This window comes from Anaerozeibacter quisquiliarum, from assembly GCF_051162045.1.
Lineage (GTDB): Bacteria > Bacillota > Clostridia > Christensenellales > Aristaeellaceae > Anaerozeibacter > Anaerozeibacter quisquiliarum.
Genome location: NZ_JBISDI010000030.1, coordinates 1 through 47,735 on the forward strand (window position 1 = coordinate 1; position 47,735 = coordinate 47,735).

A 47,735-nucleotide genomic window follows, 5' to 3' on the forward strand; every position below is an offset into this window, starting at 1 on the left:
ACTGGTTCGAGTCCGGTACAGACCACCAAAATTCCGCTCTTCATGGGCGGTTTTCTTATGCGCATTTTGCAAGATTCGCTTCTTCGTCCGTCGATGTGAACGACATGCCGGTAAGCGCACACGATACCGCAGAACAAAAAAGCTCCCGCAGCCAGCGGGAGTATGTTTTAACCTCAGGCGCTCTGCCCGAGGAGCACTCGGCCCAAGAAAGAAATTCGTCAATCTGCGTCTTTATTTCCTTGGCGTTCATTTTTTCTTCTTCCATCCGGGCCTTGGCATCGACCATGCCAGTACGATTCTTTGTTACAGCGCGTACCACAGCGGTTTGCACAGTTGCAGCTCAACTGATAGAAGGCTTCGCCGCACAATACTTGCTCGCCGATCGCGGGTATGGCACCAACGAGATCATCGCCGCCACGCAAGGCTCGGGCATCGAAGCTGTCATCCCGTCCAAGAAGAATCGGAAGGCGCAACGCGACTACCACCGTCACCTTTACAAACTGCGCCACCTGGTAGAAAACGCGTTCCTGCACTTGAAAAGATGGCGCGGCGTCGCTACCCGATATGCCAAGAACTCCGCTTCATTTGTCGCCGCCATTCAGATCCGTTGCATTGCCGTTTGGAGTGCTATCTATTGACGACACCATCTAGAAGTATACCATGACCTTTTCTGTACAGTTTAGTGTAGCCTATCCACCATTATACTCCACGGCGCAAGCTTACTGTGGCTTTTCCTTCCCCCAAGCGCCCACACCATTATACGATAAACCAGAATAAAAGTATATTATATACTTTATAAATACTGATGTCAATAGGAAATTTGCATTATTTCTAATATTGTGCTATACTGTCTATGGCTAGATTCTATTTCGTTTAGAATATAGCTAAAATTCACAGCCACACGACGTAGCTTCGTGGGTTGAGCAAGGGAGAATGACAATGCTTACTTTGAATGTGGAAAATCGGGATATGGGTCTGAAACCCAAGCAGCTCCGAAGAAAGGGAATCATCCCTGCCGTGTTGTATGGGAACAACCTCGAGAATCCCTTGAGCATTCAGCTTACCCAAGTGGAGGCCACCCGTTTCTTGAAATCCAATTCCGCCGGAAGCAAGGCCGAATTGCTGCTTGGCGGCAAGAGGTTCCCGGCATTGCTGCGGGAGATTGCCTACCAGCCGGTGACCGATGCGCTGGAACATTTGAGCTTTCAAACGCTGCTGGCTGGAGAAATTGTCACGAGTATGGCGAAGGTTGTGCTTGTGAACAGAGAAAAGGTTGCGGGCGTGATTCACCAGCCGCAGTCCGAGATTTCCTACCGCGCGCTTCCATCGTACCTTGTCGACAAAATCGAAATTGACCTTGATGGAATGAAGGTGGACGACAGCATCCGGATCAGCGATCTCGATGTTGCAAAGAATCCGAACATCGAAATCCTGAGCCCGCTCGACGCCGTGGTGCTTTCCATCACCGATGCCCGCAAACCGCAGGAAACATCTGAAACCGAGGATGAGGACGCATAAAGGATCGCGGTACAATATCCCTCGTTTTATATGTTGAAGAAAGTGCTCGGCCCGGCGCATTGCTCTGGATGTGGCCGTAAAAAGCGCTTTCTTTGCTGCAGAAAGGAGACATAAAATGCAGATGGTTGGACAAACGGTCGAACACAGAGCCTTTGGACAGGGGACAATCATACATTGTTCCGACAATATCGTTACCGTCTCCTTCTCGCTGGGAGAGAAGAAATTTATATATCCGAATGCCCTGACCAATTTTCTGGCTCTCAAAAACAAGTCTGCCCAAGATGAAATTGATGCAATATGCAGCAAGCGGCGCAAGGCGGAGGCCGCTCAAAAACGAGCGCTTCATGAGGAATGGGGGCGCCGCCAGCGATTTCGCGCATTGAAAATCACGCCAAATTCGCAGGCCGCCTTCAATTTGAATTTGAACAAACTGGATGAAGTCTTTTCATCGGGCGCCATATCGACCGGATGCTATTTGAGCGGCAATTCCAAGGGAAAGCCGCGCATTCCAAGCAAGCTGATGCCCAATTCCGCCTGCATGTTGACCGGATGCGCCCCGGGTGCTCGGGAAAAAGAGCGCCGAATTCTGGGCGCCTTCATGGTAAAGGAGGATTTCTGGGGAAGCGCGTGCGAAAGTGGGATGGTCGCGTGCCACGACCTGTACAAGGTGCGCCTGAATCCGGACAATTCTATGCTGTATTGGGATTATTTCGATTGCAGCGATCCTCACCCACGCTGGGGCAGCACGGCATTCAAGTACTTCCCAAACACCACGATGCAGCAAATCCTGCTTGATATGAAGGAAGCGGTCCATAGCGCTGAGGAAGCGACGGTCATTCAGGAGTTTTATCAGTATTTCTGTGAAATGAACCGCCTGCCGCAATAATCAGAATGATCACCGCACCTCTTGAATCGGAGGGTTTGCTTAGCAGTTCACTGGATTTGGCCATAGACGATTACGGCATTGGAACGAGAAAGCCCGTGAGCGCCGTAAAAGTCAGGTATACGGAGTTTGCAGAAGAAGCGCGCAAGCAATCTGACTGGAGGAACCATACAGATGAAGAGGTATCTCACCGATTATTTCGGGCATATCTTTAAACCGGGTGCAAAGTACGGCCACTTCCTGATGACCTTGTTGCTGTCCGGCATTGCCTACGGGCTGTATCGCGGCGTGTAGGACAATTATCTCGCGCAAATTGTACATATTTCCGAATTTGAACGCGGAATTGTCGAGTTTTTCCGAGAAATTCCGAGACTGCTCGTCGTCCTGATTCTCGCCGCGATGCACCGCATGTCCGCGAGCAAGATCTTCAAGATTGGAACGGCGATCATGCTTGCCGGCATGGTGGGGCTTACGGTGGCTGCAACGGGCAAGTTTGTGGTCGTTTTGTTCATGGTCGTATTTAGCCTTGGCGAGCACATGATTATGCCCGTCAAAAGCACCCTCACCATGGATTTGGCAAAAAAAGAAAGCGGGGGCATGGCGCTTGGCATCTCGGGCTCGATCAACCAGTTGGGCAGCATTGCCGGCCTCATCATCGTCACGGGACTTTTTGCGTTTTTTTCGCGTTTTGTGAGTGAATATCATGCCGTGATGCCTTTCAAGATCATCCTTGCCGTTTCGGCTGCATTTATGGTTGGCGCTGGAGATTTTCTATGGCGCGCGAAAGCAGGTTTTTCTGACCTTTGCACCCTACGCACTGATATTGCATTATGGTGCGGATACATCTCTGATCGCAATGCTGCTTGCCATTTGCGCGGTTTGCGGTGCGATAGCAAGTCCGCTTATTGGGAAACTCATTGACAAACTCGGATACAAAACCATCATGATATCTGACACCCTGATTCTCGTTATCGTCTGTTTCTTTTACGGCTTCGCTCATCGGATATTCCCTGCCCACATCGCGTTTGTTGTCGTGTGCGTAAACTATGTCCTCGATTCCATCATTTCTCTGGCGAGTATGGCGAGCAATGTCTATGTTCGCGACATCGCGGACAGCCCGGAGGAAGTGGTCGCGACCTTGTCCACAGGGGTGTCCGTCAATCATGTGATCAGCATCTTTATCGCGCTTATCGGCGGTTGGATTTGGGCGAATGTAGGCATTGAAGTGCTGTTCTCGCTTTCCGCGGTGCTTGGTATTGCGAACTCGATATATGCGGCGACGATAAAACCCATTCGCACGCACTCCCCATAAGGTATAGAACACATCGTTCACATCGATGGGGTCACTGGTTCGAGTCCGGTACAGACCGCCAAAATTTGTCTGAAAACTAGCGTTTCCAGACAAATTTTTATGCCGATTATCTTATTTATTGATCCGAGAAACCGGCTCTTCGCAGCGAAAAGGGGTTTGCCCACTGGCCGAAATGGCATGAGCATGGTGAGATCTCTTGAACCTTTCAACCGATGTAAGTGTTTTTTGCCGCCTCAATTCGTTATAATGGAAGCCAAGTAAAAGGAGGCGTTCTGTATGAAGCACGAAATTTTGGAGATCGACTCTCTGCGAAAATACTATGGCGAGCGCGAAAATCAGACAAAGGCGCTGGACGGAATCTCGTTCACGGTATTGCCCGGCGAATTCCTCGGCATTATGGGCGCCAGTGGATCGGGGAAATCCACGCTGCTCAACTGCATCGCTACGGTCATCCGTCCTACGGAAGGGCAAATCCTGATGGACGGCGTAGCGGTCGACGCACTGAAGGGCGGTGAGCTAGCGGATTACCGCGGCAAAAAGATCGGCTATCTATTTCAGAACTTTGAACTGCTGGATAACCTGACCGGTCGCGAGAACATCCTTCTGCCCCTGGGCATTCATGGCGTGTCGGAAAAAGAGGGCGGCAAGCGTCTAAAGGAACTTGCTGAATACCTGGAAATTACAGGCGTGCTCAACAAATTCCCCGCGCAGATGTCCGGCGGGCAAAAACAGCGCGTCGCGGCGGCCCGGGCACTGATTCTGAACCCGAAAATGATTCTGGCGGACGAGCCCACCGGCGCGCTGGATTCCAAAAATGCGCGCACATTGATGGAAAAGCTGTCCGGGCTCAGCCGGACGCAACAGACCACCCTCTTGATGGTCACCCACGATTCCAACGCCGCCAGCTTCTGCAGCCGCATTCTGTTCATTCAGGACGGTATCATTTTCCATGAACTGCGTAGAAAAGAACCGCAGGAGACGCAGCAAGCCTTCTACGAGCGCATCCTCGCCGTCATGGCGCAGTTGGGAGGGGGCAGCGCAAATGTTCTTTAATTGGGTGCGCCGCAACAGCAAGCGCAGTCGGCGCGAAAACGGGCTGTTTTTCTCCGCGCTCCTGGCGGCAATCGTGGCCTTTTACATCGTCCTCTCCCTTCCGCATCAGGATGTGATGGGGTTTCTTAAACAGATGGAAAGCGGTGCTGTGGACAGGCTATTGAGCCTGATCCCCGCCTTTTACGCCGTATCGCTGTTTATTCTGTTTTTTCTCGTTTATTTTGCAAGCAAATACCAGTTGGAGCGGCGAAGCCATGAATTCGGTATGTACCTGATGATGGGTATGCGTCGCGCCAAACTGTTTGCCATGCTGCTGGCGGAAGATCTGTGGAGCAGCCTCGTGTCGCTGGCCGTCGGCATCCCGGTGGCGGTGCTTCTCGCGGAGATCATCAGTCTGGTCACAGCCCGCTGGGTTGGCATGGGGATTCTGGGACATCAGACCGCCTTCTCGTTCTCGGCCGTCCTATGGACGGCGGCAGGCTTTCTGCTCATCAAGCTGGCCGCGTTTCTCTTGCTCAGCGGCAAATTTGCCGCTACGGAGATCGGCACGCTGCTTTCTGCCGCCCCGGAAGGCGCAAAAAAACAGCGGTCGGCTACGTGGTATCGAGTTGCTTTAGCGGCCGGCGTGCCGGTGCTGGCGGCCGCCTATGCGTTGGCGATCGGCGGCAAGGCCTGGTATTCGCTGGGCGTCATGGGGATAACCCTGGCGATGGGCATTGCCGGCACGCTAATGCTGTTCTTCGGCCTGCGCACGGTGCTGGGGACGCTGGCGAAGCGTCAGGGTGGAAAAGGCGGGCTGGGTGTGTTCACGTTCCGCCAACTGCAGGAAAATGTGATTGCGCAGCCACTCTCCCTCGCCATCAGCTCCCTTTTGATCCTGGCCGCGCTTTGCTGCTTTGGGTACGGCGTATCCATGACGCTTTATTACGGTGCCCAAGATACGCATGCGCTGGATTACACCTTTCAAACGCCAGATGACCCAATGGGGGTTCCCGAAAAACTAAAAAGCGCGGGACTGGCCGATAGCTTTGCATCGCTCTTTGATACGCGCATTGGGTCTATGCGCACAGAGAGCGACGGCGCGGCGGGAACATTCAGCATGGATGCGGTGTTGGCGCTCATTGAGCAGGCGCCGGATTCCTCCGCAAAATCGGATATCCTGAATGAATACGGTTCTATGGATTCCCCCTACCTCATTGCCCTCTCCGGCTATAATCAGCTTCTGACGGCGGCAGGAAAGTCCCCCATTGCGCTCAATGAAAACCAAGCGGCGATCTACAGCTATGAATCCTTTACCGGCAAGGCGAAGGCGGAGCTGATAAGCCATGTGCTTTCGCAGGAGCCGGAGGTAGTGGGAAACGGCGAGCGCTTCCGCTTGGCGGGTACCGTTCAGACGCAAAACCCCGTAACGGACCGCGCCATCACCCTCTACTTCGCCCTTATCGTACCGGATGAGACGTTTGAACGTCTGGCACAGGCATCGTATACCCACTACTGGAACGCCACGCTCTCCCCCCGGCTGGTGCAGGAGAACGGGCTGATGCAGGCTATTCAGCAGGTCAATGAAAAGCTGGATACAACGGATATCCACTACGAGAGCTATCTGCAAAGCATGGGGCGGCAGCTTTTCTATCAGGTGGCGTCCAGCTACCTCACGCTGTACCTTGCGGTGATCTTCTTCATCATCGCCAACACCGTCATCGGTATGCAGTTTTTGATGCAGCAGCGCAAGACCAGTCGGCGCTACCGCACGCTGGCGCGATTGGGGAGCCACTATGAGGCCCTCTGCCATTCGGCAAAGCGCCAAATCCGGTGGTTTTTCGCTCTGCCCGCGGTGGTGGCGGCCGTGGGGAGCCTGTTTGGTGTCCGGGCGCTTTTCTCCGGCTTTTTGCCGCCGGAGATGGCGGAAAATATTCCGATGCTTTACCAGATCGCCTTCGTGATGCTTTGCTTGCTTTGTGTGGTAGAATATGGGTATATGCTGGTTGTCACACGGGCCAGCGCCAGGCATATCCTGACGCTGATGGAGCCGGACCGGGAAGAATGAAGAAGGGAGGGAGCCGTCATGAAGAGGATCGTCATTGTCGAGGATGAACCGTTCATGCGGGATGAGCTGCGGGAGATCTTCGAAAAAGCAGGCTATCCGGTCACCTGCATCGAAGAATATGACCAAGTGACGGAGCGCATCTTGGAGGCGGCTCCCGGCCTTGTCTTGCTGGACATCAATCTGCCCGGCACCAGTGGCTTTGAAATCTGCCGAACGCTCAAGCGGAAAACCGCGCTGCCGGTATTGGTGCTGACCTCTCGCGATCAGATGAAGGATGAGCTCCACGCGCTGGATCTGGGCGCGGATGAATACCTGACAAAGCCTTGCCGAAAAGAGCGGTTGCTTGCCCGCACGGCCAACCTGCTCCGGCGGTACGAGGGGCGCGGCCATCTGCGCGGCGGCGAGGGCTTTTTGCTTGACAGTCAGACCTACACCCTGTACATTCATGACCAATCCTTCGTGCTTCCACCCAATCAGGGGAAATTGCTGGCGGTCTTTTTGGCGCATCCGGACGAATTGGTGACGAAAGAAGTCCTTTGCACGGCACTGTGGGGAACGACAGAGTATATCGACGAAAACGCTCTGCAGGTGAATTTGACCCGGCTGAAAAAGACGATGAAGGAGTTGGCGATGCAGCAGCGCATAGAGACGGTGCGTGGCCTGGGCTATCGCCTGACAGCGGAGGGCGCAACAGATGAAGTCTAATCTGCGGTGCGCTTTCAGGAAATATGCCGCTTGGCTGCTTTTGCCCATGGCTGTCAATGTGCTGTACGCACTGGCGCTGTGGCTTTCAGACAGTGACGCGTTTCGGGAGCTTTGGCTGACGCTGATGCTTTTTTCGGTACTGCTTTTTTCGGCGGCACTGATTTTGGCCTGCCGAGCGGAAAGGCGACGCGAAGAGGCTTTTCTTGCCTTTCTGGCTCACCCGGATGAGCGCATGGAAGCCGACATGCTTCGGCTGGTCGGCTCGCAGGACGTCGCCCTTGTTCGCCGCATCGGAGCGCTGCTGCGGGAGCATGCGCGGGCTGTACAGGCCTTGCAGACGCAGGTATCGGACTACGAAGAGTATGTGGAGACTTGGGCGCATGAGATCAAAACGCCACTCTCCCTATTGACTTTTCTTTTGGACAACCGCAGGGATGAACTGCCGCCTGCTGTCTCTCAGCGGCTCAATCATGTGCGCGCGCAGATGCGGGAATCTGTCGATCAGATGCTTTACTATGCGCGGCTCAAGAGCGTGAAAAAGGACTATCTGTTTGAACCGCTGTCGCTTGCGGAATGCTGCGGGGAAGCGCTCGAAAACTACGAGCCGCTGCTCCATGAAAAGGGTTTTCGGATCGTCAAAGATCTGCCGCCGCTTTCCATCCTCTCTGATCGCCGGGGGATGCTGTTCATCATCAACCAGATTTTGAGCAACGCCGTGAAATACGCCGGGGATGCCACAGCGCCGGAACTGCATTTGACGGCAAAGCAAAATGTACAGTCTGTCGTTCTCTCCATTCGGGACAACGGGATCGGCGTTCAGCCCTGGGACTTGCCGTTTCTTTTTCAAAAAGGGTTCACCGGAGACACGGGAAGCGCCCGCAAACAGGCCACCGGCATGGGGCTGTATCTGGCAAATGAAATGGCGAAAGATTTGGGCATCGAACTCAAGGTGAACTCAGCGCCGCAGCAGGGGTTTGAGGTTCTTTTTCTTTTCCCAATTGTCGATGCGTAATATCAATGTATACTGCACGGAACGGAGGCTCTCCGGCACTTGATATCAAATCGATTCGACAGCAATAGCCTGTTGGATTTCGTTTATATCGGCGTGCTACGTGAGAAACAGTGCGCTGGCTTCCCGCAGGTCTGCGCATAATCGTACAGTAGCACCCATTATCAATCTGCCGCATCATGTCGCTAAAAAGCGCCTCCAATCCTCATGCTCACACCGCAGATAGACTGAATAGAGTCTGACTACTCGATCAGTTCCGTCGTATTTTATCAATAAAGCGAGTCGTATACCGAAGCGTTTGGGTCGGGCATGCATCCACGCAACGGCCGCAGCCGACACAGCGGCTGTGCTGGAGCGGCACCGCATCCTCAGCAGCGGCTTTGATATCAATGTCCATGGGGCAAACTTCGGTGCACCGGCCGCACCGGACGCATTGGGTGCGGGTTGTATCAATCCGCTGGCCGCCAAGTCTCGCAAGGCCCGACAACACAGTTCCCAGCGGGCAGTAATAGCAATAGCCCCGACCCATGAAAGCCACCCAGAAGAACATCGCCATCAAGAGTTCCCCAGCAAGGTAAACGTATGTCTCTGCCTTCGCGAAATCTGCCCGCGCCGCTGTGGAGGTCAGGCCCAGGAGAGAACCCACCCACCACAGTGTAAAGAAGAACGCAGCGGCGAGAAATCCCCATCGGGCGATGGAGAGCGCTATCCCTTGCGCCTTACTGGGCTTGCGCCTTTGGCCCATGAGCGGGATCGCCGGGTCGAATACCTCGGCAGCGAAGCCGTTGAACAGGCAAAGCATCGAGCATTGCAGCCTACGTCCGAAGAGCACCGTCCCCGCAAATATCAGGACCGTCACAGCTGCGTAAAATACCAACACGCCCGCTACGCCTGCTACGCCCCATACGGGGAGGCGGCTGAGCCGGAAGGCCGAGCCTGTATCAAGCAGTTGTAGCGGCGTGGTTGTCCAGGGCAGCGGCATGGTGAAAAAGTACCACTCATAATTCCCGCTGACAAGTGGTAACGCCACGTGAACCACAAGTGCTGCAGCCAAAAAGCCGATCAGGTTCTTCCGCCTGAGCGACGTCCGACCGGAACGACTCGTGATTCGAATGGTCAGCAAGCTCGCAATAAGGATGAAGGCGGTCTTCACCCAGTTTTCGTAGAAGTGCCAGAACCAGGTCAGAAACTGTGCGGTTTTGGCATCCGCCCGAGGCGCGTAGCCATAGTTCAGGCCTGCGATCAACACACATAGCCCGATGTACACCCATAGAATCACCTTCAGGATCTTCTTCTCTTTTGATAATGATTCCGACTTCACGCGCATCACCTGCTCCAATATTATGCGGCGGAGCCAGCTTAGACCCCGCCGCCTGCCCATACCCAAGGTCACCCCCATGGGCATGATGCTATCCTCTTTCTTTCAGGACCGCACCCATCACTTGACGTATCAAATTGCCGGACTAGCCTTCGTTTTCCTCATGCTATACACGGTATATACCTCCGCGGCTCCATAGACAACAAGGCAAGCGATCACCGTTCCGATCACCGCTGGGTATGCTCCTGCAAAGGTGCTCGGAGAGATATGCTTGATCAGTATGCCGGTATAAGCCCAGACCAGCACAAGACCATAGGCGATGTCTTTTCGGATCACCATGGTAGCCGTTCCAATAGCCATTGCGACCAGAAGAATGATGATCGCCCATGCCTGCTCCGACCAACCGAACCGGTCCCAGCCGGCTCGAACCAGAAGCGCCGTGATGTTTGCCACTGTTGCCACAGTGATCCATCCAAAATACAGGCTGAAGGGCAGCCGGTAGAATACTTTATCAGTCTTGCTGAGCCGAGCTTTGTCAAGGGTCATATGAATGAAAATCAAGCTCAGCAGGAGTGCCAGCATCAGGAATACGGACAACACGATGTTCCCATAGTGCCAAGAGAATATCCAGGCGATGTTGGCCAGCGACGAAATGACAAAGACCGTCCTTACTTTGTCCAGCAAAGCAGGTTGCATGTATTCTTTCTTGAAGCCAAACTGATACACGCTAAAGGCCGCAAGCGAAAGATAGATCAATCCCCAGATTGAAAAGGTCAGGCCAGCAGGCGCGAAAAGATTAGGCATCGAATCGGATACCTGTCCAGGAGTTACCCCATTTATCGGCAGCATCTGCGCGAGATAGTTGACGATGACCATTGCAACGAATGAAACCGCAACCATGATCTTCAGAACTGTGCTCTTGGTCTTTGCCTCCATTAGGAACACCCTTTCTTTGTTTTTTGTCCATCCGAGAATGAACCAAGATATTTATACCCCCTCAACCACAGGAAATAACATCCCGGGCTACGTTTTTTTGTAGTAAAAGGTCAAGCTGGTGATTTCCCGCCATTTGATCTGGTTGCGGTTTTCCGTACAGTGGAAAGTGTGGCGCGGGAACGAACCCATCAAGTGGTTGAGATCTGAGAAGGCAAGGAATCTGTCCGCGCGTGTTCTGATGCCGAGAGCGCTACAAAAACCGCCGCTTTGCCCGTCGATGTGCCAGTGTGCCTGCGGGAGTTCTTGTGTTGGTTCCTGCGAAAAACCATCCTATGCAAGCAAGCTGTTCACACCGGAAAACCCGGTGCTGTGGCCGGATTTTTCTGGTTTCTCTTACTTGTTTTCGTCCTCCGCGGCTGCCCCTGCGCTTCTATCGGGGATTCCACGGCTTCCGGCGCTTCCATTCTCCGAAATATTACATGGGCTCTATTGCAATCGAGAACTCTCTATGGTACAATACTAACGAACGTTAGACATGGGACGTGCGTTGAAATGGACATGCGTGAAAGAATCAAGGAAGTGGCGGTGGAGCATTTCGACCGTCACGGTTATCACGGAACAAGCATTCGCAATATCGCAAAGGATGTAAACTGTTCCTTGCCTATGATCTACTACTATTTCAATAACAAGAAGGAGCTTTTTGATGAGATCATCAAGAACGAGTTCTTTGACCTGCTGAAAAGGCAAGCGGCGCTGTTAAAGGCGGGCGACATCATAGAATTCTACACGAAGTTTGTGTACGGCCTAAACGCGCTGAGTGACTACGACAAAAGGGTGTATCGGCTTGGTATCAAGGTCTACCTATGCTTTGACGGCGATGAGGAACTAAGGGAGGTCATGGATCAGTGGGAAAGGACGATACTCCCACGACATCACGAGATCCTAAAGCCCCACTTGATGGACGCAGACGACGGCATTGCGCTCACCCGAACATTGGTGCATCTGTTGGAAAACCTCATACAGAGTATCGTTGTCAAGAACCGGTTCCTGCCGGAAGATGAGATCCGCGAAGCACTCTCCATCGTACTTCACGGCTGTATTTGATCCGTCTTTAGGTGCTGTGCGAATCGCGGCATTCATGTTTGCGCGTCACCTAACGAACGATATAACAATACCCAGAGGAGGATTCAGACATGGTTATTGAGAAGAGGTTCGCCCTGCTGCAGAACACCTATGCGGCATCCATCGCGGAAGCCGTGAACACCTACGAGCGATTGGGGGCGCTCCCCGCAATCGTGGCGAAGCGGAAGGAACGGCAGGCACAGACGGCACCTTTCCTGAATCAACAGCTTGGCGTCGACACTGTTGAGGATGTGTTTTGCAAGCTCTCCGAAATCTATGGCTGCGCGGAATGGACTGTGGAGAAAGCAGATACGGGCCGTGTTGCGACGGCGACTTCATGCAAGCTGTGCTCTTTGTCCAAGAAGATGGGCGGGGCAAATCCTTGCCATGGGTGGTGCCTGGACCCCATGCTCGCCATGATCGCTTCCATAGGCAAAATCGATGCCGAAGGTATAAGGGTTGAGAGCACCTTAATGGACGGAGACTGCTGCAAAGTAAGGATTCCGACCTGAAACGCTACTCCGGTTTTTCTAAAGAATGGAGCAATCGATGTGGTTCTCCAAAAGATGATCCAACCAGAGCATCACGGAATCGCACAGCAATCTCCTCCATTTTCGTGATTTAAGGTCGGCGATAGAATCGACGAGGCAGCTGCGCAAGCGAAAGCGTGTGCGGAGGGACTGGATCGCCTCGTCGGATAGGCGGGTTTCGAGGAAGTCGCCGCAAACAGGCCAAGGAACGTCCAAGATGCTTGTATGGGGCCGTTCTTTGGGATTCATGCCTATCCCAACGGACCTCTTTTCTGCAACAGTGCCGTTGCGGGGATCCGTGTCTTTTTCCTTTTGGTTTTCCCCCCCCTCACAAATATTGCTTGACCGCTGACCAAGTACGGCGACTTTGTCAGCGGTCTGATCCGATGCCTTGCGGATTTTTTTGGGGCCGGTTCGCTATCCTCTGGCTGCATTTCAGCCGCCGCTGTGGCTTCCATGGCTTCCGGCATGGATTGTTTTACACTCGTTGCCCGGCGAATTGTATCAAAGCGGCGGCTCCACGAATAGTATGGAATGGGCCTAATTTCACTTTACCGTCATTTGAACAAACGGAGGAGGACGAACCTATGTCGAACCTGGAAACCGAGATTCTCATCCAGGATCCCTTGATTGGCGAGCTGGAAAGAACGCTCGACCAATTGGTTGTCTATAGAGGCGACCCACGCCAGGTTGACTTTCGCAACCTGAAGACATTGCTCGTAAGCTTCCGGAACGCGGGCACCATGAGCAACCTGTGCGCTTTGAAGCTGCTGCTTGCGGAAGCGCTGCGGCTTGGCAAGACGCTCATTCTACTCCATGTCGAGGAAGGGAATCAACTCGCTCAACTCCTGGGCGTGGGGATGAACTGCAGATGCATGATTGTAAAGCCCTATCCCGATTTTAAAGTGGTGCACGTGTTGGGGCAGCATGACTGCCCGATTTCCTTTGGGGGGCAGTGTCAGATAACCCAATGCGAAGATGGCTGCAAGAGAGCTTGCGTCGAGTCTCCGGGTCTGAACGAATGCGGCGCTTATCGCTCCGGCGGTCATTGCGAAAGCTACGCGGTGGAAGCCAGGAAAATTGAAAGCATATTGGAATCGAACTTTGTGATGCCCGAGGCCTTCTGTTCCGCAGGCAGCAGTCCGGCCGATCTGCCAAGGGAGCAGTTCAACATCACGTACCTTGCCATCGAAGAAATCAGGAACCTTTCGGATCTGCAGGTGACCAACAATTCCGTCGTCATGGAGATCTCCCTGATCGCTTCCTACAATCCCCAATACAAGTATTTGAGGATTCGCAGCGTCGGCGCAGGCTTCAACCCGGCCAACGGCGGGGCGATGCAGTCGGACAGCACCTATGACAGGGGATACTTCCAAGAGGAAATAAAGATCCACATGCAGCCGATGAGCAGCAGCCTTAGAACACTTACCACGGAACCCAAGAACATCAACAGACAACAACAATATACCACCAGCAGTCAATTCAGCGTCGGCGTGGACGTAGCGAAGAATCCATCCTTCAACTCGTCCTACACCATTTCCGAGTCCATGACCACCGTGGTATCGGATTTCAATATTTACAACAACAGCGCGGGTGTGACTGGCGAGTGGGAATTTCAGCTTGCCATGACGGAAAACAGCATATGGGACATCTTTGATGAGCAGACGCTCAAGAAGGCCAAGGTCAAATCCTTGCCGCCCTTGGCTACGAAAAACCTGCAAGCCGTAACCGAGTCCGTATGGTATGGAGCCAACACGCTAAACGGAGTGATTGGCATGCAGCTATACTGGCACATCAATCATTTTCACTGTTGGGTTACGGGGGACTGGGCGTCCTATACCAAACACTATCATCGCATCGGGGCCACCCGGGGCTATGTGGACGACAATCTTATCTACCTTGACTTTTCCAGCGTAAACGCCTGATCGATACGAGGCAACTGATTTCAGCTGCCTCATCCATATCGGTTGAAGGAACGATCGCTTCCCTCAGCCCGCAGTCAGACAATTCCGTTCCCCATCCTTTGATTGGTAGAATAAAGGGTGACAAGCAGATTCCGTTGCTCGTCCATGCCCTCAATCCGTTGACTGCAAGTTCCTTTTTGCCGGCCGGAAGCTTGATATCGGACGAGCCCTGGACAAGGGTCTGATGAAAACGCCAGTTTCGGACAAATTCTATACGCGAATAGCGCAAAACGGCCGTCCTGAGGCCCGATTCCGAAGCGGACGGTCCGTTTCCCGCACGCTTTCACCTCATTTCCGAGATCCTTTTCTGCTGTAAGAGCATGAAAGTGCCCGGGACGCCTCCGCCTTTGGGTTTTGTCAGGGGAGCGGTATCAGGATGCCGATTTTCTACGCCGGCCCTTGGCGGCGCGCGCGGCGTAAAGCGACAGCGCGATCACCGTCAAAATGTACGGGAACATGCGCGCGATGTCGCTGGGGATGCCGAGCACCTGCAGGTTGTTCGCCAGCGAGTCCGCGAAGCCGAACAGCAGCGAAGACAGCGCCGACCACAACGGATGCCCGCGGCCCATGGCCTCCGCCGCCAGCGCGATGAAGCCTCGCCCCGATACCATATCCTTCGTGAATCCGCTCACATAGGCCATCGACATAAACGCGCCGCCCATGCCCGCAATCGCACCCGAGATCAAGAGCGCAATGAACCGCACCTTGCGCGCCGAGCGCCCCGCCGTCTCCACCGCCTGCGGGTTCTCCCCCACCGCGCGGATGTACGCGCCCAGCTTCGTCCGGTTCAGCAGCACCGACACGGCGATCACCACCAGGGCGGCGATATAGGTCAGCGCGTTTTGCCCCGACAGCACCGGCCCCACGAAAGGGATGTGCTCGATCAGCGGCAGCGCAACCTTGGGCAGGTCCACGCTGCGCAGCGCGGTCGACACGCCGCGGTCGCCGGTCAACAGGTACAGGATGAACACCGTCAGCCCGCTCGACAGGCTGTTGAGCGCGATACAGGTCAGGATCAGGTTGGTTTTGAGCTTCAAGTGAAACAGCGACAGCAGCAGCGCGAACGCCATGCCCGACGCAATCGCCGCAATTAGCCCCAGCCACGCGCTGCCGGTATAGGCGCTGCCCACCACGCCCATCAGCGCCGCGAACAGCATGCTGCCCTCGATGCTGATGTTGGTCACCCCGGCGCGGTCGCTGACCAACACCGCCATCGTCGCCAGCAAGATCGGCGTCGACAGCCGCAGCACCGAATAGAGGAAGCTCTCGGTCGCGATCACGCCGAGGATCGGCAGCAGGCCCTGCCAGAGCTGAGCGAAGAAATTACCGATCTGCACCGCCAAGCGCCTCCTTTACCGCAATCCGCTGCTTGAGCCCGCCGGTCAGCGCCGCCGCGGTCACCAAGATCATCAGGATCGCCTGGATCACCGTAATCAGCTCCTTAGGCACGTCGGCGTAGGTGTTCATCATGTTCGCACCCGTGCGCAGGTAGGCGATGAACAGCGCCGCCAGCGGCACGAACTGCGGCTTGTTGCGCGCCAGAATTGCGATGATGATGCCGTCCCAGCCGTAGCCCGGCAGCGCCGTCCACTGGAAGCGCTGGTACATGCCCATGATCTCCACCGCGCCGCCCAGGCCAGCCACCGCGCCGCCCAGCACCTGCGAGGACACGATCACCCCGGCCACGTTCACGCCCGCGTAGCGCGCGAACGACGGGTTCTGACCGTACACGCGCAGCTGGCTGCCCTGCCGGGTCTTGTACAGGTACAGGTAGGCGAGCAGCACGACGATTACCACCAGGATCACGCCGGCGTGCACGCCCGTGCCCGGCAGGATGTTCGCCAGCTTCGACGCCTTGGGCATCTTGCCGGTCGCAATCTGGCCGGCGGTCTTGTCGATCAGGTAGTTCTTGAGCACGAACAGCGCGCCGTAGAGCGATATGTAGTTAATCATCAGCGAGGACACCATCTCATTGGCGTTCAGCCTTGCGCGCAGCAGGCCCGGCACCAGTCCCAGCAGCGCACCCGCCGCGATGCCGGTAATGATGGGCAGTACGATCGCCAGCGCCGGCGGCAATTGCAGCTTGGTCGCCACGCCCGCCGCGGCCAGCGCGCCCACGAAGCACGCGCCCTCGGCCGCCATGTTAAACATCGACGCCTGGAACATCAGGCACACCGCCACGCCCGTAAAGCCGATCGTGGACGCCGTGGTCAGGATGTTGCCCATCTGCCGGACCGAGGTAAACGGCCCGATCAGGAACTGGTAGATCGCCTCGCCCGGCGCGCGGCTGACCACAAAGATCAGCGCAAACGCCAGCAGCAGCGCGATGCCCACCGCCAGCATGGTGGTGACGGCGCTGAGCGTCGCGTTCCGACGCTCGACCAACAGGAAGTTCAACAGCCCGCGCCGCCCGGTTCGCTCCCTATTCATGCGCCGCCCTCCCCACTTCCCCGTCGCTTTGGCGCTTGACGCCCAGCATGTAGTGGCCGATCTCGGTTTCGCTTACGTCCGTCGCCCGCTCAAAGTAGGCGCTGACGCGGCCCGAGTACATGACCAGCAGGCTGTCCGACAGCTTGAACAGCTCGTCGAGGTCGGCCGAGACCAGCAAAATCGCGCAGCCGGCCGCGCGCAGCCGCAGCAGCTGCTCGTGCACCAGCCGCGCCGCGCCTACGTCGATGCCGCGCGTGGGCTGCTCCACCACGTACAGCCGCGCGTGCTGCGTAAACTCGCGCGCCACGACCACCTTCTGCATGTTGCCGCCCGACAACATCTCGACCTCGGTCGCGGGCGAGGTGCACTTGACCCTGAACTCGTCCACCAGCCCCTCGGCCATCGCGCGCACGCGCCGGCTGTCGATCAGCCCCGCGCGGTACATCGAGGGATCGTCGAGCTTGGTCGTCAGCAGATTCTCCTCGATGCTCATGGTCTTCGCCAGCCCCAGCGTCATCCGGTCGGCCGGCACGTAGGCCGTGCCCAGCGAGCGCAGCTCGCGCACGCTCATGCCGTGGATGTTGCGGCCCATGATCTCGACCGATCCGCAAAAGGGCTGCTTGAGGGCGAAGATCATCTCCACCAGCTCGTTTTGACCGTTGCCCTCCACGCCGGCCACGCCCACGATCTCGCCCGCGCGCACCGCGATCGACACCCCGTCGACCGAGCGCTTGCCGAACTTATCCACGTAGACCACGTCGCGCGTCCTGAGCAGCACCTCGCCCGGATCGGCGGGCTCCTTGTCCAGCCGCTCGGAGTACTGCGCGCCCACCATCTTTTCGGATATCCGCTGCTGGGAAGTGTCCGCGACGCGCGCGGTCTCCACGAGCTCGCCCCGGCGCATGATGCTGACCCGGTCGCACAGGTCCATGATCTCGCGCAGCTTGTGGGAGATGAAGATCACCGTATAGCCGCGCGTCTTGAGCTGCTTGAGCTTGTCAAACAGCTCCGCAGTCTCCTGCGGCGTCAAGACCGCCGTCGGTTCGTCGAGGATCAGGATCTTCGCGCCCCGGTACATCGCCTTGACGATCTCCACCTTCTGTTTGATGCCGACCGGCAGGTCGCTGACCCGCGCGTTCAGGTCGCCCTCGAGGTCGAAGATGCGCGCGAACTCGCGCACGCGCTCGCGCGCCTGCGCGCGGTCGATAAAGCCCAGGCGCGACGGCTCGAACCCCAGCGTCACGTTCTCCACGACCGACATCGACTCCACCAGCATGAAGTGCTGATGCACCATGCCGATGCCCTGGCGCATCGCGTCCTCGGGCGAGTGGAATCGGACGCGCGCGCCGCGCAGCCGGATCTCGCCCATGTCGGGCTGCTCCAGTCCGTAGATCACCTTCATGAGCGTCGATTTGCCCGCGCCGTTCTCACCCACCAGCGCGTGAATCTCACCCTCTTCCACCGAAAAATTCACATTGCGGTTGGCATAGATCCCGTTGCCGTAGACCTTCGAGATGCCCGCAAGTTCCAGCAATCGCGCCATCTTCAGCATCCTTTCGAATTTATACCAACCGGTGCCATTCCCCCTCCCCGGAGGGCGCCCGCAGGCGGGGTGGCGGCCTGATTGCGGAACCATTTGGCTTCATGGGTTCTGCAGTCGGGTTGCCACCCCGCCCTTCCGGGGCACCCCTCCGAGGAGGGGGAATGGGCTATCCGTTACGGCTGAACAGCTGCAATATACCCCGCCACGTCGAAGTCGGCGTCGAACGCGCTGACGACCTTGATCTCGCCCGCGTTGATCTTCTCGGCCGCCGCGGTCACCGCCGAACGGATCTCCTCGGTGGTCAGGCTCTGGAAGGTCGCGTTATCGGCCAGTCCGACCGCCTTCTCGGTCATGCCCACATGCTCGACCTGGCCGTAGGGCAGGTTGCCCTCGAGGTGGCGCTGGATGCTCTGATATACCGCCTCGTCGATGTTCTTGAGCACCGAGCTGATTACACAGAGCGCAAGCTTCTGGTCGCCGTCGGCGGCAAACGCCTCCGACTGGTCGGCGTCCACGCCCACCGCCAGCGCGCCGGCATCGGCCGCCGCCTGGATCAGGCCCAGGCCGGCCTGCGCCGCCACGTTGAAGCCCACCGCCGAGCCCGCTCGGAACTGGATCTCCGCCAGGTCCTTGGCGGTGGCGGTATCGGAGAAGTTGCCCACGTAGGACACGATCACCTTGATGCCCGGCACGGCGTCGGTCGCGCCCTGGATGTAGCCCACGATGAAGTCGTTGATGACCGGGATTTCCATGCCGCCCACGGCGCTGATCGCGTTCTTGCCCTGCGCCTGGGCCGTCAGCGCGGCCAGTACGCCGGCCAGGTAGCTGGCCTGGTTCTGCTTGAACAGGATCGAGTAGACATTGTCCACGTCGCCCGCCTCGTAGTTAACCGTCGAGTCGAAGATGATGTACTTCTTCTCCGGGTGCTGCGGCGCGATCTCCTGCAGCAGGTCCTGCACCTGGTAGGTGCCCACGATGATCACGTCGAAGTCGCCCTCGGACACGTCGGCCAGCGTGGTGCTCCACACCGACGAGTCAAAGCCCATCTCGACGAAGCTGGCTTCCACCTTATCGCCCAGGTTGTCGCTCATCATCTGGACGCCGCGCGCGGCGGAGTCGAAGAACGACTTGTCGCCGAGGTTGCCGTTGAGCAGGCAGATCACCTTGAGCTTGTCCGCCTCGGCGGCCGCGCCCGCGGCAAAGATCGCGAGGGACATGACCACAACCAGCGCCAGGGACAGGATGCGACGAAGTTTCATGAAAACGCCTCCCTTTTTTATTGACGCGCCCCGCGCGCGAAAACCGTTCAGCCCTTCGAGATATAGGGCTTCTTCATATGCTCGGCGATCATGTCCACGAACCGCTCGCGGTCGACCTTGACCGAGATGTGGCAGTTCTTTTCGTGGCCCGTGATGCCCCACAGGTCGGCCACCGTCTCGCCCCGCGTGATCGGGTCGGCGACCGAGATGTCCATGTAGGTGTGCTCCCAGGTGACCAACTGCTCGTCTATCAGGCAGCCGATGCACAGCGCGTCGTGGATCGGGCAGGCCAAGAAGCCGAAGTGGTTCACATGCGTCTGGCCGAAGAAGTCGAGCAGCTCGGCCACCAGCGTGGACACCTTCCCGCCCTGGGCGCGCACGCGCTCGATGTCGGATTCGTAGAACACCGCCTTCATCGAGATGTCAAGCGTGTTCAGGAAGATGTTCATGCCGCTTTGAAACACGATCTTGGCGGCCTCGGGATCTACGTAGATGTTGAACTCGGCGGCCGAGGTGATGTTGCCCGCATCGCGCACCGCGCCGCCCATGATGACCAGCTTGTCCACCTTGCTCAGCAGTTCCGGCGCCTGCGTCGCCACCATCGCGATGTTGGTCAGCGGGCCCGTCGCCACCAGCGTCACCGGTCCCTCGTGCGCGCGCAGCGTGTCGATGATGAAGTCGACCGCGTGCCCCTGGGCGATCTTTGTCGTTGCCTGCGGAATTTTCGGCCCGCCCAGCCCGTCCTCGCCGTGGATGATCGCGCCGGTCAGCCGGTACAGTTCGTGCATCAGCGGCTTGCCCGCGCCCTGATAGACCGGCACGTCGGTCACGCCCGCGTAGTCGAGCACCTTGCGCGCGTTGACGGTGGTGTTCTCGACGTAGCTGTTGCCGGCCACCGTGGTCACGCCGAGGAGCCGGATGCCGTCGGCGCGCGACGCCAGCAGCATCGCAATCGCGTCGTCGTGTCCCGGATCGCAGTCGAGAATCAAGTCAATCATGGTATGTCCTCCCTATTGTTTCATCGCGTAGGTCCTCAGCGCCTCGATCTGGCGGGCCGACAGCGCGAGCTTGCCCTTCGCGCGCGTCAGCGCGCCAGCCGCCTCCAGCCGGACGATCGAGCGGTTGACGGTGCGCACGCTGGTCGAGCAGGCCTCCGCCAGTTCCAGGCGCGTGTGGCGCACCGCGCCCGGCCCCAGCGCCGCGAGCACCGACGCCAGCCGCTCGGTCGCGCCCAGCGACATGTACTGCGCCGATTGCGACGAGGCGGCGTGCAACTTGTGCGACAGCGCGAACGCCAATTGCTTGAGGGCGCGCGCGTCCTCGTCGATCCAGCGCATGAACTCGCTCGCCGACAACGCCACCAGCTCGCAGTCGGTGAACGCCTTGGCCGAGTACACCGCCCGTTCGGTGCCCACCATCGCCTCCATCTCGCCCACCGTGCCGCCCTCGGGCACCAGCACCACCTTGCGCTCCTGCCCCTTCTCGTCGATCGACAGGATAATCACCGTGCCCCGCGCGACCACGTAGATGCGGCCGACCGGGTCGTTCTGGTGGAAGATGAATTGCCCGCGGGCAAACCGCACCGTGCGGCTGTGGGCCTTGAGCCAGCCCGGCAGCTCGGTCATCGCGTATCGCTGGTCCATTGGCCCTCCGCCCGTCAACGTAATCTTAGCAAAGTCAGGTTCCGACAAAAAGGACACATGTCCCTTTTGGGTAAGGTTATTATATCACAGCAGATTCATTTGTGCCATCCATGGGTTTTATTTGGCGGGCATGAAAAATTTCTCATAATTACGACGCGCGGTGGGCGCGGGTGGCGCGCTTGCGCACAGACGCCAATATTTAACGCAAACTCCGTGTACCCGCTCTCGACTTGTGCTAAAATAGATCGGAAAACGCACCCGTGCCGATCGGCGGGCGTTGCCCGAGTGACATCGGGTTCCCAGCCGAGACGAAGCGCGGGGTGGTTCCCGGTGCATGCACCGGAAAGAAAACGAGGAGGTCTCCCCCTATGGCAGTCATTTCCATGAAGCAACTCCTGGAGGCGGGCGTACACTTTGGTCACCAGACCCGCCGCTGGAACCCGAAGATGGCGCAGTACATCTTCACCGAGCGCAACGGCATCTACATCATCGACCTGCAGAAGACCGTGCGCAAGATCGACGAGGCCTACCTGTTCGTGCGCGACCTGGCGCTCGATAACAAGTCGATCCTGTTCGTGGGCACCAAGAAGCAGGCGCAGGAATCGGTCGAGTCCGAGGCCAAGCGCTGCAACATGTTCTACGTCAACAACCGCTGGCTGGGCGGCACGCTCACCAACTTCAAGACGATTCGCAGCCGCATCGACCGCCTGAACGCCATCGACAAGATGGAGCAGAACGGCCAGTTCGAGCTGCTGCCCAAGAAGGAAGTCATCAAGCTGTGCGCCGAGCGCGAGAAGCTCGAGAAGAACCTGGGCGGCATCCGCGAGATGAAGAAGCTGCCGGGCGCGCTGTTCGTGGTAGACCCGCGCAAGGAGCGCATCGCGGTGGCCGAGGCCCGCATCCTGGGCATCCCGATCGTGGCCATCGTCGATACGAACTGCGACCCCGACGAGATCGACTACGTGATCCCCGGCAACGACGACGCCATCCGCGCGGTCAAGCTGATCGCGGGCAAGGTGGCGGACGCGGTGCTCGAGGGCCGTCAGGGCGAGCAGACCGGAAGCGAGCCGGCCGAGCAGGACGCCCAGGCATAACGACAATCAAACCCGGAAGGATGGATCGATATGGAGATTAGCGCAAAGGTCGTCATGGAACTGCGCTCGGTTACCGGCGCGGGCATGATGGATTGCAAGAAAGCCCTGACCGCGACCGAGGGCAACATGGAGAAGGCGATCGACTTCCTGCGCGAAAAGGGCCTGGCGGCCGCCGCCAAGAAGCAGAGCCGCATCGCGGCCGAGGGCCTGGTGGCCAGCGCCATCCAGGGCAATGTGGGCGCGCTGGTGGAGGTCAACTGCGAGACCGACTTCGTCGCCAAGACCGACGAGTTCAAGCAGCTGGCCAATGACATCGCCACGCAGGTGGTGAAATCCAACCCCGCCGATGTGGACGCACTGCTCGGTCAGCCCTTCTTCAAGGAAGCGGACAAGACCGTTGGCGAGCTGGTCACCGAGAAGGTGGCCAAGATCGGCGAGAAGATCGACGTGCGCCGCTTCGCGCGCTATGACGCCGGCGAGGGCATGGTGGACAGCTACATCCACATGGGCGGCAAGGTGGGCGTGTTGATCGAGGCCAGGGGCGTCGCGGCGTCGGACGCCGTGGCCGAGGTGCTGCACGACTGCGCGCTGCAGGTGGCGGCGGCGTCGCCGGTTGCGCCCGAGTACGTGCGGCGCGGCGAGGTGCGCCCCGAGCACCTCGAGCATGAGAAGGAAATCCTGGCCGCCCAGGCCCGCAACGAGGGCAAGCCCGAGAACATCATCCTGAAGATGGTCGAGGGCCGCGTGGCCAAGTTCTACAAGGACGTCTGCCTGCTCGACCAGTTGTTCGTCAAGGACGGCGACATGACCGTTCAGCAGATGATCGACCAGAAGGCGAAGGGCCTCGAAATCGTGCGCTTCACCCGCTACAAGATGGGCGACGGCCTCGAGAAGAAGGTCACCGATCTGGCGGCCGAGGTGGCGGAGCAGACCGCCGCGATGAAGAAATAGTCAAGGCGCAAAAAGGGAACACGCAGGGCGCGTTCCCTTTTTTTGCGCAGGCGAACGAGGAGGGTTTTCCCATGCCCATGTACAAGCGGGTCATCCTGAAGCTGTCGGGCGAGGCGCTGTCCCCGGTCGCGGAGGGCTGCGGCCAAGGCTGCTACGACCCCGAGCGCGTGATGGACACGGCGCGGATGATCGCGGAGCTTACGAAGCTGGGCGTTGAGCCCGGCGTGGTGCTGGGCGGCGGCAACATCTGGCGCGGCCGGTTTACCCGCGCGATGAACCCGGTCAACGCCGACCAGATCGGCATGCTGGCGACGATCATGAACGCGCTGTGCCTGGCCGACGCGCTGGAGCGCGTCGGGGTCAAGTGCGACGTATTCACCGCGCAGGAGATGAATCGGTTTGCGCGGCTGTACACCGCGCGCGACGCCGACGCCACGCTGTGCGCGGGGGGCGTGGCGCTGCTGGCGGGCGGCACGGGCCACCCGTTCTTCACCACCGACACCGGCGCGGCGCTGCGCGCCGCCGAGCTCAGGGCCGACGCGGTGTTCAAGGGCACGACGGTCGAGGGCGTTTACGACAAGGACCCGCGCGTGCATGCGGATGCGAAGCTGATCGGGGACATCAGCTACGCGGAATGTATTGCGCGCGGGCTGCATGTGATGGACATCGCGGCATTCCAGCTGTGCATGGAGCGGGGCGTAGGCGCGATCCGCATCTTCTCGATGGATGATTTGGACAATGTGATCCGCGTGGCGCAGGGCGAGCGGTTGGGCTCGACGGTGCACGCGTGAGGGGAACCTCCCCGCGCGAAGCGAGGGCGTCCGGAGGGCAAAAAGCCCTTTGGGCGCCCTCGCTCGCGCGGGGGATGCTTGGCGTTACAGCCCTTTGCAACCCTCAATACCGCCGTTCTTCCCGGTAGGACCTGGCCTTTCCCCCGGCGGCGGCCAGCGTGGCGTCGTACAGCCGCCATTCGCCGCCGATCAGCACCTTATTCCACGCGTGATAGGACTTACCGTTCATATACCCGATCACCAACTGCGTCGGGATGCCCTGCGCGCGCAGCATGCAGGCCATCAGCGCCGCGTAGTCAAAACAAATCCCCTTGCGCGTGCTCAGCGTCTCGTCCGGGCTCGGCAAATAGCCGACCCGTACCTTGCGCGCCTTCTTCTTATCGTATTTAACGCTCTTGCGGATGTAGTTGAAGACCGCGTCCGCCGCCTCGCGCTCACTCTTCGCGTTCTTGCACAGCGCCCGCGCCTTTTGAACCGCCGGCGCGTCCGCGTCGTAGTTGACGTATTGGCTCGGGTACAGGTAGGGCGCCTCGGGACTCGACAGCCTGACGTCGAACTCGGAGCGGTCGATCACCAGATACTGCGCGCCTTGCAGATGCCGGTACACCTTGAGCAGGTAGCGCCCGTCGCCCATCTGCAGCGGATAGGTCTCGTCCTTCCCCGCGCCGTTGAGCGAATAGGTGTAGGTTTCATCGCCCTTCGAAATCGTCACCAGCAGCTTGCGCTCGGTTATCTCCTGGCGCACGGTCACATAGCCCTCGGTGCCGTGGCCTGAGTCGATCAGGCCCTCGGCCGCCGCGCCGGAGGCCATGAGGAGCAGCAGCGCCAGCAGCGCGCACAGCCCGATCCGGCGGCCCGCCCCATACGATCGCGGCATGTCAACGCCCCCTTCGGCTTAAACCGAGTATAACATGCGTGCCGCGACGAAGCAATGAAAATTCCCGATAACAATTCGGTTGCATGGCGACACATCGAGTCGTCTTCCGAACAGACCCGCATGCCCCTAACCCATGGGGAGCCCGGGCGGACGCAGCCCTCCCGGGGACGCGTCCGCCGACCTGCGCGAAGGACGTGGACGCGATTGCGACAAAGGGCGGGCCGCAGCCAGATGCGCGTGAAAGGCTTGCCAACCGCCCCAAAATCCGATACAATAAGGGGTAAGCATTGAAGCGCATCGCGCAAATTAGGAGGTACGAGGATGTATAAGGAGCGAATCAAGGCCGCCGGCGAAAAAATGGACAAGACCATCGCGGTCGTCAAGCGCGACCTGTCCACGCTGCGCGCCGGGCGCGCCAACCCGCAAATCCTGGACCGCATCACCGTCGACTACTACGGCACGCCCACCCCGCTCAACCAGCTGGGCAACATCTCCTCGCCCGAACCGCGGCTGCTGGTGATCGCGCCCTGGGAATCGAAACTGATCTCGGCGATCGAGAAGGAGATCCAGAAGTCGGACATCGGCATCAACCCGTCCAACGACGGCAAGGTGATCCGGTTGCTCGTGCCCGAGCTCAACGAGGAGCGCCGCAGGGACCTGTGCAAGCAGGTCAAGAAGCAGGTCGAGGAGGGCAAGGTAGCCATCCGCGCGATCCGCCGCGACGCGATGGAAGACCTCAAGAAGATGAAGAAGGACACGCAAATCACCGAGGACGACCTGAAGGTGGGCGAGACCGAGCTGCAAAAGGTAACCGATCAGCACATCAAGGACATCGAAAAGGTCGGCGAGAACAAGGAAAAGGAGATCATGTCGGTCTGATGGACGATCGAGAGCTGTTGGGCCTGACGCTCGGCGAGGCGCTGCGCCGCATGGCGGATGCGGGCCATGATCCGACGCTCGCCTACACCGCCGCGCCGCGCGCCGATGGCTCGGGCGAGGCGCGGGTGGTGCGCGTGACGGGCGACGCGCTGGTCGCGGCGCGCTTCCCGGGGGCTGCGGACACGGCCGCCCGCCCCGCGAAGGTGGATTCATGAACCTTCCCGCGCGCCTGACCGCGCTGATCGGCAAGGCCGCCTACGCGCTGCGCCGGCGCGGCCCGGCCCGCGTCGGCCTGCCCCCGAAGCTGCCGCGCCATGTGGCGATCGTGATGGACGGCAACGGCCGCTGGGCTTCACAGCGCGGACTGCCCCGCTCGGCGGGGCACTCGGCGGGTACCGAGGCGCTGCGCGAAATCATCCGCGCCGCCAGCAATTGGGGGATCGAGGCGCTGTCGATCTACGCCTTCTCGACCGAGAACTGGGCGCGTCCGCCCGCCGAGGTCGAGGCGCTGATGGACCTGCTCCTTGTATATTTCTTAAGCGAAATCGACGAGTTGGATCGGGAGAACGTGCGCATCCTGATTCTGGGCGACGTGGACGGCCTGCCCGAGCGGCAGCGCGACGCGGTGGGCAACGCGATGGAGCGCACCGCCGGCAATACCGGCCTCACGCTCGGCATCGCGCTCAACTACGGCGGCCGGCGCGAGCTGACCGAGGCGGCGCGGCAGCTGATGCGCGCGGCGCTGTCGGGCACGCTTAAGCCTGATGAACTCACGCCCGAGCACTTCGCCGACTGCCTGTACACGCGGGGCCTGCCCGATGTGGACCTGTTCATCCGCACCAGCGGCGAGATGCGCACCTCGAACTTCCTGCCGTGGCAACTGGCGTACGCCGAGATGGTGTTCAACCCCGTGCTGTGGCCCGACTACACGCGCGACGTGTTCCTCGGCGATCTGTGGATCTTCGCGGAGCGCGATCGGCGCTTCGGAAAGGTTTAATGCCCATGGCTGATACCGACAAGCGATTGACCGAGGTTCTCAAGCGGCGCACGACCGGCATCCTGCTGGCTGCGGCGCTGCTTGCGCTGTGGTACGTTCAAGGCTGGCCGCTGCGCGTCGGCCTCATGCTGATGATGGTGCTGTCGGTTCACGAGATGCAAAGCGCGTTCGCGGCGCGCGGCGCAAAACCCGCGCGCTTTGCGGGCCTCGTCTACGCGGCGCTGGCCATGCCGGCCTACCTGTTCTACGGCACGGGCGCGCTCGCGCCGCTGACGGTGCTGATGTGCGTCGCCGCTCTGACCGCCATCGTGCTGCGTGGCGAGGCGGACTTCGAATCCGCGGCGGCCACGCTGTTCCCGCTGTTCTATCCCGGCCTGCCGCTCGCGCTGCTGTTCCCGCTGATGGACATCGAGCCGCGGCTGCTAGGCACGGTGATGATCGGCCTGAGCTTCTTGGTGGCGCTGGTCAACGACATCGCGGCCTACGAGGTGGGCCGTCGCTACGGCCGCACCAAGCTGTGCCCGGCGCTCAGCCCCAAGAAGACGGTCGAGGGCGCATTGGCCGGGGTCGCCGCTTCGGTCGCGATTGCCCTCGCCGTGCCGCCGGTCGCCGAATGGGCGACCCGCATTGTGCCCGCCGCCGCGCCCTTCCAGGCGGCACTGCCGCCTTTTTGGCACTTCGCGCTGATCGGGCTGCTGGGCGGGCTGGCCGCGCCGCTGGGCGACCTGACCGCCTCGATGGTCAAGCGCCACTGCGGCATCAAGGACTACGGCAACCTCTTCCCCGGCCACGGCGGCATGCTCGACCGCATCGACAGCGTGGTGTTCACCGGGGCGATGGTTCACATCTACTGCGCGCTGGTGCTGAAGTTGTTGTGAGGCAGCCAACGGGGGCGGGCGACCACGGGTCGCCCCTGCGGCCTCCGTTCATGAAAGGACATATCTTATTGCGTAGCATAGCCATCTTGGGCGCGACCGGCTCGATCGGGACGCAGGCCGCCGACCTCGTTGAACGGCACGGGGCGCGCTTCCGCGCGCAGGTCCTGGCCGCGCATTCAAATGCGGAACAATTGTTCGCGCTGGCGCGCAGGCTGGGGCCCGACGCCTGCGCGCTGGTGACCGAGCCGGAGGCCATCCCCGACGATCTCAAACACATCGAGTGGTTCTTCGGCGAGGACGCCGCCTGCCGCGCGCTTCGCGCCCTGCGCCCCGACGACGTGCTGGCCGCGGTGGTGGGCATCGCGGGGCTTTCCGCGGTGATGACCGCGCTTGACACCTCGAAGCGGGTGCTGCTGGCAAACAAAGAAGCGTTGGTGACCGGCGGGGCGCTGGTCACCGAGGCCGCGCGCGCGCGCGGCGTCAAGCTGCTGCCGGTGGACAGCGAGCACAGCGCGGTCTTCCAGTGCCTCGAGGCCGCGCTCGGCAATGAGATATCCCGGCTGATCCTGACCGCGTCGGGCGGCGCGCTGCGTTTGTTACCCGCGGAGGCGATCGAGCGCGCCGACGCCCGACAGGTGCTCAAACATCCCACCTGGTCGATGGGCGCGAAGATCACGGTCGATTGCGCCAGCATGATGAACAAGGGCCTTGAGGTGATCGAGGCGCACCACCTGTTCGGCATATCGCCCGACAAAATCGAAGTGGTGATCCACCCGGAGTCGATCATACACTCGATGGTGGAGTTTTCGGATTCCGCGGTGCTGGCGCAGTTGGGCGCGCCCGACATGCGCGTGGCGATCGGCTACGCGATGGGCTACCCCGAGCGCGTGCCGTTCGGCGGGGAGAAACTGGATTTCGCAAAGCTCGGTCGGCTGACGTTTGAAGCGCCCGACCACGCGCGTTTTCCCTGCCTGGGTTACGCGACAGAGGCGCTCAAGGCCGGCGGCGTCTATCCGATCGCGCTGAACGGCGCGAACGAGGCGGCAGTGTACGCCTTCCTCGCAGGGCGCATCCCGTTCGGCGGCATCGCGCGCACCGTGCGCGCGGTGCTCGATGAGACGCCCGCCGCGACGATAAAAACGGTGGAGGACGTACACGAAGCCGACCGCGCCGCGCGCGAACGCGCGCAAGCCGTCATCGCCCGCATGTAGGGGCCCGCCCATTCCCCTTGCACCCCGACGCAGAAAGGAAATCGCATGACAACCATCCCCTATCTCCTATTGGCGCTCGTCGTCATCGGCCTGATGATCTTCATCCATGAGCTCGGCCATTATCTGGCGGGGCGGGCGAGCGGCATCGGCGTGGTGGAGTTCTCGATCGGCTTCGGGCCGCGGCTGGTCAGCTGGCGGCGCGGCTGCACAATCTACTCGGTCCGGCTGCTGATCCCGCTGGGCGGGTTTTGCAAATTCGCGGGCGAGGACGAAGCCGAGCACTGGTATCCGGTGCCCCGCGTGGCCGCGCTGACCGACGCCCCGGCGCGCGAGGCCGGCATGCGGCCGGGCGACATCGTGCGGCGCGCCCAGGAAACCGAGATACCCTTCGACGCCGCGGGCGCGGAGCTGCTGAATGAGTGCATCCGCGAGGCGGGCGAAGCGCCGCTCAAGCTCATGATCGAGCGGGACGGCGCGCCGATCGAGCTGACCGTCAAGCCCCGGCTGATCGCGGGCGAGGCGCAAATTGGGGCGCTGCTTGAGCGCGTCGACGACTGCGCGCTGCCGCGCGTGGTTCACGCCGAAAACCCCGGCGCGCTTATGCCCGGCGACCTGATCGTCAAGGTCGGGCGTCGGCCCATCGAGCACAGCCCGTCGGGCGCGATGGCGGTGAACCGGCTGCTGGACAGGGCCGACGGCTCGCCGCTTTACTTCACCGTGGAGCGGGGCGGGCGGCTGCTCGCGATGACGGCCGCACCGGGCAAGCTTGCGCTCGGCAACACGAGCCACCCGCTGCCGGGCGAAGGGACGGCCCGCTCGCGTCCGCGCACCTTCAATCAGGTGTCGGTGGGCAGGCGCATGGCGACGATCTTCGCAGGCCCCTTCATGAACTTCGTGCTGGCCTTCGGCGCGGCGCTCGTGTTCTGGCTGGCGTTCGGCTTCCTATTCTCGGCCCCGAAGGTGGCGGACGTCGACCCGCAGATGAACGCGGCGGCGGCCGGCATGCGGCCCGGCGACGTGATCGTCGAGGTTGCGGGCGAGGTGATCGCCTACAGCGGCGAGGGCACGCGCCGATTGCTGGACCGCATCGCGGCCGCCGATCCGAACGAGCCGATCGCGCTGACCGTCGATCGGGCGGGCGAGAAGGTCGAACTGGCGGTGCGCCCGACCCAGACCCCGGACGGCTGGCGGATCGGGATCATGCTGGGCGCCGAGGTGTATTACCCCAGCCTGCCCGAGGCGCTGCGCCAGAGCTTCATCTCGGTCAAGCAGGCGTCGCTGGCGATCGTCCGCGCGTTCCGCGCCATGCTGACCACCGGCGAGGGGCTGGATCAGACCGCGGGGCCGGTCGGGCTGGTCTCGATCATGACCGAGGAGGTCAAGCAGGGCGGCGCGTCGATGCTGCTCAATCTGATCTTGGTGATCTCGGTCAACTTCGGGATCATGAACCTGTTGCCGCTGCCGGCGCTCGACGGCGGGCGACTGGCGTTCCTGCTGGTCGAGGCCATCCGCCGCAAGCCGGTCAAGCCCGAGCACGAGGCCTGGGTACACGCGGTCGGCTTGATGCTGTTCATGGCGCTGTTTGCGGTGGTGACCTTCCGCGACGTGGCGCGGTTATTTACGGGGAGATAAGATGACAAAACAAGTTACAGCGGGAGGCGTCACAATCGGCGGCGGCGCAGATGTTACGGTGCAGTCGATGACCAACACCGATACCGCCGACGCCGAGGCCACGCTCGCGCAGATTATAAGGCTCCATCAGGCCGGCTGCCAGCTGGTGCGCGTGACGGTCAACACCGATAAAGCCGCCGCCGCGCTGCCCAAGCTGGTCGGCCTCAGCCCGGTGCCGCTCGTCGCCGACATCCACTTCAACCACCGCCTGGCGATTCGCGCGGCCGAGGCCGGCATCGCCAAGCTGCGGATCAACCCCGGCAACATCGGAGGCGAGGCGCATGTGCGGGAACTGGCCGACTGCCTCAGGGTGCATCGCATACCGGTGCGCATCGGCGTCAACGCCGGCTCGCTCGAAAAGGAGCTGCTGCGCAAGCATGGCGCGCCCACCCCGGCGGCGCTGGTCGAGAGCGCGCTAAACCACGCGCGGCTGCTCGAAAAATATGGATTTAACGACATCGTGCTGTCGGTGAAGGCGTCGAGCGCGCGCGCGACCGTCGACGCCTATCGGTTGGCCTCCAAGGCCTGCGACTACCCGCTGCACATCGGGGTGACCGAGGCCGGAACCGGCGAGCTCGGCATCGTCAAGTCGGCGGCGGCGCTGGGCGCGTTGCTGCTGGACGGCATCGGCGACACGCTGCGCGTGTCGCTGACCGGCGACCCGGTGCCCGAGGTCCAAGCCGGCATCGCCATCCTGCGCGCGGTGGGGCTCAGGCGCGACTTCGTCGAGGTAATCAGCTGCCCCACCTGCGGCCGCACCGAGATCGACGTCGAGGGCATCGCGCGGCGCGTCCAGCTATCCACCTCCCACATCGACAAACCGCTCAAGGTGGCCGTGATGGGCTGCGTGGTCAACGGGCCGGGCGAGGCGCGCGAGGCCGACTGCGGCATAGCGGGCGGGTCGGACGGCGGCGTGTTATTTGTGAAAGGCCAACCGCCGCACAAGGTGGAGGGCGATTTGTACGAGGCGCTGATGGAGGAAGTACGGAGGTTGACTGACTAGATGTGGACCGAACTGCTCAGGCCCTTGGCCCCGGCGCTGGTCGGGAGCCTGACGCTCGACAAGGCGCTGGCCTCGCGCGGCGGCGACCGGCTCACCGTGTGCCTGAACGCTGCGCGGCTGCTGACCGACCAGGAGTACGCGGGCATCCTGGACGCGCTGCGCGCAGGTCTCCCCGGCCTGACCGTCAAGCTGCGCATCGCCTATCCGGCGCTCAAGGAGGCGGTGCTCGCCAACGTCGCGTCGGTTTCCGGGTTTGTGACCGGGTTGCTCGCGCGCGAGCTGCCGGGCGCGCTGCCCTATTTGCGCTCGGGCGATGCCCTCTGGCGGCTGACGGATGGACGGCTGCGTGTGCCGGTGGCCGATGAACTGGGCGAGTCGTACCTCGTCAAGCAGGGCGCGGACGAGCGCCTCGCCGGGCTGATGAAGGCGCTGTTCGGCGTCCAGGTGCGCGTGGTGTTCGAGGTGACGGGCGACATGGAGCGGCGCATGGCCGCCATCCGGGAGAGGCGCGCCGAAGAAGAAGCGCGCATGGCCGCCGACCAGGAATTGCTGGCCGCGCAGGCCGCCGCCAAGGAAAAGCCGGCGGCCCGGCAGCCCTTCGGCAAGCCGATCGAGGGCGACGGGCTTGCGATCAGCGAACTCACCGAGCACAGCGGCCGCGTGATCCTCAAGGGCGAGGTGGTCTCGTTCGACAGCCGCGACCTCAAGAACGGCGCGACCAAGCTCGTCACCTTCGCGCTGACCGACTATACGGGTACGGTTGCCTGCAAGCTGTTCCTCGGCGGCAAACGCGGCCAGGAGAATCCCGCCGAGGCGCAAAAGCAGTTCGAGCAGCTGACCGGGGTCGTCAAGTTGGGCGCGTGGGTCAAGGCGCGCGGCGATTACGCCTACGATGAATTTCAGCGCGAGATGACGCTGCGCGTCGTCGACCTCGTGAAGGCCGGCGCGCCGCCCGCGCGGACGGATCATGCGCCGAGCAAGCGCGTGGAGCTGCACGCGCACACCCAGATGAGCGCCATGGACGCCTGCGTCTCGCCGACCGACCTGATCGCGCGCGCGGCGGCCTGGGGCCACAAGGCGATCGCGATCACCGACCACGGCGTGGTGCAGGCCTTCCCCGAGGCGTTCGGCGCGGCCAGAAAAAAGGGCATTAAACTAATCCCGGGCTGCGAGGGCTACCTGATCGACGACCGCGCGGTGATCGTCAAGCAGGCCGACCAGCGCCCGGTCGCGGCCGCTTCCTTCGTGGTGCTGGACGTGGAGACCACCGGCCTGAGCCCCCGCACCGACACCATCATCGAGTTCGGCGCGGTGCGCTACGAGGACGGGCGCGAGGTGGCCGAGTTCAGCCAGCTGATTAACCCCGGCCGCGCCATCCCCGCGCGCGTGGTCGAGATCACCGGCATCACCGACGCGATGGTTCAGGGCATGCCGCCTTTGTCCGACGTCATCCGCGATTTCCATCAGTTCTGCGAGGGCGCGGTGGTGTGCGCGCACAATGCCGACTTCGACTGGGCGTTCGTGTCGAAGGCCTTCGCCGAGCACGGCCTCGACGTCGGTCACCCGGTGCTCGACACGCTGGCGCTGTCGCGCAACCTGCTCAAGGGGCAGAAGAGCCACAAGCTGGGCGCGGTGTGCAAGACGCTCGGCGTGTCGCTCAAGAACGCCCACCGCGCGGTACACGACGCGCGCGCGACCGCCGAGGCGCTGATGATTATGCTTAAGCGCGTCGACGGTCTCACGCGCCTGAACGACCTGAACAGCGCGTTCGACGGCGGCGTGGGATCGAGCCACCACGTCATCCTGCTGGCCGCGACGCAGGAGGGCATGGCCAACCTGTACCGGCTGGTTAGCGAGGCGCATCTGAAAAACTTCCACCGCAACCCGCGCATCCCGCGCGCGCTGATCGAGCGCCACCGCGAGGGTCTGATCGTGGGCTCGGCCTGCGAGTCGGGCGAGCTGTTTCGCGCGGTGCTTCAGGGGCGCAGCGCCGCGGATTTGAAGAAAATCGCCTCGTTCTACGACTACCTCGAGATCCAGCCGATCGGCAACAACGAGTTCTTGCTGCGCGAGGGCGCGGTGGAGAATGCCGCCGGCCTGCGCGCCATCAACAAGCGGATCGTGCAATTGGGCGAGGAGCTGAACATTCCGGTCTGCGCGACCGGCGACGTGCACTTTCTCGAACCGCGCGACCATGTGTTCCGCGCGATCCTGATGAACGCCAAGGGCTTTGAAGACGCCGACTTCCAGCCGCCCCTGTACCTGCGCACCACGGGCGAGATGCTCGAGGAGTTTGCGTACCTCGGCGACGAGACCGCGCGCCGGGTGGTGATCGAAGCGCCGAACGCCATCGCCGAGCGCGTGGGGGAATTGACGGTGTTCCTGCCCCACCCCGAAGGGAAGGAAACCTTCCAGCCCTATTGGGACTATGCCGAGGACGACATCCGCCGGCTGACCGAGGAAAAGGCGCGCGCCGTCTACGGCGATCCGGTGCCCGACATCGTGCGCGCGCGCATCGACAAGGAGCTGAAATCGATCATCGGCTACGGCTTCTCGACGCTGTACGACATCGCGGTTAAGCTGGTGGCCAAGTCGCTTTCGGACGGCTACATCGTGGGCTCGCGCGGCTCGGTGGGCTCGTCGTTCGTGGCGTGGACGACTGGCATCACCGAGGTCAACGCGCTGCCGCCCCATTACGTCTGCCCCGTCTGCCGGCACAGCGAGTTCGACGTGCCCGAAGGTTACGCCTGCGGGCTCGACCTGCCCGCGAAAAATTGCCCCGGCTGCGGCGCGAATATGAACCGCGACGGCTTCAACATCCCGTTCGAGGTGTTTTTGGGCTTCAAGGGCGACAAGGTGCCCGACATCGACCTGAACTTCTCGGGCGAGTACCAGGCCCGCGCGCACGCCTACGTCAAGGAGCTGTTCGGCGCGGACAATGTGTTCCGCGCGGGCACGATCGGCACGATCGCCGAGAAGACCGCCTACGGCTACGTACTCAAGTACCTCGAGGAGCGCGGCAAGACGGCCACGGGCGCCGAGAAGGAGCGGCTGGCCAAGGGGCTCACCGGCGTCAAACGCACCACCGGCCAGCACCCGGCCGGCATGGTGGTGCTGCCCATGGATTACAGCATCTACCAGTTCACGCCGATCCAGCGCCCGGCCGACGACCAGGAGAGCTCGATCATCACCACCCACTTCGACTTCAGCTCGATGCACGACGTGCTGGTCAAGCTGGACGTGCTGGGCCACGACGACCCGACGATGCTGCGCAAGCTCCAGGATCTGACCGGCATCGCGCCTCAGCAGGTGCCGCTCGACGATCCGGCGGTGTTCGAGCGGATCCTGAGCCTGTTCACGAGCCCCGAGGCGCTGGGCGTGACCGCCGAGCAGCTGGGCGTGGCCACCGGCACGCTGGGCGTGCCCGAGTTCGGCACGCGCTTCGTGCGGCAGATGCTGATGGACACGCGCCCCTCGACGATGGAGGAGCTGATCCGCATATCGGGGCTGTCGCACGGCACCGACGTGTGGCTGGGCAACGCGCAGGACATCATCCGCTCGGGCACGGCCACGCTGCGCCAGTGCGTGTGTACCCGCGACGACATCATGAACCAGTTGATGGTTTGGGGCGTCGAGGACAAGATGGCGTTTGCCATCATGGAGGCGGTGCGCAAGGGCAAGGGCCTCAAGCCCGAGATGGAAAAAGCCATGCGCGCGGCCGGCACGCCCGACTGGTTTATCGGCTGCTGCAAGAAGATCAAATACATGTTCCCCAAGGCGCACGCGGTCGCCTACGTCATGATGGCGCTGCGCATCGCCTACTTCAAGGTGTTCTACCCCGTCGAGTACTACGCCTGCTACCTGCGCCGCAACCTCGGGGACTTTGACGCGCTGACGATGGTGACGTCGCTCCCCGTGATCCGCGAGCGGCTGAGCGACCTCAACGGCCTGGAAAAAGAGGAAAAGGCCAAGAAGGAAGGCGCGATCAGCATGCTGGAGACGTTGGTCGAGCTTGGGGAGCGCGGCATTGTCGTCTTGCCGGTGTCGCTGTACGACTCGCACCCGGAGGATTTCCTCGTGCTGCCCGAGCGGCGCATCCTGCCCCCGCTGACCTCGCTGCCCGGCCTCGGCCTCGCCGCCGCCGAGGCCCTGGCGGGCGCGCGCGCGGACGGGCCGTTCATCTCGCGCGAAGACATGGTGCGCCGCAAGGTGCCGCGCTCGGTGGTCGACCTGATGGCCCAAGCCGGCGCGCTTTCCGGCATGCCCGAGACCAGCCAGGTGAGCTTGTTCGATTTGTAACCGCTTTTGACAATCCTGTGGCGTTTCGCCCCGCCCCTTGCAAAGGGCGGGGCGATGGTGTTATAATGAACTGATTTTTTCGGATAAGGGTTTAAACGTGGAGGGCGCAATGTTTGACTTTTTGAAAAAACTCTTGGCGGGCAGCAACGATCGCGAGGTCAAGAAGATTTGGCCGTTGGTCGACAGGATCGACGCGCTCGAGCCCGCCTATCAGAAGATGAGCGACTCGGAGCTGCGCGGCCAGACCGCGCTGCTGCGCGAGCGGCATCAGAAGGGCGAGTCGCTCGACGATCTGCTGCCCGAGGCGTATGCCGTGGTGCGCGAGGGCGCGGTGCGCTCGATCGGCCAGCGGCCGTTCCGCGTGCAGCTGTTGGGCGGCATCGTGCTGCATCAGGGCCGCATCGCCGAGATGCGCACCGGCGAGGGCAAGACGCTGACCGCCGCGCTGCCGGCCTACCTGAACGCCCTGACCGGTAAGGGCGTACACATCGTGACCGTCAACGACTACCTGGCGCGCTTCCACTCGGAGTGGATGGGCAAGGTGTACAGATTTTTGGGGCTGACGGTCGGGCTGATCGTGCACGACATGGAGCCGGCCGAGCGGCAAGTCGCCTACAACGCCGACATCACCTACGCCACCAACAACGAGCTGGGCTTCGACTACCTGCGCGACAACATGGTCACCTACAGGGAGCGGCTGGTGCAGCGGCCGCTGAACTTCGCGATCGTGGACGAGGTCGACTCGATCCTGATCGACGAGGCGCGCACGCCGCTGATTATCTCGGGCCAGGGCGAGAAGTCCACCGAGATGTACGCCCGCGCCGACCAGTTCGCCTCGCGGCTGCGCGAGGGCAAGGCCGACAAGGAGGGCGAGATCATCCAGCCCGGCGACTACCTGCGCGACGAGAAGCTGAAGACCGTGGCGCTGACCGAGGACGGCACGCGCAAGGCCGAGCAGTTTTTCGCGATTGACAACCTGGCCGACGCCGAGCACACCGAGATCCACCACCACATCCTGCAGGCGCTCAAGGCCCACGCCATGATGAAGCGCGACGTGGACTACGTGGTCAAGGACGGCGAGATCATCATCGTCGACGAGTTCACCGGACGGCTGATGCTGGGCCGGCGCTACTCCGAGGGGCTGCACCAGGCGATCGAGGCCAAAGAAAAGGTCAAGGTGATGCGCGAGAGCAAGACGCTGGCCACGATCACCTTCCAGAACTACTTCCGCATGTACACAAAGCTCAGCGGTATGACCGGTACCGCCAAGACCGAGGAAGAGGAGTTCCGCGGCATCTACAAGCTGGACGTGGTCACGATTCCCACCAACAAGCCGATGATCCGCGAGGACCTTAACGACGCGGTGTTCACCACGGTCAAGGGCAAGTTCGACGCGGTCGTCGAGGAAGTCGCCCGCCGCCATCAGACCGGCCAGCCGATCCTCGTCGGCACGGTGTCGGTCGAGAAGAGCGAGCTGGTCAGCAAGCTCTTGTCGCTCCGGGGCGTACCCCACGTGGTGCTCAACGCCAAGTTCCACGACAAGGAAGCCGAGATCGTGGCGCAGGCCGGCAAGAAGAATGCCGTCACCATCGCCACCAACATGGCCGGCCGCGGCACCGACATCCTGCTCGGCGGCAACGCCGAGTTCATGGCGCGCAACAAGATGCGCCTGAACGGCTTCACCGAGGCATTGATCGAGGAGGCGATCGGCCACGCCGAGGACGTGCCGGACGAGGTCAAGGCCGCGCGCGCGGTATTCAAGGAATTGCTTCAAAAATTCGCCGCCGAAACCGATCGCGAACACGAAGAGGTCGTGTCTCTCGGCGGGCTGCACATCCTGGGCACCGAGCGGCACGAGTCGCGCCGCATCGACAACCAGCTGCGCGGTCGCGCCGGGCGTCAGGGCGACCCCGGCTCCAGCCAGTTTTTCATCTCGCTCGAGGACGACCTGATGCGCCTGTTCGGCTCCGACCGCGTCCAGCCCCTCATCGAGAAGCTGGGCATGGAAGAGGGCGAGGCGATTGAGTACGGGCTGCTCAGCAAGCAGATCGAGAACGCGCAGAAGCGGGTCGAGAGCCGCAACTTCGACATCCGCAAACACGTGCTGCAGTACGACGACGTTATGAATCAGCAGCGCACCGTGATCTACGCGCAGCGGCGCGAGGTACTCGAGGGCGAGGACATGGCCGCGCGCGTCGCCGAAATGCGCCGGGCGCTGATCGCCGAGTCCGTGCAGCGGCTGACCAACGGCTCGAGCAACGTGCACGAGTGGAACATCGGCGAGTTGGCCGAGTACCTCGAGCACATCTGCCTGAAGATGGGCGAGGTCCAGCGCGCGGCCGAGGCTGCGAACGGCGACCCCGCGCGACTCGAGCAGCTGCTGCTCGAATCAAGCGAGTCCTTCTACCGCGAGCGCGAGGACATGATTGCGCGCGCCGGAATCGACATGCGCGAGTTCGAGCGCGTGGCGCTCTTGGGCGCGGTCGACCGGCGCTGGATGGATCACATCGACGCCATGGACCAGCTGCGCGACGGCATCGGGCTGCGCGCCTACGGTCAGCGCGACCCGGTCGTCGAATACAAGATGGAAGGCTACGACATGTTCGACGAGATGATCCGCCTGATCCAGGAGGACACGCTGCGCAGGCTTAACATGGCCGTGCTCGTGCGCCCGCCCGAGCGCAAGGAAGTGGCCACGCAGGTCACCGCCACCCACGGCGGCGGCGACGATACCGTGGTCAAGCGCCCGGTCGTGGCCGGCGAAAAGGTGGGCCGCAACGCGCCCTGTCCTTGCGGCAGCGGGAAGAAGTACAAGGAGTGCTGCGGTCGGAAATAGCCCGCGAAGGCGAGCCGCGCAATCCCTCACAAAAGCCCCGGGGGGTTGCAAGGCCTAAGCCCTCCACGTCCCATCATTCGTGCCGGCTCTGCCGGTGCGAATGGATTCCGACAAAGGGCGATCTTGCCCTCACTCAATTCGCAATGGTCGCCCCACGCCATCCGGCGTGGATGCTCGCGCGATGCCCTTCGACATCGCGTGCTCATTGGGCTGGCACCCTCCCTTCCTCGCCCACCGGGCGCAGTCGGGTGCGCCCCGACCCGAAATCATTTCTGCCAGCCGGATTGCGCCCGGGATTTCCCGCAGGAAATTCAGCAATCCGGGGCTCCCGCAGCCCCTCTCACGCGAATGCGGCCGCAGCCGGATTCGCGTGACCTGAAAGGAGACCCCTATGATTGAAACCGATGCCTTTCGCCAGGACCTTGCCGCCATCCGCGACATGATCGAGGAGGCGGGGCAATCGCTCGACGTCGAGCGGCTCAAGGAGCAGCTGATCGAGTATCAGGAGGATATGGCCGCGCCCGGCTTCTGGGACGAACTCGAGCGCGCGCAGAAGGTCAACCAGCGCGCGAGCGCGGCCGAGGCGCGCCTGACGCAGTACGCGGCGCTTGGCGCGCGCGCGGACGACCTGGACGTGCTGATCGAGCTGGCCGAGGAGGCCGACGACCGCGAGCAGATCCCCGAGATCGAGGCCGAGCTCAAGGCACTCAAGACCGAGCTCGACTCGCTCAAGCTGATGACCTTACTCAGCGGCAAGCACGACGACTGCGATTGCATCCTGGCGCTGCACGCGGGCGCGGGCGGTACCGAGGCGCAGGACTGGACCGGCATGCTCTACCGGATGTACGTGCGCTTTTGCGAGCGCATGGGCTTTACGGTCAAGGAACTCGACTTCCTCGACGGCGACGAGGCCGGCGTGAAATCGGTCGAGTTCGAGGTGTCGGGCGACCACGCCTACGGCTTTTTGAAATCCGAGCGAGGCGTGCACCGGCTGGTGCGCATCTCGCCGTTTGACTCCGCCGCGCGGCGGCACACCTCGTTCGCCTCGCTCGACGTGGCCCCGATCATCGACGACGAGGGCGCGATGCAGATCAAGACCGAAGATTTGCGCATCGATACCTACCGCTCGTCGGGCAAGGGCGGCCAGCACGTCAACCGGACCGACTCCGCCGTGCGCATGACCCACCTGCCGACCGGGCTCGTGGTGCAGTGCCAGAACGAGCGCAGCCAGATCCAGAACCGCGAGACCTGCCTTCGGATGCTGCGCGCGAAGCTCAGCGCGCTGCACGAGCGCGAGCGCCTGGAGCAGATGTCGGACGTCAAGGGCGAAATGAAGAAGATCGAGTGGGGCAGTCAAATCCGCTCCTACGTGTTCCAGCCCTACACCATGGTCAAGGATCACCGCACCGGCTACGAGATGGGCGACATCGACGCGGTGATGGACGGCGACCTCGAGGGATTCGTGACCTCGTACCTGCAGAAACTGTAGGGGCCGATGCCCGCATCGGCCGCCCCAGCGTCAATGAGGAGGTTTCCGCTTGCGCAACCTTTCAAAATGGCTGCTCCCGGCGGGGCAGCTTTTGTTCGTATCGGCGCTGCTGCTGACGGTGTTCGAGTGGACGGCGCTCGACGGGCGCTATCATATGGAACTGCACCGCGCGCAAGGTGCGGCTCAGGCGACCGGCCTGTCGGACGAAGGCGTCGCTCGCGCGTCGGATACGCTGCTGCGCTACTTGCGGGGCGAGGCGGTCGATCTCGCCTATACCGATCAGGTGTACGGCGAGGCGCGCCGCGTGTTCGAGGACAGGGAAGTTGCGCATATGCGGGACGTGCTGGGTCTCTTTCAGGCCGGGCGCGCGTTGCGGTGCTGGCTGCTCGCCGGCGGGCTGTTGCTCAGCGCGGCGGGCATGATGGGGCTGGGCGGCCGCGGATCGCCCCTGTGGGGGGACCCGCGCAAATGGAAGGCCCTTTCTTGGGCGTTGCTGGCCGCTTCGCTGTGCTGGGCGGCGCTGCTCGGCCTCGCCGCGCTGTTCGCGGTGTTTTCGTTCGGCCGTGCGTTTACGCTGTTCCACGAGCTGCTGTTCACCAACGCGCTGTGGATGATGGACAACAGCCAGCTGATGATCCGCATGCTGCCCCAGCCCTTCTTCATGGCGCTGGCCGGGCGCGCCGCGCTCTTGTGCGGCATGACGCTGGCGGCGCTGACCGCGCTCGGCATATGGGGTACGCGCCGGGCAAGAAAGGATAATCCATGACGTATGAGCAACGGGCCCGCGAGCGGGCCGACGCGTTGATCGCGCGGGGGCATGCGCGGATCCTGGCCATCGAGACCTCCTGCGACGAGACCGCCGCCGCGGTGGTCGAGGACGGGCGGCACGTGCTGTCGGCCGTGGTGGCCTCGCAAATCGACCGCCATGCGCTGTACGGCGGCGTTGTGCCCGAGATCGCCTCGCGCATGCACGCAGAGGCGCTGCCTCGGGTCGCCGCGCGCGCCCTCGCCGAAGCCGGCCTCTCCCCCATTCCCCATTCCCCATTCCCCTCAGCGGAGGGGAGGCCCGCAGGCGGGGCGGCGGCCCCGGCGTTGGACGCGGTCGCCGTGACCGCAGGGCCCGGCCTGGTCGGCGCGCTGCTGACCGGCGTGAGCTGGGCCAAGTCCTACGCCTGGGCGCTCGGCCTGCCGCTGATCGGCGTCAACCACATCGAGGGCCACGTGAGCGCCAACTACCTGGCGCACCCGGAGCTACAGCCGCCGTTCGTCTGCCTGATCGCCTCGGGCGGGCACAGCCACATCGTGCGGGTCGACCGCTACGGCAGCTGCGCGCTGCTCGGCCGTACGACGGACGACGCCGCGGGCGAGGCCTTCGACAAGGTGGCGCGGGTGCTGGGCCTGCCCTACCCAGGCGGCCCGCTGCTCGACGCGCTGGCCGAGCAGGGCGACGATCGCGCCTACCGCTTCCCGAGCGCGCGCACCGAAGGCCCCTACGACTTCTCGTTCTCCGGGCCCAAGACCCATGTCATCAACCTGCTGCACAACCTGCGCCAGCAGGGGGAGCCGGTAAACGCCGCCGACTTCGCGGCCTCGTTCCGCCGCGCGGTGGTGGACGCGCTGGTCACAAAGAGCGTGCGCGCGGCGGCGGACAGCGGCGCGCGCGCGCTGGCGCTGGCGGGCGGCGTGGCCAGCAACCGATTGCTTCGGCGCGAGCTTCAGCGCGCGGGCGAGGCGGCCGGCCTTACCGTGTTCATGCCGCCCGTGCGGCTGTGCACCGACAATGCCGAGATGATCGGCTCGGCCGCTTTCTACCGGCTGATGGCGGGCGAACTGGCCCCGCTCTCGCTCAACGCCTTGCCGTCCCTGGCATTCGGCTGCGGCCGCATGCCAGGGAATGGGATTGCGCAGCCGGATCGCTGAGTTTCCTGCGGGAAATTCAGCAACCCGGCTGCGTGAACCGATTCCGAGTCGCGGCGCACCCGGCCGCGCCCAGTGGGCGAGAAAGGGAGGGCGCCAGCCAATGGGCACGCGATGCCGAAGGGCATCGCGCGAGCGGCCACGCCAGCGGCGTGGGGCGACCATTGCGAATTGAGCGAGGACAAGCGCGCCCTTTGTCGCAGTCCATTTCTACCGGCAGAGCCGGCCCCTGTGATCGAGCACGGAGGGCGTAGGCCCCCAACCTCCCAAGGGGCGTAGGCGATTGCCTCCACAATGATTTTTCTCCGTCATCGCCGCGCTATATCCCGTCATTTATGCACGTCCCCGGCCGCCGAACCGCGTCGGCGACCGGGGTCTTTTTTTGTTTCCGGTCTGTTCAACGCGCCGCGGCCTACATCCGCAACCGCTGCGAACTGCGCGAAATGCCTCCATGGTTTCGACCTTTTTTCACCGCCGGCCGCGTGCAAGCCCCGTGTGTCGGGGTTTTTCCGGATTTCCCGCGCGAAAGAGTGCGAAAAACCAACCGAGGTCTGCGTTTATCCACCCAAGACAGGTATATGTCTGTGGATAAGTATCATCCATTCACAGCCACTTTTGCCCCGATGTGTGGAAAATCCGCGGCAAACCCGCCAAATCAGGCTTGTTTCTGTGGATAACCTTGTGGACAATGTGGATTGTTTGCCTGAAGGCGGACAAATGCGACCTGTATGCCGCTATGCAGGGTATGCAGCGCTCTCCTGCAAAAGCGCATACATGCCGCAATTTCTTTGAAAATGCGTTGATGATCGGCCCGGCTTCTGCTATACTAATAGACAATGAATGAAGTGGTTCGGAGGGCGCGCACATGGGCACATTACACCTGTTGGGCTTTGATTTCGGCGCGTCGAGCGGCCGGGCGATGCTGGGTGCGTACGAGGACGGGATGCTTACGCTGACCGAGGTGCATCGGTTCCCCAACGATCCGGTGACGATCAACGGCCGGTTCCAGTGGGACGTGCAGCGCTTCTTCTACGAGATGAAGGTGGCGCTCAACAAGTGCGCCAAACAAGGCATCGCGCTCGACGCCATAGGCATCGACACCTGGGGCGTCGACTACGGCCTGATCGCGGGGAACGGCCAGCTGGCCGGCATCCCGGTGCACTACCGCGACGCGCGCACCGACGGCATGATGGACAAGGCGTTTGCTCTCATGCCCAAGGCCGAGATCTTCGAGCGCACCGGCCTTGCGTTCATGTTCTTCAACACGCTGTTCCAGCTGATGGCGATGAAGGCGCAGAACGACCCGCAGTTGAAGATCGCCGAGAAGCTGCTGTTCATGCCCGACCTGCTGGCCTACTTCCTGACCGGCGAAATGGGCACCGAATACACGATCGCCTCGACCAGCCAGCTGATCGACCCCCATACGCGCGACTGGGCGCACGGGCTGATCGAACGCTTCGATCTGCCTGCGCACCTGCTGACCGGGCTGCAGCAACCGGGCACGCTGCGCGGCAGGCTGCTGCCCGCGATTGCGGAAGAGACCGGAGTCGGCCCCGTGCCGGTGATCGCGGTGGCGTCTCACGACACCGCCTCGGCGGTGGCCGCGGTGCCCGCCTCCTGCGAGCGCTTCGCCTACCTGAGCTCGGGCACCTGGTCGCTGCTGGGCGCGGAGATCCGGGAGCCGCTTTCGGATGCTTCCGTCATGGAGGCCAACTACACCAACGAGGGCGGCGTAGACGGCACGATCCGGCTGCTCAAGAACATCATGGGGCTGTGGATCATCAACGAATGCAAGCGCGAGTGGGACCGCCGAAGCGACGCCGTGGACTTTGCGGAGCTGGTTCAGATGGCCGGACGCGCCGAGCCGTTCTTCGCGGTGATCGACGTGGACGACCCCTGTTTCGGCGCGCCCGGCGACATGCCCGAGCGCATCAAGCATTACTGCCGCCGTACCGGCCAGCGCGTGCCCGAGGGGCGCGGTCAAACCGCCCGCGTGATCTACGAGAGCCTGGCGCTCAAGTACCGCTGGGGCATCGAGCGGCTGGAGCAGGACCTCTTGAAGCACCCGATCGAGGTGCTGCACATCGTGGGCGGCGGCAGCAAGAACGCGATGCTCAACCAGTTTACCGCCAATGCCATCGCCAGGCCGGTGATCGCGGGGCCGTCGGAGGGCACGGTGATCGGAAACCTGCTGGTGCAGGCGATGGGCCTCGGCGCGATCCGCGACATGAAGGAATTGCGCGCATGCGTGGCGCGCTCCTTCCCCACGAAGACCTTCCTGCCCGAGGGCGAGCGCGCGCCTTGGGACGAGGCGTACCGACGCCTGCTTGCGCTCCTGTGATGAAGGAATTGTTTGAACACTCGCCCTACGCGCGGCACGGACAGCTGCCCGGCTCGCTGGAACTGGCCTATCTGGGCGACGCACTCTACGACCTGTACGTGCGCGCCCGCCTGGTCGCGCGGGGCGGACGGGTAGCGGCGCTGCATCGCGAGGCGACCTCGATCGTTTGCGCCCACGCGCAGGCCGAGGCGTTCGACCGGGTGGAGCCGATGCTCACCGACGACGAGCGGACGGTTTCGCGCCGTGCGCGCAACGCGCGCCAAACCCCTTCGAAGAACGCCGACGCGGCCGAGTACCATTGCGCCACCGCGCTCGAAGCGCTGCTGGGGTATCTGTATGTGACCGGACAGTTTGTCAGGCTTACTCAAATCATCGAGCGCGCCCTGGACGGCGCGGCAAAGGAGAACCCCTATGGCGTATGACAAGCATCGGCCCGGCAAGGGCGGCCCGCGCGGCGGGCGCAGCACGGATTTCAAGGGCGGCTTTGCGCAAAACCGCGGCGCGCGGCCCCAGGGCGGACGTCCGTTCGATCGCGACGCGCGGCCCCAGGGCGGGCGTCCGTTCAACCGCGACGAACGCCCCCAGGGCGGGCGTCCGTTTGACCGCGACGAACGGCCCCAGGGCGGACGCCCGTTCGACCGCGACGCGCGGCCCCAGGGCGGACGTCCGTTCGACCGCGACGCGCGGCCCCAGGGCGGACGCCCGTTCGATCGCGACGCGCGGCCCCAGGGCGGACGCCCGTTCGATCGCGACGCGCGGCCCCAGGGCGGACGCCCGTTCGATCGCGACGCGCGGCCCCAGGGCGGACGCCCGTTCAACCGCGACGAACGCCCCCAGGGCGGACGCCCGTTCGATCGCGGCGCGCGGCCCCAGGGCGGGCGTCCGTTTGACCGCGACGCGCGGCCCCAGGGCGGGCGCCCGTTCGATCGCGACGCGCGGCCCCGGCCCCGCTACGACGGGCCCGGCCCGCGCCGCGCGCAGCCGCCGCGCTACGCCGTGCCGCCCTCGACGCAGGTGTATGACGCCCCGGCCCAGCCGGAAGCCGCACTGCCGCCGGAAGCCGCGCCGCGCTCCTTCGAGCCCGCGCACCCGGAGATGCCGGAGAACCTGCTGGTCGGGCGCAACCCGATCCGCGAGGCGCTCAAGGCGGGCCACCCGATCGAAAAACTGCTGGTCGCGAGCGGCGAGCTGACGGGCTCGGCGCGCGAGATCGTGGCGATGGCGCGCGAGCAGCGCGTGGTCGTTCAGTACGTGGACCGCGTTCGGCTCGACCAGGTGTACCCGAACCACCAGGGCATGCTGGCCTACGCCTCAGCCGCCGAGTACGCCTCGGTCGAGGAGATCCTTGAACTCGCCAAGGCGCGCGACGAGGATGCGTTCGTGGTGGTGCTCGACGGCCTGACCGACCCGCACAACCTGGGCGCGATTATCCGCTCGGCGGAGTGCATGGGCGCGCACGGCGTAATCATCCCCGAGCGGCGTTCGGCCGGGCTGAACCCGGCGGCGGTCAAGGCGTCGGCCGGCGCGCTCAGCCACATCAAGGTGGCGCGCGTGGTCAACCTCACCCGTACCCTGAATGAATTGAAGGAAAAGGGGCTGTGGATCACGGGCGCGGTAACCGACGGCGCGCCCGTTGCGGACGTCGGCCTCAACGGCCCCATCGCACTGGTGATCGGCTCGGAGGGCGAGGGCATATCACAGCTTTGTCTGCGCCAGTGCGACCAGAGGGTCAAGCTTCCGCTCTACGGCCAGATCGAGTCGCTGAACGCCTCGGTGGCGGCGGGCATCCTGCTCTACGAGATCGCCAAGGCGCGCCATGGCGCATAGGCCGCGCACCAGGCCGCGCCTCCTGATCGTAGACGGGTACAATGTGCTGGGCGCGCTGCGCCCGATCGCGCCCGGCCAATCGATCGACGACGCGCGCGACCGGCTGACCGAGCAGTTGCGCGACTACGCGGGCTACTTAGGCCAAAAGGTGATCGTGGTCTATGACGCGTGGCTGTCGAACCGCAGGGCGCGCTCGGTCGAGAAGATGGGCAACTTCACGCTGGTGTTCACCCAGCAGGGCGAGACCGCCGACCGCTACATCGAGCGGCTGGTGGATGAGCTGGCCTCTGACATCGCGCTCGACCGCGTCGAGGTGCGGGTGGCCACCAGCGATTTGGTGGAGCAGGTGGTGGTGCTGGGCCGGGGCGCGACGCGCGTGTCGGCGCGAGAACTGCTCAACGAGCTCGAGTCGGTGCGCGACGCCGGCCGTAAGGGCGCGGCCAAGCCCGACGCAAAGGCGCGCGCCACGGTCATGGAACGGCTCAGCCCCGCGCTGCGTCAGAAGCTCGAACAAATGCGCCGGGGGGAATGAACTTGTACGAACGATTCGAGGGCATGAAGGACGAGCAGATCGTCCAGCTGGCACAGGGCTCGGATGGCGCCGCGCTCGAATATCTGCTCAACAAATACAAGAACTTTGTGCGCTCCAAGGCGCGCAGCTATTTCCTGATCGGCGCCGACCACGAGGACATCGTGCAGGAGGGCATGATCGGGCTGTACAAGGCGATCCGCGATTTCAGGGAAGAGAAGCTGGCGTCGTTCCGCGCGTTCGCGGAATTGTGCATCACGCGCCAGATCATCACCGCGATCAAGACGGCGACGCGCCAGAAGCACATCCCGCTCAACTCCTATGTGTCGCTCAACAAACCCATCTACGACGAGGACTCCGACCGCACGCTGCTCGACGTGATTACCGAGGGCTGGACCTCCAACCCCGAGGAGATGTTGATTAACCGCGAGGACATCACGGCGATCGAGGGCCGGATCGGCGAGATGCTGTCGGAGCTCGAGAAGCAGGCGCTGCTCAGCTACCTCGAGGGCAAGAGCTATCAGGAGATTTCGGGCGAGATGGGCCGGCACGTCAAGTCGATCGACAACGCGCTGCAGCGCGTCAAACGCAAGCTGCAAAAGTACCTCGAGGAAAAATGAAGAAAATGAAATTTACGTTTTTTTCTCCCGTCCGCCGGCGTTTTACCGGTTGACAAACACGCATGCATTCGTTACAATAAGGTCTGGCATGTTGGCGGCGGGCGCGCGGGTGTAGCTCAATGGCAGAGCTCCAGCTTCCCAAGCTGATCACGTGGGTTCGATTCCCATCACCCGCTCCATACGACGCACAATGATTTAGGAGGCAACAATAGCGATGGCGAAGGCGAAATTTGAGCGGAACAAGGTTCACGTG

Annotated in this window: 41 protein-coding genes and 1 tRNA gene; 33 read left to right on the forward strand and 9 right to left on the reverse strand. The window is 62.2% G+C overall.

Annotated features, from left to right (window positions below; translation table 11 throughout):
• The 9 genes from ACH6CV_RS13045 to ACH6CV_RS13085 form a co-directional block, all read left to right on the forward strand.
• A partial coding sequence (locus tag ACH6CV_RS13045) for a transposase (RefSeq protein WP_456358641.1) occupies nucleotides 1-638 on the forward strand: 638 nt, incomplete at its 5' end.
• A gap of 301 nt (nucleotides 639-939) precedes the next feature.
• Complete coding sequence (locus ACH6CV_RS13050; RefSeq protein ID WP_456358642.1) at nucleotides 940-1,518, forward strand: 50S ribosomal protein L25; 579 nt, start codon at nucleotides 940-942, stop codon at nucleotides 1,516-1,518.
• 115 nt (nucleotides 1,519-1,633) lie between these two features.
• Nucleotides 1,634-2,404, forward strand: coding sequence for a hypothetical protein (locus tag ACH6CV_RS13055; protein ID WP_456358643.1), 771 nt, complete (start codon nucleotides 1,634-1,636; stop codon nucleotides 2,402-2,404).
• 405 nt (nucleotides 2,405-2,809) lie between these two features.
• On the forward strand, nucleotides 2,810-3,322 hold the full coding sequence (locus tag ACH6CV_RS13060; RefSeq protein WP_456358644.1) for a hypothetical protein: 513 nt from the start codon (nucleotides 2,810-2,812) through the stop codon (nucleotides 3,320-3,322).
• Nucleotides 3,225-3,713, forward strand: coding sequence for an MFS transporter (locus ACH6CV_RS13065; RefSeq protein WP_456358681.1), 489 nt, complete (start codon nucleotides 3,225-3,227; stop codon nucleotides 3,711-3,713). Before ACH6CV_RS13060 ends, ACH6CV_RS13065 begins: the two co-directional genes overlap by 98 nt.
• Nucleotides 3,714-3,989: 276 nt before the next feature.
• The gene (locus ACH6CV_RS13070) at nucleotides 3,990-4,766 is read left to right on the forward strand and encodes an ABC transporter ATP-binding protein (RefSeq protein ID WP_456358645.1); all 777 of its coding nucleotides are present in this window, start codon (nucleotides 3,990-3,992) and stop codon (nucleotides 4,764-4,766) included.
• On the forward strand, nucleotides 4,756-6,813 hold the full coding sequence (locus ACH6CV_RS13075) for an FtsX-like permease family protein (RefSeq protein WP_456358646.1): 2,058 nt from the start codon (nucleotides 4,756-4,758) through the stop codon (nucleotides 6,811-6,813). The genes ACH6CV_RS13070 and ACH6CV_RS13075 overlap by 11 nt, the downstream gene beginning before the upstream one ends.
• A gap of 18 nt (nucleotides 6,814-6,831) precedes the next feature.
• Nucleotides 6,832-7,518, forward strand: coding sequence for a response regulator transcription factor (locus tag ACH6CV_RS13080; protein WP_456358647.1), 687 nt, complete (start codon nucleotides 6,832-6,834; stop codon nucleotides 7,516-7,518).
• Nucleotides 7,508-8,530, forward strand: coding sequence for a sensor histidine kinase (locus ACH6CV_RS13085; protein ID WP_456358648.1), 1,023 nt, complete (start codon nucleotides 7,508-7,510; stop codon nucleotides 8,528-8,530). Before ACH6CV_RS13080 ends, ACH6CV_RS13085 begins: the two co-directional genes overlap by 11 nt.
• 247 nt (nucleotides 8,531-8,777) lie before the next feature.
• Here the strand turns inward: ACH6CV_RS13085 and ACH6CV_RS13090 are convergent, their stop codons facing one another.
• Together ACH6CV_RS13090 and ACH6CV_RS13095 are read right to left on the reverse strand one after the other, a co-directional pair.
• Entirely contained in the window at nucleotides 8,778-9,932 is a 1,155-nt protein-coding gene (locus ACH6CV_RS13090; RefSeq protein WP_456358649.1) for a 4Fe-4S binding protein, read from the reverse strand.
• A 45-nt stretch (nucleotides 9,933-9,977) separates the two neighbouring features.
• Nucleotides 9,978-10,781, reverse strand: a complete 804-nt coding sequence (locus ACH6CV_RS13095) for a tryptophan-rich sensory protein (protein WP_456358650.1) — start codon at nucleotides 10,779-10,781, stop codon at nucleotides 9,978-9,980.
• A gap of 552 nt (nucleotides 10,782-11,333) precedes the next feature.
• Here ACH6CV_RS13095 and ACH6CV_RS13100 point away from each other — a divergent pair.
• The 3 genes from ACH6CV_RS13100 (at nucleotide 11,334) to ACH6CV_RS13110 (ending at nucleotide 14,358) form a co-directional block, all read left to right on the forward strand.
• Nucleotides 11,334-11,885, forward strand: a complete 552-nt coding sequence (locus tag ACH6CV_RS13100; protein WP_456358651.1) for a TetR/AcrR family transcriptional regulator — start codon at nucleotides 11,334-11,336, stop codon at nucleotides 11,883-11,885.
• 89 nt (nucleotides 11,886-11,974) lie between these two features.
• Nucleotides 11,975-12,415 carry a hypothetical protein gene (locus ACH6CV_RS13105; protein WP_456358652.1) on the forward strand — a complete coding sequence of 147 codons (441 nt, stop codon included), beginning with the start codon at nucleotides 11,975-11,977 and terminating at the stop codon, nucleotides 12,413-12,415.
• A 605-nt stretch (nucleotides 12,416-13,020) separates the two neighbouring features.
• Nucleotides 13,021-14,358 carry a hypothetical protein gene (locus ACH6CV_RS13110; protein ID WP_456358653.1) on the forward strand — a complete coding sequence of 446 codons (1,338 nt, stop codon included), beginning with the start codon at nucleotides 13,021-13,023 and terminating at the stop codon, nucleotides 14,356-14,358.
• Between the two features lie 410 nt (nucleotides 14,359-14,768).
• On the opposite strand, the gene ACH6CV_RS13115 is transcribed toward ACH6CV_RS13110, so the two are convergent.
• The 6 genes from ACH6CV_RS13115 to ACH6CV_RS13140 form a co-directional block, all read right to left on the reverse strand.
• Nucleotides 14,769-15,734: an ABC transporter permease gene (locus ACH6CV_RS13115; protein ID WP_456358654.1), complete on the reverse strand. Its 966-nt coding sequence runs from the start codon at nucleotides 15,732-15,734 to the stop codon at nucleotides 14,769-14,771.
• Nucleotides 15,721-16,827: an ABC transporter permease gene (locus tag ACH6CV_RS13120; RefSeq protein WP_456358655.1), complete on the reverse strand. Its 1,107-nt coding sequence runs from the start codon at nucleotides 16,825-16,827 to the stop codon at nucleotides 15,721-15,723. Before ACH6CV_RS13120 ends, ACH6CV_RS13115 begins: the two co-directional genes overlap by 14 nt.
• Nucleotides 16,820-18,370 (reverse strand): ABC transporter ATP-binding protein, encoded by a 1,551-nt coding sequence (locus ACH6CV_RS13125; RefSeq protein WP_456358656.1) that lies wholly within the window; start codon nucleotides 18,368-18,370, stop codon nucleotides 16,820-16,822. Before ACH6CV_RS13125 ends, ACH6CV_RS13120 begins: the two co-directional genes overlap by 8 nt.
• A 173-nt stretch (nucleotides 18,371-18,543) precedes the next feature.
• Entirely contained in the window at nucleotides 18,544-19,629 is a 1,086-nt protein-coding gene (locus ACH6CV_RS13130; RefSeq protein ID WP_456358657.1) for a BMP family ABC transporter substrate-binding protein, read from the reverse strand.
• Nucleotides 19,630-19,676: 47 nt separating this feature from the next.
• Nucleotides 19,677-20,627 carry a nucleoside hydrolase gene (locus tag ACH6CV_RS13135; RefSeq protein ID WP_456358658.1) on the reverse strand — a complete coding sequence of 317 codons (951 nt, stop codon included), beginning with the start codon at nucleotides 20,625-20,627 and terminating at the stop codon, nucleotides 19,677-19,679.
• Nucleotides 20,628-20,639: 12 nt separating this feature from the next.
• Complete coding sequence (locus ACH6CV_RS13140; RefSeq protein WP_456358659.1) at nucleotides 20,640-21,272, reverse strand: Crp/Fnr family transcriptional regulator; 633 nt, start codon at nucleotides 21,270-21,272, stop codon at nucleotides 20,640-20,642.
• Between the two features lie 368 nt (nucleotides 21,273-21,640).
• Between ACH6CV_RS13140 and rpsB the strand changes: the two genes are divergently transcribed.
• The 3 genes from rpsB to ACH6CV_RS13155 all read left to right on the forward strand — a co-directional run bounded on the left by rpsB (nucleotide 21,641) and on the right by ACH6CV_RS13155 (nucleotide 24,108).
• A complete protein-coding gene (gene rpsB / locus ACH6CV_RS13145; protein WP_456358660.1) occupies nucleotides 21,641-22,366 on the forward strand; it encodes a 30S ribosomal protein S2 in 726 nt (241 codons plus the stop codon).
• 30 nt (nucleotides 22,367-22,396) lie between these two features.
• Nucleotides 22,397-23,317: a translation elongation factor Ts gene (gene tsf, locus ACH6CV_RS13150; protein WP_456358661.1), complete on the forward strand. Its 921-nt coding sequence runs from the start codon at nucleotides 22,397-22,399 to the stop codon at nucleotides 23,315-23,317.
• Nucleotides 23,318-23,388: 71 nt separating this feature from the next.
• The gene (locus tag ACH6CV_RS13155; protein WP_456358662.1) at nucleotides 23,389-24,108 is read left to right on the forward strand and encodes an amino acid kinase family protein; all 720 of its coding nucleotides are present in this window, start codon (nucleotides 23,389-23,391) and stop codon (nucleotides 24,106-24,108) included.
• 103 nt (nucleotides 24,109-24,211) lie between these two features.
• Here ACH6CV_RS13155 and ACH6CV_RS13160 read toward each other — a convergent pair whose 3' ends face one another.
• Nucleotides 24,212-24,985 (reverse strand): transglutaminase-like domain-containing protein, encoded by a 774-nt coding sequence (locus ACH6CV_RS13160; protein WP_456358663.1) that lies wholly within the window; start codon nucleotides 24,983-24,985, stop codon nucleotides 24,212-24,214.
• A gap of 321 nt (nucleotides 24,986-25,306) precedes the next feature.
• Here ACH6CV_RS13160 and frr point away from each other — a divergent pair, with 321 nt between their 5' ends.
• The 18 genes from frr to ACH6CV_RS13250 all read left to right on the forward strand — a co-directional run bounded on the left by frr (nucleotide 25,307) and on the right by ACH6CV_RS13250 (nucleotide 47,661).
• The gene (frr, locus tag ACH6CV_RS13165) at nucleotides 25,307-25,864 is read left to right on the forward strand and encodes a ribosome recycling factor (RefSeq protein ID WP_456358664.1); all 558 of its coding nucleotides are present in this window, start codon (nucleotides 25,307-25,309) and stop codon (nucleotides 25,862-25,864) included.
• Nucleotides 25,864-26,079, forward strand: a complete 216-nt coding sequence (locus tag ACH6CV_RS13170; protein ID WP_456358665.1) for a hypothetical protein — start codon at nucleotides 25,864-25,866, stop codon at nucleotides 26,077-26,079. Before frr ends, ACH6CV_RS13170 begins: the two co-directional genes overlap by 1 nt.
• Nucleotides 26,076-26,861: a polyprenyl diphosphate synthase gene (gene uppS / locus ACH6CV_RS13175; protein WP_456358666.1), complete on the forward strand. Its 786-nt coding sequence runs from the start codon at nucleotides 26,076-26,078 to the stop codon at nucleotides 26,859-26,861. The genes ACH6CV_RS13170 and uppS overlap by 4 nt, the downstream gene beginning before the upstream one ends.
• 5 nt (nucleotides 26,862-26,866) lie before the next feature.
• Complete coding sequence (locus tag ACH6CV_RS13180) at nucleotides 26,867-27,739, forward strand: phosphatidate cytidylyltransferase (protein ID WP_456358667.1); 873 nt, start codon at nucleotides 26,867-26,869, stop codon at nucleotides 27,737-27,739.
• A gap of 68 nt (nucleotides 27,740-27,807) precedes the next feature.
• The gene (gene dxr, locus ACH6CV_RS13185; protein WP_456358668.1) at nucleotides 27,808-28,950 is read left to right on the forward strand and encodes a 1-deoxy-D-xylulose-5-phosphate reductoisomerase; all 1,143 of its coding nucleotides are present in this window, start codon (nucleotides 27,808-27,810) and stop codon (nucleotides 28,948-28,950) included.
• A gap of 45 nt (nucleotides 28,951-28,995) precedes the next feature.
• Nucleotides 28,996-30,582 (forward strand): site-2 protease family protein, encoded by a 1,587-nt coding sequence (locus ACH6CV_RS13190; protein WP_456358669.1) that lies wholly within the window; start codon nucleotides 28,996-28,998, stop codon nucleotides 30,580-30,582.
• Nucleotide 30,583: 1 nt separating this feature from the next.
• A complete protein-coding gene (gene ispG, locus ACH6CV_RS13195) occupies nucleotides 30,584-31,624 on the forward strand; it encodes a flavodoxin-dependent (E)-4-hydroxy-3-methylbut-2-enyl-diphosphate synthase (protein WP_456358670.1) in 1,041 nt (346 codons plus the stop codon).
• The gene (locus ACH6CV_RS13200) at nucleotides 31,625-35,923 is read left to right on the forward strand and encodes a PolC-type DNA polymerase III (protein WP_456358671.1); all 4,299 of its coding nucleotides are present in this window, start codon (nucleotides 31,625-31,627) and stop codon (nucleotides 35,921-35,923) included.
• Nucleotides 35,924-36,032: 109 nt separating this feature from the next.
• Nucleotides 36,033-38,759 carry a preprotein translocase subunit SecA gene (gene secA, locus ACH6CV_RS13205; RefSeq protein ID WP_456358672.1) on the forward strand — a complete coding sequence of 909 codons (2,727 nt, stop codon included), beginning with the start codon at nucleotides 36,033-36,035 and terminating at the stop codon, nucleotides 38,757-38,759.
• A 391-nt stretch (nucleotides 38,760-39,150) separates the two neighbouring features.
• Nucleotides 39,151-40,248 (forward strand): peptide chain release factor 2, encoded by a 1,098-nt coding sequence (gene prfB / locus ACH6CV_RS13210; RefSeq protein WP_456358673.1) that lies wholly within the window; start codon nucleotides 39,151-39,153, stop codon nucleotides 40,246-40,248.
• Nucleotides 40,249-40,297: 49 nt separating this feature from the next.
• Nucleotides 40,298-41,014, forward strand: coding sequence for a lipoprotein intramolecular transacylase Lit (locus ACH6CV_RS13215; RefSeq protein WP_456358674.1), 717 nt, complete (start codon nucleotides 40,298-40,300; stop codon nucleotides 41,012-41,014).
• A complete protein-coding gene (gene tsaD / locus ACH6CV_RS13220; RefSeq protein WP_456358675.1) occupies nucleotides 41,011-42,168 on the forward strand; it encodes a tRNA (adenosine(37)-N6)-threonylcarbamoyltransferase complex transferase subunit TsaD in 1,158 nt (385 codons plus the stop codon). Before ACH6CV_RS13215 ends, tsaD begins: the two co-directional genes overlap by 4 nt.
• 862 nt (nucleotides 42,169-43,030) lie before the next feature.
• A complete protein-coding gene (locus ACH6CV_RS13225) occupies nucleotides 43,031-44,506 on the forward strand; it encodes a rhamnulokinase (protein WP_456358676.1) in 1,476 nt (491 codons plus the stop codon).
• Nucleotides 44,506-44,928, forward strand: a complete 423-nt coding sequence (locus ACH6CV_RS13230) for a Mini-ribonuclease 3 (protein WP_456358677.1) — start codon at nucleotides 44,506-44,508, stop codon at nucleotides 44,926-44,928. Before ACH6CV_RS13225 ends, ACH6CV_RS13230 begins: the two co-directional genes overlap by 1 nt.
• The gene (gene rlmB / locus ACH6CV_RS13235) at nucleotides 44,918-46,333 is read left to right on the forward strand and encodes a 23S rRNA (guanosine(2251)-2'-O)-methyltransferase RlmB (RefSeq protein ID WP_456358678.1); all 1,416 of its coding nucleotides are present in this window, start codon (nucleotides 44,918-44,920) and stop codon (nucleotides 46,331-46,333) included. The genes ACH6CV_RS13230 and rlmB overlap by 11 nt, the downstream gene beginning before the upstream one ends.
• Nucleotides 46,323-46,865 (forward strand): NYN domain-containing protein, encoded by a 543-nt coding sequence (locus ACH6CV_RS13240; RefSeq protein WP_456358679.1) that lies wholly within the window; start codon nucleotides 46,323-46,325, stop codon nucleotides 46,863-46,865. Before rlmB ends, ACH6CV_RS13240 begins: the two co-directional genes overlap by 11 nt.
• Entirely contained in the window at nucleotides 46,862-47,482 is a 621-nt protein-coding gene (gene sigH, locus ACH6CV_RS13245) for an RNA polymerase sporulation sigma factor SigH (RefSeq protein ID WP_456358680.1), read from the forward strand. Before ACH6CV_RS13240 ends, sigH begins: the two co-directional genes overlap by 4 nt.
• Nucleotides 47,483-47,587: 105 nt before the next feature.
• Nucleotides 47,588-47,661, forward strand: a tRNA-Gly gene (locus tag ACH6CV_RS13250).
• Nucleotides 47,662-47,735: the final 74 nt, after the last annotated feature.

Excerpts from the sequence above, each read along its gene's own strand:
- ACH6CV_RS13120 (WP_456358655.1), bottom strand. The coding sequence starts at position 16,827 with ATGAATAGGGAGCGAACCGGGCGGCGCGGGCTGTTGAACTTCCTGTTG.
- ACH6CV_RS13050 (WP_456358642.1), top strand. The coding sequence starts at position 940 with ATGCTTACTTTGAATGTGGAAAATCGGGATATGGGTCTGAAACCCAAG.
- ACH6CV_RS13090 (WP_456358649.1), bottom strand. The coding sequence starts at position 9,932 with ATGCCCATGGGGGTGACCTTGGGTATGGGCAGGCGGCGGGGTCTAAGC.
- ACH6CV_RS13155 (WP_456358662.1), top strand. The coding sequence starts at position 23,389 with ATGCCCATGTACAAGCGGGTCATCCTGAAGCTGTCGGGCGAGGCGCTG.
- ACH6CV_RS13190 (WP_456358669.1), top strand. The coding sequence starts at position 28,996 with ATGACAACCATCCCCTATCTCCTATTGGCGCTCGTCGTCATCGGCCTG.
- ispG (WP_456358670.1), top strand. The coding sequence starts at position 30,584 with ATGACAAAACAAGTTACAGCGGGAGGCGTCACAATCGGCGGCGGCGCA.
- ACH6CV_RS13135 (WP_456358658.1), bottom strand. The coding sequence starts at position 20,627 with ATGATTGACTTGATTCTCGACTGCGATCCGGGACACGACGACGCGATT.
- ACH6CV_RS13110 (WP_456358653.1), top strand. The coding sequence starts at position 13,021 with ATGTCGAACCTGGAAACCGAGATTCTCATCCAGGATCCCTTGATTGGC.
- ACH6CV_RS13085 (WP_456358648.1), top strand. The coding sequence starts at position 7,508 with ATGAAGTCTAATCTGCGGTGCGCTTTCAGGAAATATGCCGCTTGGCTG.
- ACH6CV_RS13125 (WP_456358656.1), bottom strand. The coding sequence starts at position 18,370 with ATGGCGCGATTGCTGGAACTTGCGGGCATCTCGAAGGTCTACGGCAAC.
- ACH6CV_RS13100 (WP_456358651.1), top strand. The coding sequence starts at position 11,334 with ATGGACATGCGTGAAAGAATCAAGGAAGTGGCGGTGGAGCATTTCGAC.
- ACH6CV_RS13080 (WP_456358647.1), top strand. The coding sequence starts at position 6,832 with ATGAAGAGGATCGTCATTGTCGAGGATGAACCGTTCATGCGGGATGAG.
- ACH6CV_RS13200 (WP_456358671.1), top strand. The coding sequence starts at position 31,625 with ATGTGGACCGAACTGCTCAGGCCCTTGGCCCCGGCGCTGGTCGGGAGC.
- rpsB (WP_456358660.1), top strand. The coding sequence starts at position 21,641 with ATGGCAGTCATTTCCATGAAGCAACTCCTGGAGGCGGGCGTACACTTT.
- ACH6CV_RS13230 (WP_456358677.1), top strand. The coding sequence starts at position 44,506 with ATGAAGGAATTGTTTGAACACTCGCCCTACGCGCGGCACGGACAGCTG.
- ACH6CV_RS13055 (WP_456358643.1), top strand. The coding sequence starts at position 1,634 with ATGCAGATGGTTGGACAAACGGTCGAACACAGAGCCTTTGGACAGGGG.
- ACH6CV_RS13180 (WP_456358667.1), top strand. The coding sequence starts at position 26,867 with ATGGCTGATACCGACAAGCGATTGACCGAGGTTCTCAAGCGGCGCACG.
- ACH6CV_RS13075 (WP_456358646.1), top strand. The coding sequence starts at position 4,756 with ATGTTCTTTAATTGGGTGCGCCGCAACAGCAAGCGCAGTCGGCGCGAA.
- frr (WP_456358664.1), top strand. The coding sequence starts at position 25,307 with ATGTATAAGGAGCGAATCAAGGCCGCCGGCGAAAAAATGGACAAGACC.
- ACH6CV_RS13070 (WP_456358645.1), top strand. The coding sequence starts at position 3,990 with ATGAAGCACGAAATTTTGGAGATCGACTCTCTGCGAAAATACTATGGC.
- ACH6CV_RS13170 (WP_456358665.1), top strand. The coding sequence starts at position 25,864 with ATGGACGATCGAGAGCTGTTGGGCCTGACGCTCGGCGAGGCGCTGCGC.
- ACH6CV_RS13130 (WP_456358657.1), bottom strand. The coding sequence starts at position 19,629 with ATGAAACTTCGTCGCATCCTGTCCCTGGCGCTGGTTGTGGTCATGTCC.
- uppS (WP_456358666.1), top strand. The coding sequence starts at position 26,076 with ATGAACCTTCCCGCGCGCCTGACCGCGCTGATCGGCAAGGCCGCCTAC.
- secA (WP_456358672.1), top strand. The coding sequence starts at position 36,033 with ATGTTTGACTTTTTGAAAAAACTCTTGGCGGGCAGCAACGATCGCGAG.
- prfB (WP_456358673.1), top strand. The coding sequence starts at position 39,151 with ATGATTGAAACCGATGCCTTTCGCCAGGACCTTGCCGCCATCCGCGAC.
- ACH6CV_RS13240 (WP_456358679.1), top strand. The coding sequence starts at position 46,323 with ATGGCGCATAGGCCGCGCACCAGGCCGCGCCTCCTGATCGTAGACGGG.
- tsaD (WP_456358675.1), top strand. The coding sequence starts at position 41,011 with ATGACGTATGAGCAACGGGCCCGCGAGCGGGCCGACGCGTTGATCGCG.
- ACH6CV_RS13140 (WP_456358659.1), bottom strand. The coding sequence starts at position 21,272 with ATGGACCAGCGATACGCGATGACCGAGCTGCCGGGCTGGCTCAAGGCC.
- ACH6CV_RS13105 (WP_456358652.1), top strand. The coding sequence starts at position 11,975 with ATGGTTATTGAGAAGAGGTTCGCCCTGCTGCAGAACACCTATGCGGCA.
- tsf (WP_456358661.1), top strand. The coding sequence starts at position 22,397 with ATGGAGATTAGCGCAAAGGTCGTCATGGAACTGCGCTCGGTTACCGGC.
- rlmB (WP_456358678.1), top strand. The coding sequence starts at position 44,918 with ATGGCGTATGACAAGCATCGGCCCGGCAAGGGCGGCCCGCGCGGCGGG.
- ACH6CV_RS13225 (WP_456358676.1), top strand. The coding sequence starts at position 43,031 with ATGGGCACATTACACCTGTTGGGCTTTGATTTCGGCGCGTCGAGCGGC.
- ACH6CV_RS13160 (WP_456358663.1), bottom strand. The coding sequence starts at position 24,985 with ATGCCGCGATCGTATGGGGCGGGCCGCCGGATCGGGCTGTGCGCGCTG.
- ACH6CV_RS13095 (WP_456358650.1), bottom strand. The coding sequence starts at position 10,781 with ATGGAGGCAAAGACCAAGAGCACAGTTCTGAAGATCATGGTTGCGGTT.
- ACH6CV_RS13060 (WP_456358644.1), top strand. The coding sequence starts at position 2,810 with ATGTCCGCGAGCAAGATCTTCAAGATTGGAACGGCGATCATGCTTGCC.
- sigH (WP_456358680.1), top strand. The coding sequence starts at position 46,862 with ATGAACTTGTACGAACGATTCGAGGGCATGAAGGACGAGCAGATCGTC.